Genomic DNA, 57,671 nt, shown 5'->3' on the forward strand with positions numbered 1-57,671 from the left:
CCTGCTGGGTGGGGAGGTTGTAGCGGTTCTTCAGGTATTCGAGCGGTGAGGCCACCTTGAGCCTGCTGCGCACCCGGTTGAGGCGCGGCGCGAAGAGGTTGGCGCCGATCGCGATGCCGATGGCGATCGGGAAGGACCAGGTGACATAGGACGTGATGCCGTATTGGTAGGCGATGGCCGCGTATCCCGTGAACATCACCGCGCTGTAGCCGGACATGTGGTGCGAGATGCCGGACAGCCACCAGGGCATCTTGCCGCCGGCCGTGAAGAAGTCGCTGACATTGTCCACACGCTTGTGCGACCAGAGGCCGATGCCGACCATGACACCGAAGTAGCCGATCAGTACAGCCCAGTCGAGACTGTTCATGTCCCCTCCAGGGGTCCGCCATATGAACGGGAGCGCACTTCGCCGCGACGTTCGTCATGGGCGGTTCCCCCGAGCGGGAGCGGGGTACTTCCGGGATTGAACCGCTCGTTCGGGTGACCGGTCAAGGGCTCTAAGGGTCACGAGTGTGAACACAAATCAGAAAGAAGAACGAATTTACTCTTTCTTGACCTGACGGGGCGTTGTCGTTCGCATGCTCGTGAACCCACGATGAGCGGGCACTTCGTCAGACGCACGCCCACCGAACGATGGGTCGTACGGGAGCGGGATCCCGAAAGGCCGGACAGGAGTCGCGCTAACGCATCAGCTCACCGGCGTTCACCAGCAGCGACTGTCCGGTGATCGCCCGGGCCCGGTCGGAGGCCAGGAACGCCGCGGCCTCCGCCACATCCCCGTCCGTCGCCAGCTCGGGCAGGGCCATCCCATCCGTGAGCCGGGCCAGCACCTCGGCCTCGCTCACCCCTTCGGTCTGTGCCGTGAAGGCCACATACGCGCGCACCGGCGGCCCCCACATCCAGCCGGGCTGCACGGTGTTGACCCGTATCCGGTGCGGACCCAGCTCGCGCGCGAGCGCGTACATGGTGGAGGTCAGCGCGCCCTTGGAGGCGGCGTACGCGGTCTGGCGCACCTTGGTGGGGGCGGCGGAGGACGACTGGGTGCCGATCAGCACGACCGAGCCGCCGTTCCGTTTGAGCGCGGGCAGGCAGGCGCGGGTCATCCGCAGCGTCCCGAAGAGATTGATGTCCACCACCCGGGCCCAGGACGTGAAGTCGGCGTCCTCCAGCCCGCCGAAGTGGCTGTCCAGCGCGGCCACATGGACGACGGCGTCGATCTGGCCGAAGCGGTCCAGGGCGAGCGCGGCAAGGGCCTCGCACTGCTCCTCGTCCGCGATGTCGGTCGGCCGCCAGGCGGTGCGCTCACCGCCCGGATCGACCTCCTCCGCCACCTTCGGCAGCCGCTCCTCGGTCCGCGCCCCCATCACCACCCGCGCCCCGTCCCGGACGCACGCGGCCACCACCCGGGCCCCCAGTCCGGGCCCGACCCCGGAGACAACGACGGTCTTGCCCTGCAGCGGCATGGCGGCACCTCCCGTGTCTGGCGTCGCGTCAGGTTAGGGGTGCGGGCCTCAGATGGCCAGAGTGCGGCAGCGTCCCGGCGCCAAGGGAAGGCCCCTCCCGGCCGTGTGGCCGCCGTCCGATTCCGCGCACTTGATAGGGACAGCCCCCTCCCCAACTGACGCTACGTCAGCTAAACCTGGGGGGCATGACAAGCGACGCGTACGCGGAACTGGCCTCCGTCGGCCCGTACGGAGTGCGCCCGGGGCATGCCCTGATCACGATGGTCGAGCCGCATCCGGGCCATGAGTACGCCTATAACCGCTGGTACGAGGACGACCACTTCATCGCGGGCGCGATGGCCATGCCGTGGATCTACGCGGGCCGCCGCTGGGTCGCCACCCGTGAACTGCAACTGCTGCGCTATCCGGAGAAGTCGGCGATCGCCCGGCCGGTGACCGCCGGCTGCTACCTCTCCGTCTACTGGCTCACCGAGGGGCGCTACGCGGACCATATGCGGTGGACGGTCGGGATCAACAAGCGGCTGCTCCGGGACGGGCGGGTCTACCAGGACCGTACGCATGTCTTCACGGCCTTCCAGGACCACGAGGCCACCGTCTACCGGGACGGGGCGGCCGGTCCACGCGATCACCACGCGCTGGACCACCCCTATGCCGGGCTGGCGCTGGAGGTGATCGAGACCGAGGGCCCGGAGCAGCGGGAGGAACTGCTCGCGTGGCTCCGATCCAGACATCTGCCGCGCCGGCTCGCGGGCTCGCCCGCCGCGATGGTCACGGTCTTCCGGCCGACCCCGCTGCCCTCGGACCGGATGTCGTATGTGAAGCAGGTCGAGGGGGTTGACACCCGGCTGACCCTGCTCTGGTTCCTGCAGTCCGATCCCCGGGAATGCTGGGGACGCTGTTTTACCGGTCTCGACGGTGAGGTGGCCGATGCCGGTCTCGGCCGGGTGGAATTCATGGCGCCGTTCATTCCGACGATTCCCGGTACAGACCAATACGTGGCAGAACTCCGCTGAAGCGGCGACGACGGAATGCGCCGGAAACGCCTTGAGCCCTCTCGGCAGGGACGGCGACCGGTCGAGAGGGCTCGGGTGCAGGCTTGCGGCCCTGCGCCGCCGACCGCGCTACCGCGGCCGGGTCGCGCAAATCAGCCGAGGTCGAAGGCGCCACGGCTGACGTCGGACACAAAGGCCGACCACGATGCGGGGGCGAAGCTGAGCGTCGGTCCCTGGGGGTCCTTGGAATCGCGCACGGCGATCTCGCTGGTGACCGGGGAGGAGATTTCCACGCAAGCGCCGTTTCCGGCCGAGTACGAGGATTTCACCCACATGCTCGTCTTTCCCTGCTGAATGGACACGATCGCTCCGATGCTTTTTGTCGATGAGGTCCACCCCCGTTTGGAGGCGTCACCGACGTTACTCGGCAACATCGTCTGGAAAGCGGGCCATTCACTCGACCGGATGGCATATTCCCGTGGCCCCTTCCGCAGCGCGGTGCGGAGGTGTATCTTCCGCCCCTCATCGTTCGCGCCGGAGCGTTTCCGACCCCCGTCAGTCCGCCGGGGCGGCCTCGCCCTCCTCCTCGTGCCGGCGGGCGTGTTCCTGGGCCATCTCGGTGATGAACTGGCGGCTCTGATCCGCGTTCAGCGCCTGGGCCCGCAGATGCTCGTACATCATGCTGTAGCTCTGCACATCGCTGAGCTTCTCCAGATACAGGTCGCTGGTCACGCCCTCGAGATAGACGACGCTGGTGTCCGACTCGTCCGAGAACTCCAGGATGGTGAACTGCCCGCTCATCCCCGGATGCGACCCCATGTCGAACGGAAGCGCCTGGACCGTCACATGGGGCTCGTGGCTCATCCGGACCAGATAGTCCAGCTGATCGCTCATGATCTTCGAGTTGCCGACCACCCGGCGCATCGCCGCCTCGTCCACGACCGCCCACAGCCGCAGCGGGGCCAGCGGATCGGTGATCCGCTCCTGGCGCCTGAGCCGGACCTGGACCCGCTGGGCGATCTGGTCCTGCGGGGCCTCCGGGAGGGCGCCGCTGATCACCGCCTCCGCGTAATCCGGTGTCTGCAAGAGGCCGGGGAGCACCTGGGGTTCATAGACCCGCAGGGACGCCGCGTCCGTCTCGAAACCGATGTAGACGCTGTACGGCACATCGCCGAAGGCGTTCCACCAACCCTGCTGGCGGGACTCCTTCGCCATTTGCATCAGGGAATCAACCAGCGCCTTGTCCTCCACCTTGTAGGTGCGGCACAGGTCGCGCACATCGCGCTGGCTGATGCTGCGGCGCCCGTTCTCCAGTCGGCTGATCTTCGACTGGGAGACCATCAACTCCTCCGCCACCTCCTCCGCCGTCATGCCCTTCTCCTGGCGGAGTCTGCGCAGCTCCTGGCCCAACCGGCGTCGCCGGACAGTGGGGCCGACGTTCGATGTCACAGGACGTGCACCTCCGGCTTCGTGCTGCTGATTTCTGCTGTTCAGCAGCCTGCCACTACCCGACGGGGGCGCGCTGGGAAATGGCCGCACAAAGGCGGCCGCACCACGGTGGACGAACGCGCGCGCGGGGCGGTGGGACGGCCGGTCGTCCAAATCGGCCGCCCCACCACCCCGCGCGCTTCAGCGGCTCCCGAACCGGGTCAGTGGGGACTGCGGTGCGGTCGGTGGAGCGTGAGTGGTACTCGGTGCTGCCCGGAGCTGGACAGTGGCGCTCCGCCCCGGACGGTGCCGGGAACGGTCTCCGCCGCCCCGCTGACGGGCTGCTGGTGCGTTCGACGGGCTGGTTGTACGTGGTGGTGCGGTAGTGCCCCGAAGGGGCCTCAGCGCGCTCCGACGCGGGCCATGCTCCCGCGACGGGACGGCTGGGCCGGAACGCCGGCCGCGGGCTCCGCCGCGGCGCCTGTTCCCGCCTGTCGGCCCGGGGCCGGTGCGCGCCGTGGCTGCGCCGCGACACCGTTCTGCACATCCATCACGGCGTGCGCCACGAGACCGCCCATCGGGTCGTGCCGGATCAGATCCCGGAGCCTGGAGCGCGAGGAACGCCCCTCGTTCCCGGGGTACAGATGCTTGCCGAGCCCGACCGCGTGGGCCAGGGCGGCGAGCGCGGCGGTCCGCGGGTCCGGCGGTACGCCGGTGCGGATCGCGCTGTCCAGCCGGGCCCTGATCTCCCGGCTGATCGCCGTGTCCGTCGCCTGGTAGCGCGTCGTCGGCAGTACGCCACACATCTGGCCCGCCACGGCATGCACCATGCCGCAACGCTCCAGGTGCGTGAGGTACGTCTGGCGCAGCCCCAGCCGGGGCCCGCCGATCCAGTGGACCGCGCGCACCGGGCTGCCGCGTCGGCGCAGCAACTCCAATGCGGAGTCCAGAGTCGGATCTCCGGTCGGCCGTGGCAGCACCACGGCGATACGATCCCCGTCAGGGGCTATCCGTCCGGCCAGGGCCAGCTCCACTAGCTGTGCCCCGGCAAGACCCAGGTCGAGCGACTGCGGCTGCGCCGTGGTACCCGTGGTCGGGTCCAAAGCGAGCAGCAGAAGCTCCTCCGGAATTGTTCTGCGGCTCCTGCCCATCCATGCCTCCCCGCGTGGATGAATGACAGGGTGACCCCTCTCACATTGGTCTGTCGAGAGTGCCTGGGGGGTTTGGGTGGGAACCAGTAGGTATGTCGTTCTCGTCTAGCAGGTGGGCGGGCACCTGGAGACGCTCTCCGGCTGTGGCGTTGCGCCATCGCATGCCGGACACACAGGACACTGGTAGAGCTTGGGCTGCGGGACGTGACGCCATGGGGCGTAGGGCATCCCGCGACACATATCGAGGAGGCATCGGTGGCGGGCGAGTCCCCCGGCAGGTCGGATCAGCAGAAGTCGTCGGGGGAGACGGCTAGGGGAGAAAGCGATCCGCGGCTCGCGATCTCGCGCGAAGCGGAGGCGGCTCAGGGCTCGACGGCGGTCGCCGTCGTGTCCGACGACCTCCGGTCGGGTTCCGGTGAGCCGCAGTCGGCTTCCGATGAGCCCGATGTGACCTCCGAGGCGGCCTCCGGGGCGAGGGCCGAAGCGGAGGCTGAAGCGGAACCGAAGGCACCGGCTGCCGACGGGGACGATGCAAAGGTTTCTGGTGTTCGCGATGGTGAACGGGGTGAAGGTTCCGGGACGTCGGAGGCGAAGGGCGAGCCGGAGGCGGATTCCGGTGCGCCGGACGAATCGCCCAAGGGGGATGCGCCCGAGCCGGACGTGGAGCCGGAAGCGGACGCGGATGGCGCCGGTGGCGCCGACGCCGACGTAGAGGCTGAGGGTGCCTCCGAGGCCGAAGCCAAGGCCGAGGCGGATGAGGACGGTGGCGAGTCGTCGAAGCCGTCGGTGGATCAGCGGACGGCTGTCTTCCGTACGGTGACGCCGAAGGCTGACGGTGACGCCAAGGCTGAGGGTGCGTCCGAGGCCGAAGTCGAGACCGAGGCGGATGAGGACGGCGGCGAGTCGTCGAAGCCGTCCGTGGATCAGCGCACGGCTGTCTTCCGTACGGTGACGCCCAAGACGGACGGCGACGCCAAGGCTGAGGACAAGGACAAGAAGGAGGCGGCCGAGAAGGACGAGCCCAAGGGCGCGTCCGAGAAGGCCGCCGCGTCCGACGAGCACGACGACGCCTCCGACAAGCCGGTCGACCGCCCGACGGCCGCCTTCGGCGTGCTCCCGGAGAAGCCCGGAAAGGACGGCAAGAAGAGCGTCGACCAGCCGACCACCGCCTTCAAGGCGGTCAGCCCCCCGGCTGACAAGAAGACGTCCGAGAAGCCGTCCGACGCCAAGTCCTCCGAGAAGGCGTCCGACGCCAAGCCGTCCGAGAAGACGCCCGGCAAGAAGCCCGCCGCCGAGTCGGACAACGAGCGGACCAGCAAGTTCGTACCGCTGCGGTCCCCCGACGACCCGGCCCCGTCGAAGCCCGCCACCGCGCCCACCGCGCCCGCCGCGTCGTCGGCCCCCGCCGCCCCGCCGGCGGGCGTGCCCGAGGCCGAGCGGACCAAGCAGCAGCCGCTGCCGCCGATGACCTCGGACGGCAAGCAGCCCGCGCCGCTCGACCTGCTGGCGCAGCTGACCAACACGCCGCCCAAGCCCGAGACGCCGATGCGGACGGCGGTCCGCCGGGTCAAGATCTGGACGCCGCTGGCCGCGCTGCTCGTGATCATCCTGGGCGTCATCCAGGCGCTGCGGCCGCTGCCGGAGCCGTCGCTGAAGCTCACCGCCGACTCCTCCTACCGCTTCGGCGGCGGCGAGCTGTCCCTGCCGTGGCCCGGCCAGGGGCAGTCGGCCGCGGAGGTCGAAGGCGTGGGCAGCCTGGGCACCTCCGGGGAGCAGAAGCCCGTGCCGATCGCCAGCGTCACCAAGGTCATGACGGCCTATGTGGTGCTCAAGGACCATCCGCTGAAGGGCGACGCGCAGGGCCCGAAGATCACGATTGACGCGCAGGCGGCCGAGGAGGCCAAGTCCGCCGACGAGTCGCGGGCGGAGGTCAAGGAGGGGCAGACCTTCACCCAGCATCAGCTGCTCCAACTGCTGCTGATCAACTCCAGCAACAACATCGCCCGGCTGCTCGCCCGCTGGGACGCCGGGTCGCTCGACGCCTTCGTGAAGAAGATGAACGACGCCGCCGAGGGCCTGGGGATGAAGCAGACGACCTACACCGACCCCAGCGGTCTGAAGGAGTCCACCAAGTCCACCGCGGCCGACCAGCTGAAGCTGGCGAAGGCGGCGATGCAGTCCGAGGCGTTCCGGGCGGTCGTGGCGACGCCCAACACCGAGATCCCGGGGCTCGACGACCGGATCTACAACAACAACAATCTGCTGGTGAAGCCGGGCGTGATCGGCATCAAGACCGGTTCGTCCACCCCGGCCGGCGGTGCGCTGATGTGGGGCGCCGTGCGGACGATCGACGGCAAGAAGCAGCGGATCCTCGGTGTCGTCCTCGAACAGCGCGCGACCACCACGCTGGACGCCAGCCTCCAGCTCGCGCAGACCAACAGCTACAAGCTGATCACCGCCCTGCAGGACGCCCTCACCTCGGCCACCGTCATCAAGAAGGGCGATGTGGTCGGCCAGATCGACGACGGGCTCGGCGGCACCACGCCGGTCGTCGCCACCAAGGATCTGAAGGCGGTCGGCTGGTCCGGTCTGGGGGTCGACATCAAGATCGGCGACGGCGGTAAGAAGGTGCCGCACTCCGCCAAGGCGGGCACGGTCGTCGGCGAGGTGACCGTGGGCACGGGCCCCGGACAGCTCACGGCGCCGGTGGCCCTGCAGGATGACCTGTCCGAGCCGTCGTTCGGCGCGAAACTGACCCGTATCGGCTGACCCACCGGGGAAGTGGGCTAAGGGGACAAGCGAAGCGGCCCCGGCGCGAAACGCCGCCGGGGCCCGACGCGGTTCGGGGCCGCCGGCGCGTGCTAGCGTCGGTGGGTCCCCGGCCTGGACCCGCCGCATGCGAACCGGAGTGATCCGGTGCGGGGTTGAGGACGATGGGGCAGACCTCGGGGGAAGACGGGGAGAGCCGCAGTGACCACCGTGGATCCGACACGGGCCGATGAAAGCGGGGGCTCGGAGGAGAGCACCGCCGCACGAATACGCGTACCCACGCAGCGCTGGCCGGCCGAGCCGACGGGCCCGGCCGAGGCGGAGCGTGAGAGCGGCCAGGCCGCTTCCGGCGGGCTGCTCCAGCGCGCCCGGACGGCCCTGCGCCATCCTGTGTGCGCCTCGCTGGCCGCCGCCGCGCTGCTGCATCTGCTGTGGGTGGCGCTGCTCGCGAACAGCGGCGGTGACCTCGCCGCGCAGGACGCCTGGGCGGAGTTCGCCCTCCAGCACCCGGACTCGGCGTACAACCTGGCCTGGTACGGCGGGATGCACCCGGTCTCATACAGCGTCATTTCGCCCTATCTGATGGCGGTCCTCGGAGTCCGCTCGACGATGGTGATCGCGGGGACGCTGTCCGCCGGGCTGCTCGCGCTGCTGCTGGTGCGCAGCCGTGCCGTGCGGCGGCCGTTGTGGCCCGCCCTCTACGGCGCGTTCGCGCTGGCCTGCAACGCCATCTCGGGCCGGGTGACCTTCGGGCTCGGCGCGATGTTCGGGCTCGCGGCGGTGGCCGTGATCTTCGCCTGGCCGCGCAGGTGGCGGTCCCGGCGCTGGCATCACAAGACCGGACGATTCATACTGGCCGCCCTGCTGGCCGCGCTGTCGACCATGTCCAGCCCGGTGGCCGGCCTGTTCGTGGGCGTTGTCGCCGCCGGTCTGTGGCTGACCAAGCGGCGCCCCGCCGCGTACGCGCTGGGGATCACGCCCGCGCTGGTGGTCGGCCTGTCGGCGTGGCTGTTCCCGTTCTCCGGTGAGCAGCCGATGGGCATCGGGTCGGTGATCCTGCCGTTCATCACCGGCGCCGCCGTGCTGATGTGCGTGCCGCGCACCTGGTCGACGGTGCGGGTCGGGGCCGGGCTGTATTGCTTCGGGGTGGTGCTCACCTGGGTGATCCCCTCCCAGATCGGCACCAATATCTCCCGCCTCGGCATGATCTTCGGCGGAGTGGTGCTGATCGCCGTGCTGCCCGCCCTGCGCAAGCCCCCGCGCGCCGAGCTGCGCTCGACGCCCGCGGGCCGCCGCTGGACCGTCCTGGTGCTGGCGCTCGCCACCGTCACGGTCTGGCAGGGGGTCAAGACCGCCGACGATGTCATCCACACCACCCCCTCGGCGTCCTGGGCCCGTGAGCTGGCGCCGCTGGTCGACCGGCTCAAGCGGGAGAAGGCCGACCGGGGCCGGGTCGAGGTGGTTCCGGTGCGCAGCCACCGCGAGTCCTCCGCGCTCGCCCCGTACGTCAATCTGGCGCGCGGCTGGAACCGCCAGCGCGACCTCGACCGGAACCCGATCTTCTACGGTGATGACACCCTGACCCCGGCCAGCTACCACGAATGGCTCAAGCGCTGGGCGGTGCACTATGTGGTGCTGCCCGCGGACGACCCGGACACCGCGGCGGAGCAGGAGGCCAAGCTGCTCGGCACGGAGCTGCCGTATCTGCGCCAGGTCTGGTCGGACGCCAACTGGAAGCTGTACGAGGTCAAGGACCCGACGCAGATCGCCGACCCGCCCGCCACCGTGCAGCGCGCGAGCGCCGACCAGCTGGTGCTGTCGGTCCGCGCCAAGGGCCCGGTGCTCATCCGCATCCCGTACTCGCCGTGGCTGGGTCTGGTGGACAACGACGGGCACAGCGTCCGGGCCCCGAAGGGGGAGGACGACCAGCTGCCGGTCAACCGCGAGGGCTGCCTCACCAAGCAGACCGAGGGCGGTGAGGAGGGCCAGCCGGAGGACGAGTGGACGGTGCTGCACGCCCCCCGGCCCGGCGTCTACCGGATAACGGGCAAGTACCAGCTGCCGCGGGGCACACCCTGCCCGGACGAGATGGTTCCGTGAGCCTGCTCAGCCGCAGACCGTGGACAGCCAGGGCTGGTCGGGTGCGCCGCGCAGGCTTTGGCGGACCTTCTCCAGACTGCGCAGCAGCCCGTCCGGCTGCCGGGTGGTGTCGCTGAGGTAGGTCAGCGCGGCGCGCTGGAAGGCGAGCCGCATCCGGGTGGGCATGGCGTCGGAGGCGTCCAGGCACAGCGAGGCCGAGTCCCGGAGGGTCGTGGCGATCCTCCGGTCCACGGCGTCGTCGCCCTGGGCGTCGAGCGGGACGTCGCGATTGGCGAAGAACGGGTGGGTGCTGCTGCCGGCGGTCTTCCTGCCCCAGGTCCGCTGGGCGTCGGCCGAGATCAGATAGCGCATCAGCTCCTGTGCCTGCGGGGTGTCGCGGAACATCGCGGCGAAGTCCCCCGACACCTCGCGGGCGGTGGACCGCCCGTCGGTATCGGGGAGGAGCCCGGGGGAGAAGGCGAAGTCCGCCTCGGCGGGGCGGGGGTAGCCACCGCGGATGAACGACCCCTGGTGCTCCACCGCGCACGGCGGGTCCGCCTTGAACAGCTTGGTGCCCGCCTCGCGGAAGTCGGTGATCAGCGCGGTGCGCGCGGTGTCCTTGTCGAAGAGCGATCCCCAGCTCTGCCAGGCCCGTCTCACCCGGGGGTCCGTCCACGGCAGCCCGCCGGTGGCCCAGTCCTGGTAGACCGATCTGCCCTGCTGCTGGAGCAGCAGATCCTCGATCCAGTCGGTGCCGGGCCAGCCGGAGGTCGCGTCGCCGCCCATGCCCACACACCACTGGCGGCCGTCGGCGGCGAGGGCGGGCAGCGTGCCCCGGCGGCGGTCACGGTCGTACCACACGATGCTCTTCAGATCGGCCTTGACCGCGATGCCGTAGACCGGCCCGTCGGCGCTCAGCCGGGGTGTCCACAGCCGCCCGTAGGCCGTGGGCTCCTGGCTCGGGAGCACTCCGTCCAGCGGGGTCAGCTGGCGCTGACGGGCGTAGGCGGCCAGCTCGCCCGAGCTGGGCAGCACGGCGATGTCGGGTGGCGTTCCGGAGCCGACCTCCGAGGACAGCACCTCGCGCAGCGCGGTGGTGCCCTGGTAGTCGACATGGATGCCGGTGCGCCGGGTGAACGAGTCGAGCAAGTTCCGGAACGCCTCGCCTTCGGCGCCGGTCCAGGAGGCGAGCACGCTGACACTGCCGCGCGACTGCCAGCCGCTCGTATCGCCCGCGCCCACGACACACAGCAGCACCATCCACAGCCCGAGGAGCGTGGCCGTGGCCTGGCCGGACCGCTTCGCCGCGCTCATCGGGGCTGGAACCGGTACTCGTCGATACGCGGCTGCAGACCGACCAGGATCAGCGCGGCCAGCACGGCGCCGCCCACGGGTATCCAGCCGACCGCACCGGCCTGCCAGTGCGCGTTCCGCATCGTCCTCGCCACCTTCCTGGCGGTGGGGCCGCCGGTGCGGCCGATGTCCGATCGGGTCAGGCTGGCCCCGGCCGACTCCAGCCGGTCCTGGGTCTGATATGTGAAGGCGGCCAGCGGCAGCAGCGCGATGAGCAGCGCGGTCGCCGCCGCCAGCCAGGGATTGACCAGCCGGCGGAAGCGGCGCCGCAGGAAGCGCTGGGTGTGCACCAGCAGCGCCGCCAGCGTGAGGAACAGCCCCGGCACCAGCAGCCACCAGGCGAACGTCAGCAGCCAGCCGAAGGAGGTCTGGTCGGCGAGCACGTCGAACTGCCGCTTCTGCACCGCCTTCAGGCGGTCGAGAATGCCGCTGTGGCCGTGCCGCAGTATCGAGTCGGCGTACCCCAGATAGGCATCCCGGAGCGTCGGGTTGTCGCGGTTCGCATACGCCTGCTCGACGGTGTCGCCATAGGAGGTCACCAGCGCCGCGGCGGTGCGCAGCGACCCGCGCGCCGACTCGCCCCCGATGGTGCTCTTGGACACCTGGGCCAGGCTCTGCTTGGCCGTCGACAGCTGGTTGCGGTACTCCTCGCTGAGCCCCTCGAACTCCGCGGTGGGGCTCGAGATGCTGCGCTGCGCCTCGTCGTAGGAGGCGTTCAGCGCGTCGATGGATGCGGCGACCTGCAGTATCGCCGGGGTGGACCGGTCGGTCACCGCCGCGGAGTTACGGCTGACGCCGTAGTACGCGGCCAGCAGCGTGGTCACGGCCACCGCCGTGACCACCAGCAGGGCGATCAGCCGGCGGACCAGGAAGGCGCGGGTGCCGCTCATGTCGCGCCGCCCGGTTCGGCGCCCAGCGGAGTGTCGCACTGCTGGCAGAACTCGGCGGTGGCGGGCGACCGGCGCCCGCAGGCCGGGCAGATGACATCCGCGGCGGGCGGCGCGGCGGCCCTCGGGCGCTCCACCCCCGCGAAGTGGACGCTCTCCTCCGACACGATGATCGCCGAGTTGAGGTCCAGCGGCCGGATGGGCTCGCGGATCCGCACCTCGCCGGTGGCGGCGTCGACGATGTGCACCAGCCCGCTCAGCCGGGCCAGCATCTTCTCGCTGCCCAGCTGATGGGCGAGCTGGACGGCGCGCCCCCACTGGCGGCGGGCCCGCTCCCGGTCACCCGCCTCGTAGGCGTCGCAGCCCGCGGTGATGGCGTGGCCCAGCTCGGAGTCGGCGTCGTAGTGGGCCAGCCGGGGGTCGATCCTGGACGACAGCAGCACATCGTCCGTCCACTGGACCAGCAGGGGCTCCGGCTCGGGCGGCGGCAGCGCGGTGTCGCCCTCCACCGCCAGCTCCACCGTGGCCAGCTCGACGTCCTCGCCCGTCGGATCGCCCCGCGGATCGGCGAGCACGGACACCTGGTACTCGCGGGTCTCGTCGCCCCACGCCTTGGTGGTCCACTCCCAGGTGCGCTCATCGGGGCGGACACCCTCGTCGGTCACGTCCACCCGGGTGGGGTGCACCTGCTTGACGAAGCCGACCCGGCTGCCCGCCCGGGTGCGGATCCGGATCCGCACCCCGGCCAGCGCCTTGGCCATCGAGGCGGAGACCATCTCCTCGAACTCGGTGGCCAACGCGGCGTCCTCCAGGACCGCGTCGGCCCTGCCGTGCAGCCGGCGCGCGATCCGCTTCAGCTCGGTGGCGTCCCAGCCGTCGCCGATCCCGCGCGCGTCACAGGTGAAATGCGGGGCACAGGCGTCCAGCACCTTGTCCAGATAGCCGGGCGGGTCGTGTTCATTGCGGCCGTCGGTGAGCAGCAGGGTGTGCTGGATCGCGGTGGGCTGCCGCAGATGGAGCCGGCGGGCGAGATCCAGCCAGGAGCCGATCGCGGTGCCGCCGATCGCGGGCAGCCGGGCCGCCACCCGGGCGGCGGCGGCCTTGGTGTCGGGCCCCGCGACCGCCATGCCGCCGGTGAACGGATAGACGACCTGGGCCTGTTCGGTGCCCTCGACGATCGCGAAGCGGGTGCCGTCGCGGAGTATGCCGACCGCGGTGGCGGTGGCCCGCCGCGCCGCCGCGATCTTCGTCGGCGGCCAGCTCATCGACATCGAGCAGTCGATGACGATGACCTCCGAAGCGGCGGTACGGGCCGCCGCCGGGCCCAAGCCGCGGGCCCGCACGCTGACGATGGCGTGCATCTCGGTGCGGCCCGCCGAGGCGGGGAGGTACTTGTTCTGATGCACCCGCAGGGTGAGGGCCGGACCCCCGTCCGCGCCCTCCGGGCCTGGGGCGTGTTGTCGCTCTCTGCGGTCCTCGTTCATCTGATCCCCCTGTCAGACGTCAGACGCGGGTCACGGGCCTGATGGCGTTCGCGTGGTCGATCAGCGCACCGAGCGCCTCGGGGCTGTCCGCCTGCCGGGCCAGCCGGCGCAGGGTCAGCTCCAATTCGGCGCGCAGCGCGCTTTCGTCCTCCCACTCCCCATACACCAGCGACGGGGGTTCGGTTCCCCTCCGGAGCGCTTCAGCCGCGGCGGCGCGCCCCTTCCGCCCCCAGCGCCGTGAACGGGCGTGCCCAGCGGGCTCACCCATCCGCTCCCCGGCACCGGACTGACGCTCCGCCCAGTCCAGCGCCACCTCCAGCGACTCCGCGGTCAGCCGGTCGCGGGCCGGGCCGGACTCCCGCCCCTCGTCCAGATACAGCCGCGGCAGCCGGGTGCGCACCTCCGCCAGATCCTCGGCCGCCGGCAGGGCGTCGGGATGCCCCAGCCGCCCCGACAGCACCCGCACGATGGCGATCCGCGCGGCGTCGTAGTGGCGGGAGACCTTCGGCACCCCGCCGAGGATGTCCACCGTGCCGCCCCGGTCGCCCGCCGCGAGCCGGAGCCGGGCCAGCCCGAACGCGGCGCTGCCCTGCGAGCGGTTGCGCTGCCACACCGCCTCGTAGAACCCCTTGGCGGCCTCGTGGTCGCCCAGGTGCTCGGCGCAGTAGCCCAGCGCCAGCTTGGGCGCGTACTCCCCGGGCAGGGCGCTGTAGACCTCGTCGAACTCCCGCTGGGCGTCGGCCACCGCGCCGTCCGCCAGCCGCAGCAGGGCGCGGTGCCAGGACAGCCGCCAGTCGTACCGGGCGGCCGAGCCGATCAGCTCCACGGCGATCGCCAACTCCTGGGCCGCCGCCTCCCGTTCGCCCAGCTCCAGATAGGCGCGGCAGGTGCGCAGTCGGATCTCGGCGGAGGGGCGGGGGAAGGCGTGCAACTGCTCGATCAGCCGCCGGGGCCCGCTGTCGGTCGGCACGCCCAGCAGCGCCGCGCCGGGATCCGCCGCGTCCGGGAACGGCACCGGCAGCCCGGGCGGCACCCGCTCCGGCCGGGGCAGCCCGGACGCCAGCAGCGGGCGCGGCTCCCCGTCCAGCCAGCGCTCCAGGTCCGGGATCCGGCCCAGCGAGGAATCCAGCAGCGCCGAGGTCGGGGCGAAGAGCGTGGACGGCTCGGGCTGCTCCCGGCTGAGCCGCAACGAGTGGATCTCCCGCAGCACGCCCCACAGTTGCTCGGACATCTCCGCGGCCGATCCGAACCGCCGCTCCGGGTCGGCCGCGGTGGCGCGGGCCAGCACCCGGCGGTAGGACTCGGCGCCCAGGCCCGGCGGCCGCTGGGCCTGCCGGGTGGCCTTGTCGGAGAGCTCTTCGAGCGTCCTGCCGACCCCGAAGAGATCATGGCGCTCGGTGAGGGCCGAGGCGCCACGGGCCAGCACCTCGGGGGCGGCGAACGCCTCGGTGATCACGGGCGGCCCGCCGTCCCGCTGGCCCAGCCGCCGCACCGCGCCGAGGTCGATCACCTTGACCCGGTCCTCGTAGTGCATCACATTGCTCGGTTTGAGATCGCAGTACAGCAGCTTCTCGCCGTGCAGATAGCCCACCGCGCGCAGCACCAGACAGCCGTAGGCAAGGATGTGCTCGTACAGCCGCGGCCCGTCGTACGGCTTCACCGCGTCCGCGATGTGGTCCTTGATCTGGGCGAGAGTCATCCCGCCGACGAACTCCATCACGATGTAGCCCGTCAGCGCGGTCTCGTCCCGGGGGTCGGGCTGGGTGACGTAGTTGATGATCCGGACGATGCCGGGGTGGTCGAGCATGGTCAGATAGCGGCGCTCCTCGACCGCCGTCCGCAGGGCCGCCTCGTCCTTGTTGTTGATCAGGCCCTTGATGGCCACGGGCTGGTCGTCCAGCTGGGTGTCCTCGGCGAGATAGACCCAGCCGAGCCCGCCGTACCCCACGCAGCCGATCACCCGGTACTGATCGCCCAGCAGATCCCCGGGGCTCAGCCGCGGGGCGAAGTCGAACGGATGGCGGCAGCGCGGGCAGTAGCCCCTGGAGAGCGCGGGCTGCCCGGCGTAGGGCGCGCCCACGATCTCCTCGCACCCTTCCCGGCCGCAGGTCTGGCCGCGCGAGGGGGGATGCGGATCGTCCATCACCAGGTCGCGCAGCGACGGCAGTTCGACCCGGGGCAGGGCCAGCGGATCCTCGCCCGCCGGCCGGACGGTGAACTTCCGCGCCACATCGCGGCGGCGGGCACGGGCCGTGGTGGCGGTGGACTCCGACATCAGGGCTTCGCCGGGCCGGGTGGGTGGGAGAGTGCGCGCCTGGCTGGGTGGGGGAGTGGGCTCGGGGGCGGTGGGCAGGGTCTTGCGGCCGCACTCCGTGCAGAACCCCCGGGCGTTGATCCGCCCCAGGCCCTCGCCGCGGCAGTCCGGGCGATTGCAGTGCGGGCGGTTGAGGTCCGGGCCATTGCGGTCCGGACGACCGCCGTTCGGACGATGGCCGTCCGTCATGGCGCCTCCTCCTCCGGCGGTGTGTGCACGGCGGCCACGAACCGGTCGACGGCGCGGCGGGCCTCCGGCAGATCACAGGGCACCGTGGCCAGCAGCCGCACCGCGGCGCGGTGCAGCGGAATCAGCTCCGCCCGCTCGGATTCGGCCTTGCTCCCGAGCATCGCCGTGTACGACACCAGCTGCCACTTCAGCTCCTGGACCGCGGGCTGCTGGGCCTCGATCACCCGCAGCGTCTCCTCGGCCCGCTCGGCGACCGTCCGGACCGTGTGCTCGAACGCGGCCAGCTTGGCGACGATGCGATGGGAGCGCAGCTCGGGGTCGGAGCGCAGCCGGGTCAGATTGATCCGTAAGGCCGTCGCGTCCTCGGCGTCCGACAAGCACGAGCGGCGCGCCCCGCGCTCCGCCGCCTCGTGCTCGCGGTCGGCGGCGAGGGCCACCCGGCCGGCGAGCTCGTCCAGCCAGCCGTCGATCCGGGCCGCCTCGGGGCGGAACAGCCGCTCGGCCAGGCGCAGTCCACGGGAGTGGGGGTCGCGGAAGACCAGCATCAGCCGGCCGCCCCGGTCGGCGAGCAGCTTCATGAAGCCGACCAGCGCCTCCGGATCGCGGGCGCGGTCCACGCCGACGGCCACGATGGTGAGCGGCACCGCGTTGGCCCGGACCCGGCTGAGCGGGGAGGTGTCGCCGGGCGAGCGCAGATCCATCCGGTCCGCGACCCGCAGCGCGACCTCGGTGTCGGTGCGCCCGGTGACGTCGATGGCCAGGTCCACACTGCCCAGCGGCGGTACGGTGCCGTGCGGCGCGGCGGAGACCGCCTCGTCCAGGCCGCCGCCCGACAGCTCGCGGTCGGCGAGGGTGATGGCGCGGCTGAGCGCCTCGTACCGCGCGTGGTCGTCGTCCTCGATGACCACGGTCTCCACGTCCGCGATGTCCGGGCGCCCGGTGAGGGGATCCCGGCGCAGCCATACGGCGAGCCGCTGGGCGAAGCCGATGTCCTGGACGCCGGTGGTCAACCGGGAGACCAGCGGCCGGTCCACCCCGGGGTCGCCCCGTAACCAGCGGTGGACCACGGGCAGATGGCGCACGATCGTCTCCACCGGGATCATGTAGGAGACGCTGAGGCGCTCGGCGGAAGGAACGCCGACGGGGTCGTCGTACCGGCTGACGACCATGCCGATCACATGCCGGGTCGCCTCGTCCTCCACCCCGGCGCCGCTGAAGCCCTTACGGACCACATCCCGGGGCGACTTGGGGTCGAGCCCCACCCACTCCGCCCGGGGGCCGACCCGCCCGGCGGTCTTGGCGCGCAGATAGTGGCCGTTGTCGAGCCCCTTGGGGAAGCCGCCCATCCACACCGGGCGGCCGAGCACCGGCGGCAGCCGGTAGAGCGGCGCGGCGTGCTCGGCGGGCTGCGGCCGGCCCAGCCGCAGTAGCGCCACATCGCCGCATCCGTCGGAGCGCTGGGGCACCCAGCAGCCGTCGGCGACGCGTGCGGGGACCGGTGCGGCGTCGGGCACCTCGACCAGGTCGACCAGCACCTCGGTGGCGGGCACCGGGAGCCCGTCGTCGGGGATCACATGGGCGCACGTCAACACCGTCTCGCTGCCCAGAAGGATTCCGGCGCCCAGGACGTCACCGGCCGAACTCCGGATCCTTACCCGCCAAGTGCCCCCGCTGGAGGTCTCATCGGCGGTAATGCCCATTTCCGCCCCCATGTGGCAAGAGCATACGCCCGGGAGGTACGGAAGTGACCCGTCCGTCCGATGGGTCACGGGAACGGGTGAGGGGCGGACCCGGGCCCGGAAAGGGGCGTGCCGGGACGGCGTGGAGCGGGATGGCAGGCCGGGCGCGTGCGGTGCCCGGCCCGGCCCATCCCGCACGCCCGGCCATTCGGGTGACGTGGCGTCACCCTTCTTGTGGCGGGCTACGTCGGATGGATTACTGAAAGTGTGCGGTGGAACCCCCGCCGTTGTCTTTCGGCGCTGGGGGCGCCGCGTCCTCGCCGGAGCCGGGCGCCAGGCGTACCGCGAGGAGGACCGGGCGGGTGCCCCAACGCCCGCTGTCGCGCACCGGATTCCCGTGAGCGCGAGCGGGTCCAGCCCGCCCGGTCCCGTCCACCCACGCCCTGCCCTCACCTCAGGAGGCCATGCGCCATGCCCATTTCGCCCAATCAGGGGCCCACCGCCGGTGGTACGACCGTCACCATCACCGGTGTCAACCTCGGCGGTGCCACGGCCGTGCACTTCGGCAGCAAGCTGGCCACCATCACCGCCAACATCCCCACCTCCGTCACGGTCGTCTCACCATCCGGCAGCGGAGTGGTGCCGGTGACCGTCGCCACGCCCGGCGGCACCAGCAACCCGCTGAACTTCTACTACATCGGCGCACCCTTCAAGTCCGCGCTGAGCACCAGCGCCGGGCCGCTCGGCGGCGGCAACACCGTCACCATCAACGGCACCGGACTGTCCACCGCCACCGCCGTGAACTTCGGCGGCACCGCCGCGACGCCGACCATCGTCTCCGACAGCCAGATCACCGCGGTCGTACCGGCCGGTGCCGCGGCCGGGGCGGTCGGGGTGAGCGTCACCACCGCGGGCGGGAGCAACAACGGCTTCTCCTACACCTATGTGGACACGCCGACGGTCACCGGCTTCACACCCACCTCGGGCCCGCCCTCCGGCGGCACCGCGGTGACCATCACCGGCACCAACCTGTCCACCACCCAGTCGGTGACCTTCGGCGGCATCGCGGCGTCGTTCACCGTCATCAACGACACCAGCCTGGCCGCGGTCTCGCCGCCCACCGCGGACGGGTCGCCCGGCCCCGCCGACATCACGGTCACCACTCTGGCCGGCAACGCCACCGGCCCGACCCCGTTCCAGTACGTGGCCGGTCCGGGCATCTGATCACTCGTGGGACGACTCGCCAGAAGGAGATCCACCTTGAGTACCCCTCAAGCCACAGGTACAGGCACCCGTCCCTCGACGGCCGTGGCGTCCCCTCCTGAGGTCAGTTCCGTCACTCCCGCCGCTGGTTCTCCCGGCGGCGGGACCCTGGTCACCCTGACCGGGAGCAACTTCATCCAGCCGTCGGCGGTCCGCTTCGGCCCGATCCTGGCCACGTCGTTCACCGTCGTCTCCGCCACGCAGATCACGGCGGTGGCGCCGCCGGGGAACGGCACCGTGCAGATCACGGTCACCACGCAGGGCGGCACCAGCAACGGTGTGGCGTACAGCTACGCCGGCGCCCCCGCTCTCACCGGGATCTCTCCCACGACGGGCCCCGCTTCCGGCGGCACGGCCGTCACCCTGACCGGCACCAACCTTCTCGCCGCGACGGCGGTACGGTTCGGGGCCGCCAATGCCACGAGCTTCACGGTGATCTCCGCCACCCAAATCACGGCGGTGGCCCCGCCGGGCAGTGGGACTGTGCAGGTCATGGTGGCGGGGCCGGGTGGGACGAGCAACGGGGTGGGGTACAGCTATGTGGCGGTGCCGGTGCCGGTGGTGTCGGGGGTGTCGCCGGGGCAGGGTCCGGCGGCTGGGGGGAACACGGTCACGTTGACGGGGAGTGGCTTTACGGGTGCGACGGCGGTGCGTTTTGGTTCGACGCCTGCTTCGTCGTTCACGGTGGTGTCGGCTACGCAGATCACGGCGGTGGTGCCGCCGGGCAGTGGGACTGTGCAGGTCATGGTGGCGGGGCCGGGTGGGACGAGCAACGGGGTGGGGTACAGCTATGTGGCGGTGCCGGTACCCGTGCTCACCTCCGTCTCCCCGGGCCAGGGCCCGGTCGGCGGCGGGAACACGGTGACGCTCAGCGGCAGCGGCCTTACGGGCGTCACCGCCGTCACCTTCGGTTCCACGCCCGCCACGTCGTTCACCGTCGTCTCGGCCACCCAGATCACCGCGGTCGCCCCGCCGGGGGCCACCGGGCCGGTGCAGATCACCGTGACCGGGCCGGGCGGCACCAGCAACGGGGTGACGTACTTCTACGTAGGCGTCCCCACCCTCACCGGCGCCGCACCCGCCCTGGGCCCCGTAGCCGGCGGCAACACCGTCACCCTTAGCGGCACCAATCTCCTCGGCGCGACGGCGGTGCGCTTCGGTGCGACGCCCGCTTTGCCGTTCACGGTGGTGTCGGCCACGCAGATCACGGCGGTGGCGCCGCCGGGCAGCGGCACCGTGCAGATCACGGCGGTGACGCCCGGCGGCACCAGCAACGGCATCCCGTACACCTATGTCGCCGTTCCCGTCCTCACCGGCCTGTCGCCGGCCGAGGGGCCGCTCATCGCCGGGACCACCGTCACGCTCTTCGGCAGCGGTCTCACCACGACCAGCGCGGTGCTGTTCGACACCACAGCCACTTCCTTCACCGTCGTCTCCGACACCTGGGTCACCGCCATCGCCCCGTCCGGGCCCGCCGGTCCGGTGAACGTGCGGGTCACCACGCCCGGCGGCACCAGCAACAGCCTCGTCTTCACCCGGGTGGGGGCGCCCGGGATCTAGCCGCGCCTAGGCGTGTGGTTCGCGCGCAGCCCCGGCGCGCAGCGGCCGGTCGGCGCACGGCCGTGACCACCACACCCCCTCGCCGTGCGTCAGCCGGGGCAGGACGTGCTCGAAACCGTGCACCCGGCGGGCCGGGAGCTCGCCCCGGAGCAGCCATCCCGTGGCGCCGTCCACGCTCTCGCGGATGTCCGCCTCGGCGGCGGCGAGTTGGGCGGTGACCGCGGTGAGCGTCTCGGGCGGGAGCTCCAGCTCGAAGGCGTGGTACGGCTCGTACACCCGCCACCCCGCCCGCTCCAGGGCCTCCTCGAGCACCACAGGGGTGACGTCGCGGAAGTCGGCCGCGGTGCTCACCGGGCCGAGGAAGCCGGAGCGGACGAGGACGACCCGGCAGTCCGTCACCGAGCGCCCCCGGGGGCCGTGGAACAGCGTGTCGTACACGGTCTCCTCGATCGCGTTGTGGAACGCGCGGGGCAGCGCGCCCAGTTCGGTCTCGTAGCCGAAGACCACCCCGGCGCCGCGCGCGGTGGGCTCGACGCGCAGCCCGACGGTCGCCCATGGCCCGGTGTGGCCGGAACGGGCGATCTCACGACCGGCCTCGCCGACCCCCGAGGGGCGTTCGACGAGCACGGGACGGCTCGGTTCGAACTCCGCCTCAATGCCGTAGTCCTGGGCCAGCGTGGCCGCGATGATCTCCTTCTGCACCTCGCCGTACAGCAATACCGAGGTGGCTCCGCCCGGCATCGCCCGCGCGTGGATCAGCGGATCCTGGTCGGCCAGGTCGAGCAGTGCGGTGTGCAGCCGGGACGCGGCGGCGGCGCCGGACTCGCGGGCGTGGACGAGGGTCTGGAGGGTGGGCGCGGCGAAGTGCGGCCGGTCCGACGGGACGCCGAGGACGGTCCCGAGCAGGTCGCCGACCCGGACGCCGGGCAGCCCCTTGATCCGCGCGATGTTCCCGGCGGTCAGCGGCCCCCGTGCGGCCCCCGCCTCGCCGACGACCTCCAGCGCGGTGATCTGCCCGGTGTGCTCGGTCAGGACGCCGCCGGGCCCGCGGCGGTGCAGCGTCACCCGCTGCCGCAACGCCACCTCACCGGAGAACAGCCGCAGATACGCCGTACGGCCACCCCGGGTACCGCTGCCTCCGCCCGGGCCGCTCCGGCCGCCGCCTCCACCGCGCTCCACGGCGAAGACCGTGCCCCGCGGCTCCGCCCCGCCCGGCGCGGGCGGCACCAGCCGCGCGACCCCCTCGACCAGCGCCCCGACGCCCTGACCGCTGAGCGCCGAGCCGAAGAAGACCGGATGCACCAGCCCCTCCGCCGTACGGGCCGCCAGCGCGGCCCACACCTCCTCGGCCGAGGGGAGCGGACCGTCCACCACCCGCGCGAGCATCGCGTCATCGAGCTCGGCCAGCACCTCGGCCGCCGCGGTGCGCATCCCCGGATCGTCGAGGGAGCGCGAGCGGACGTGCGCGTTCCGCGTGCCCAGCTCCCGTACCGCCGTCAGGGGGAGGAGATGCGGGGCCAGGGTGCGCCGGATGTCGGCGAGCAGTCCCGCGTCGCGGGCGCCCGCACGGTCGATCTTGTTGATGAAGAGCAGCACCGGAAGCCGCAGCCGCCGTAGCGTCTTCATCAGCACCCGGGTCTGCGCCTGGACGCCCTCGACGGCGGACAGTACGAGCACCGCGCCGTCGAGCACGCCGAGGGCGCGTTCGACCTCGGCGATGAAGTCGGAGTGGCCGGGGGTGTCGATCAGATTGAGCTGGGTGTCCCCGGCGGTGAGGGACGCGACCGCGGTCCGTACGGTGATTCCGCGCTGCCGCTCGATCTCGCCGGTATCGGTCTGGGTGTCCCCGGCGTCGACGCTGCCGAGCCGGTCGATCACCCCGGCGTCGTAGAGCAGCCGCTCGGTGAGGCTGGTCTTACCGGCGTCGACATGGGCGAGCACGCCGATGTTGAGGGTCCGAGAGATGCGTGGAGAGCTGGGCATGGATGCTGAGGTCCTCGAAGACGGTCGTCCGGTAGGGGCGCTGAGTCGTTCCGAGGAATCGGCGCATCTGTTGCTCCTGTGCTCCTGCTCGTAGCGGTGAGTTCCCGGACATCGTGGACACGGGGGCGGACGGAGGCAACCGAATTACCGACGGCCCATCACCGCGCCGGGCCGTCATCCGCTCGCCCGCCCGTTCGTAGAAAGCGCTGTCACACCCCTCGACAACGCCCACCGCTGCCCCGACGCTTCGTAGGCGACGGGGGCCGGTGCGGCGGAGGGGACGGACGATGCGGCGCAGAACGTTTCTGACGGCGGCGGGCACCACTGTGCTCGGCGCCGCGCTCATGACCGGCACCGCGTGGGCCGACGAGACCATCGGCGTCGACCCCGGGACCGACCACGGGGCCTGGGAGGGCTGGGGCACCTCACTCGCCTGGTGGGCCAATCTCTTCGGGCAGCGGGACGACTTCGCCGATCTCTTCTTCACCACCAAGGCCGTGGGCTACGGCGGCGGATCGCTGCCCGGCCTCGGGCTGAACATCGCCCGCTACAACCTCGGCGGCTGCTCCTGGACCAGTGTGGGCGGTGAGTCCATGGTGGCCTCGCCCAACATCCCCCGGTTCAAGCAGATCGAGGGCTACTGGCACGACTGGAACAGCGAGGACCCCGCCTCCTCGGCCTGGCACTGGGGCGCCGACGCGGTCCAGCGGGCGGCGCTGGTCAAGGCCGTTCAACGCGGCGCCGTCAGCGAGCTGTTCTCCAATTCGCCCATGTGGTGGATGTGTCTCAACCACAACCCGTCCGGCGCGGCGGACGGCGGCAACAACCTCCAGTCCTGGAACTACCGCCAGTTCGCGCTCTATCTCGCCGCCACCGCCCGCTACGCCCAGGACCACTGGGGCGTCCGCTTCGCCACCGTCGAGGCGTTCAACGAGCCGTCCTCCGCGTGGTGGAAGGCCGACGGCACGCAGGAGGGCTGCCATATCGACGCGGCGGTCCAGCGGGCCGTCCTCGGCCACCTCCGCACCGAGCTCGACGCGCGCGGGCTGACCGGCACCCGGATCTCGGCGTCGGACGAGACCAGTTACGACCTGGCCCGCACCACCTGGGGCTCCTTCGACACGGCCACCCGCGCCCTGGTCGACCAGGTCAACGTCCACGGCTACCAGGGCTCGGGCGGCCGCCGCGATCTGCTGTACACGGATGTGCGTGCGGCCGGTAAGAAGCTCTGGAACTCCGAGACCGGCGACAAGGACGGCACAGGGCTGACCCTGGCCACCAACCTCTGCCTGGACTTCCGCTGGCTGCACCCCACGGCGTGGTGTTACTGGCAGGTGATGGACCCCAGCGCCGGCTGGGCGCTGATCCACTACGACCCGGACTCCGCCCAGCCCGGCGCCGTGCAGACCAAGTACTACGTGCTCGCCCAGTTCACCCGGCATATCCGCCCCGGGATGCGGATCCTGGACACCGGCTCGGACCACGCCGTCGCCGCGTACGACCCGGGCGCGCGCCGGCTCGTCCTCGTCGCCGTCAACCCCGGCGCCGCGCAGACGCTGACCTTCGACCTGTCCCGCTTCGGCCAGGTCACCGGGGGCACCGGCGGGCTGGTGCCGCGCTGGTCCACCCACACCTCGGGTCCCGGCGATCTGTACACCGCGCGCCGGGACACGGCGCTGGACGGCAAGCGGCTGAGCGTTCCGTTCGCCGAGAAGTCGGTGCAGACGTTCCAGATCGACGGAGTGGTGGAGTAGGGCGGGGTCTCACGCCGCCAGGTGGCGGATGATCCGGCGCAGCTGCTCCTCCCACCGCTCCCGGAACTCCGGCGAGTCCGGCTCGATGCCGAAGATCTGGCGGACGGCGTGCGGCATCGTGGCCGGTGCGGAGACCACGGCGTAGCACATCAGCAGCACGGCGGCCGGGTCGAGGTCGTCCGCCAGCTCGCCCTCCGCCTGCCGGCGCCGCATGTCGGACAGGTCCTCGGGCTGCTCGTCCGCCACCTCGCCGGTCAGCGCGCGCCAGATGGACAGCCGGATGCCGCGGGGGTCGTCGAACGCCTCCCGGAGGTAGCGGACGAGCAACTCCTCGAAGGGGACCGCGGGGTCGTTGAAGGTCGCCTCGCGCCTCAGCCACTCGCGGCCCAGCTCCCGGTAGAGGCCCTCCTTGCCGCCGAAGTAGTAGGCGATCAGCTGCTTGTTGAGACCCGCCCGGTCTGCGATGTCCTGGACGCGGGCGCCCGCGAACCCCTTCTCGGAGAACACGTCCCTGGCCGCCTCCATCAGCAGCCGCCGGGAGCGCTCCGGGCACTGCTTGCGCTCCTCGGGGGTGGGGGCGCGGCGGGGCCTCTTGGGCGTCCCCTGCATGGTCGTCATCTCCTCTTCCTCGACCCGGACAGGCTAGCCGGGGGGTCCCGACAGGCTCTCATCTAATCGTTTGACAACATCATCCGTTTGGATGAATCTGTCTGCGGTTATGTACCCGTCGCAGGACACGCGAGGAGATTCATCATGTTCGTGGTGACCGGAGCCACCGGAAACGTCGGCGGTTATGTGGTGAAGGAGCTGGCCGACGCGGGCGCCGAGGTGCTCGCGCTCACCCGCGACCCCGAGGCGGCCCGGCTACCGGAGGGCGTGCGGGCGGCCCGGACCGAGGAGATGCCCCTGGACGGCGCCACGGCGCTGTTCCTCAACCCCGCCGTGGTGTGGCAGGTGGGGACCGAGAAGCTCCTGGAACGGGCCAAGGAGAGCGGTGTACGGCGGATCGTGATGCTCTCCTCGTCCTCCGTCCTGCAGGACCTCGATCCGCACACCAACCCGATCGGCGTCCGCCACCGTGCGCTGGAGGACGAGGTCGAGCGCACGGGGCTGGAGTGGACGTTCGTCCGCCCGGGCGCCTTCGCCGCGAACTCCCTGCAGTGGGTGGACCAGATCAAGGCCGGGGACGTGGTGTACGGGCCGTACGCCGAGGCGCAGATGGCTGCCATCCACGAGGCCGACATGGGTGCGGTCGCCGCCCGTGCGCTGCTCGCCGACGACCTGGTCGGCCAGGCGCCCGAGCTGACCGGACCGGAGTCGCTGAGCTTCGCCGATCAGGTGCGCATCATCGGTGAGGTCGTCGGTCGGCCGCTGCGGTACGAGGAGATCCCGCCCGAGGCGGCGCGGGAGCGGATGGTCGGCGACTTCCTCACGCCGGAGATGGCGGACTCGCTGCTGCGCGTCTTCGCGGAGTTGGTGGACCGGCCGCAGGCGGTCTCGCCGGAGGTGGAGCGCATCACGGGCCGTCCCGGGCGTACGTTCGCGCAGTGGGTGGAGGACCGGGTGGCCGCGTTCCGCTGACCGGGGTTGCGCCTGCGGCGGGCCTTCCCCTACCCGCCCCTCCCCACAACCGGGGCTCCGCCCCGGACTCCGCTCCTCAACCTCCCCCAGCTACCGCTGGGAGGTGCCCCCTGGGGGCTGATTTCAGCCCGTCCGGCGCTTGAGGACACGCCCGAAGGGCGTCCGGGTCCAGGGGGCGGAGCCCCATGGACCGGAAAGGGGCGGGCAGGGGAAAGCCCGCCTCAGGAGGCGGTCCGCGTGCCGCGCCCGCCCGTCTGCTTCTTCGCGGTGGTCTTCTTCGCCGCGGTCTTCTTGGTCGCGGCCTTCTTCGTGCCCGTCGTCTTCCCGGCGGCCTTCCCCTCGGCCTTCGCCGCCTTCGTCCCGCTCCTCTTCGCCGCCGTCTTCTTCTCGCCCGCGGGGGCCTTCTTCGCCGCGGCCTTCTTCGCGGGGGCCTTGCCGCGCAGCTCGTGGACCGTCGCCTCCGCCCCCTCCTCCTCTTCCTCGGCTCCGCCCTCCGCGGCCTCGCCGGCCTCGGCCTCCCCGCCCCGGGCCTCCTTGGCGCTGCGGACGCTCTCCTTCAGCGCCGCCATCAGGTCGACCACCTGCGCGCCCGCGGGCCGCTCACCGGGTTCGGCGATGGGCGTGGCGCCGGACACCTTCGCCGCCACCAGCTCCTCCAGTGCCTCGTGGTATTCGTCGTGCAGATCGTTCAGATCCACCTCGCCGAGCGTCTCCATCAGGGTGTCGGCGAGGTCCAGTTCGGCCGGCTTGACGGTCACCTTCTCCTTGGGGGCCACCCCCGCGGGCTCGCGCACCTCGTCCGGCCAGAGCAGCCGGTGCAGCGCGATGGTGTCGCCCACGACCCGGAGCATCCCCAGCCGCTCGCGGCCACGGTGGGCGTATTTGGCGATGGCGACCTTCTCGCTGCGTTTGAGCGCCTCGCGCAGCAGGGTGTACGGCTTGGCCCCGGCGGCGCCGGTGGTGCCCAGGTAGTAGGCATCGCCCATCTGCAGCGGGTCGATCTCGGCGGCGGAGATGAACGCCTCGATCTCCAGGGTGTGGGTGGTGGGGAGCGGAAGGGCCGCGAGGTCGTCGTCGGTGATCGGGACCAGCGCGCCGTCCGCGTCCTCGTACGCCCGCCCGATCTCGCTCGACTCGACCGGACTGTCCTCGAGCTCGCAGACCTTGCGGTAGCGGATGCGGCCGCCGTCGCGGGTGTGGATCTGCCGGAACGAGATCGAGTGGTCCTCGGTGGCCGGATAGATCTTGATCGGAATGCTCACCAGGCCGAAGGAAATATTCCCATTCCAGATAGATCGCATACTTGATCCCTTTCGTGAGATTCTTATCGTATGTCCCCGATTGCGGAGGTGGAGGGGCGGCGGATCACGCTCAGGAACCTCGACAAGGTCATCCATCCGGCCACCGGCACCACAAAGGGCGAGCTGCTGCACTACCTGGCGTCGGCCGCGGACCCGCTCCTCGGCCATCTGCACGGGCGGCCGCTGGCGTTCCTCCGCTACCCGGACGGCCCCGACGGTCAGAAGTTCTTCACCAAGAACCCGCCTCCGGGCACGCCTTCCTGGGTGACGACGGCCGAGGTCACCCGCCATAAGGGGGAGACCGCGGAGCAGGTGCTGATCCAGGACCTGCCCTCGCTGATGTGGGCGGCCAACCTCGTGGTGGAGCTCCACGCCCCGATGTGGCGGATCGACCAGGGCGTGGGCATCGCCGACCGGCTCGTCTTCGACCTCGACCCCGGGCCGCCCGCCACGATCGTGGACTGCCGCGTCGTCGCCGTATGGCTGCGCGAGCGACTGGCCGCCGACGGCCTTACGGCGTACGCGAAGACCAGCGGCTCCAAGGGGCTGCATCTGCTGGTGCCGGTGGAGCCGACCCCCTCCCGGCAGGTGACCGCCTACGCCAGACGGCTGGCCCTGGAGGCCGCGAACGCCATGCCGGACCTGGTCATCCGCAAGATGACCCGCGCACTGCGGCCGGGGAAGGTGTACGTGGACTTCAGCCAGAACGCGGCCGCGAAGACCACCGCCGCCCCCTACACGCCTCGCGCCGTCCCCGAACCGGCCGTCTCCACGCCCGTCACCTGGGAGGAGGTCGAGGAGTGCCAGGCCCCGGCGGCGCTGTCCTTCCTGATCGACGACATCCCCGCGCGGCTCGAACGTCACGGGGATCTGCTCGCCCCGCTGCTGGACCCCGGGCAGGCGCGCCCGCTTCCGACGGGCGAGGGCGGTGCCGGTGAAAGCGACGGAGAAGAGGACGCCGACGACGAAGGCGCGGTCGACCGATGACGTCGTCCCATGAGCCGCCCCTTCAGCCGCCCGTGGACGTGGCGCTGGCCCGCGTCGTCCCCACCCTGCCGACCGCCCCGCCCGGACGGCGGCTGGCCTACGAACCCAAGTTCGACGGCCATCGGCTGCTGATCTTCCGGCTGGCGGACGCCGTAAGGATGCAGGCCCGCTCCGGCCGCATCATCACCCGCGCCTTCCCCGACCTGGAGGCCGCCGCGCGGCCGCTGCCGCCCGGCACGGTCCTCGACGGCGAGGTGGTGGTGTGGGCGGGCAACCGTACGGACTTCGCCGCCGTCCAGAAGCGCGCGTTCGCCGCGTCCGAGTCCCGGGCGGGCCGGCTCGCCCGGGAACTGCCCGCCTCCTACGCCGCTTTCGACCTGCTCGCGATCGGCGAGGAGGATCTGCGGCCGCTTCCGTACGAACAGCGCCGGGCCAGGCTGATGGCGCTCCTCGAACCGCTCGGCCCACCGCTCCAGGCCGTGCCGATGACGACCGATCCGCAGCTCGCCGCCACCTGGTACGAGTCGCTTCTGGAGATCGGTATCGAGGGTCTGGTCGTCAAGGAGCTGGACCAGCCCTACCGGCCGGGCCGCCACTGGCGGAAGGTGCGCCATTCGGAGACGCGTGACGCCGTCGTCGTGGGTGTCGTCGGCCCCCGCCTCCGCCCGCGAGCCCTGGCGCTGGTGCTTCCCGGCGACGACGCGCCCGTGATCTCCGCCCCGCTCGCCACGGCCGTCCGGGCCCAGCTCAGCACGGCCCTGCGCGACCTGCCCGACCTCCAGCCCCCGCCCGCCGAACTCCCCACTGCCCTGGACCGGGTCGGCGCCGAGATCGCCTACCGCCCCATCGCCCCGGACCTGACGGTCGAGGTCCGCCAGGAAGGCACGGTCCGCCACGCGGCGACGAGGGTCATGCGCCTCCGTATCCCCGACTGACGCACCCCCTGGGCCACCGGCGGGGGGCCGCAGGACGGCGGGAGGGGCGGGGCCGCATCCCACCCGGCACCCGGCCCCGGGGACGAATACCGAGTGCGGACCGTGGGCGCCTGGGGCGGAAAGCCCCCCACCCCGCCCCTTCCCGAAACGAGGGACTCCGCCCCTCGCCCCCGCCGGGACTCAACCCCGGACCCGCTCCTCAAACGCCGGAGAGGCTGAACTCCCGCCACCGGCGGGGAGCCACGAGTGAGACGGGAGGGGCGGGGTCGCGGGGGTGGTGTCCTGGACGCTTTCGCATATGTGTGGCGCCAACCCCCGGCCCACCCCACGCCCCCGGGCACCGGCGCCGTAAATGTGCGGTCCAGGGCGCCGTACCGGAGGCCCAGCCCCCGGCACACCCACCGGCGGGGCTGCCCGGTAGGGGGTGCCCCGGTGAGGGTGCACCCCGCACCAGGGCAACCCTGGCGGGGCAGTATCGGCGACGCCCGTCAGGTCGACAGCGCCGCACCGCCCTCCGAACCCACCGAACCCTCCGGATCCGGCGGCCCGGTGACCACCGCCGTCACCCGGCCGCCCGGGGCCAGTTCGCCCCGCTCCACCAGCCCGTACACACCCCACAGCATCTTCGCCACATACCGCCGCTCCACCCGCACCCCATGCCGCTCCTCGAATCGAGCCGCGAATACCTCCAACTCCACCGGAACGCGCCCATACCCACCGCCGTGATAGCCGTGCTCGATCCGCCAGTTGCCGAACGTCCGCCCCCACCCGCGCCGGTGCAGCTCGGCCACCTCGCCCTCCAGGTAGCCGTCCGCCCCCTTCAGGACGGCGAACCCCACCGCCCGCGCACCGGCCGGGAGCGCGGCCGCGATACCGGCGAGGGTGCCGCCCGTGCCGACGGCGCAGCACACCACATCGCGGGAGCCCAGGTCGGGCAGCTCCGCGACGAGCTCCGCCGCCCCGCGCGCCGCCAGGACGTTCGTACCGCCCTCCGGGAGGACGTAGGCGCGCCCCCACCGCTCCTCAAGCCCCCGCAGCATGCCCGGGTCGTCCCCACTCAGGCCGCGCAGCGTCTCGCGGTAGTCGGAGCGGCTGACGAAGGCCAGCTCCATACCGTGTTCCTCGGCCCGCGCCAGCGACCAGTTGCGCGGCGCGTCGGCCAGCTCGTCGCCCCGGATGACCCCGACCGTCGACAGCCCATTCGCGGCTCCTGCCGCTGCCACCGCGCGGATGTGGTTGGAGTACGCCCCACCGAAGGTGAGCAGCCGGCTGTGACCCTGCTCGACGGCCGCGCGCAGATTCGGCGTGAGCTTGCGCCACTTGTTGCCCGGAGGGTACAGGTCCACTGGCGCATGTGCCCCGGGGGCGCCGGAAAGCCACTGATGGATGAGGTCATCCCGCTTGAGCCGCAGCTCCACGCCCCGGCGGGCAAGCCACTCGTCCTGTACGTCCTGCAACGGGGACGGCGGCCAGGACTGGTACAGGGTGGCGAGGTCTATCGGGTGTCTCACCTGTCCATTCTGACCGCTGGCCCTCGTTTACTGAGCCGTGCCGCCTGTGGGTCGTACGGACGCGGGGCCCGAGCCGGTCACGCAGCGTAAGCACTGGCACGGTGGCCATGTCGAGGTGAGGAGGGGAGCCAGAGGGTCACTGCTGATGATCACCACCTCGGCGCTCCAGGTCTGGCCACTGTCATGGGACACCCGCAGGCTCATGAGCCGCTGTCCCTTTTCTGTCTTGTCCATCACGATCTGCCTCTTCTGCCGCTTTGGGTCGTGATGGTCCCGCCATTGCCCAGGACACTGCGACGTCAGAAAAGGCGCTACTCGGGTGTCCCTCAAAGGGCGTCATTTCGGTGTCATTCGTGGGTGTTCAGGGCTAGCGTGGACGTCATGACGACCGAGGTACACGCACCGAATGACGCGCTGCGGGCCGTGCGGATCGGCCTGCGGATGAGCCAGGACGACTTGGCAAAGGCGCTCCGCCGGGCAGGTGTCGAATTAGGCGAGCCGAACGAGGCCAGCAAGCGGCTGGTCCAACGCTGGGAATCCGGTATCAGCAGATCGCCGAGGCCGGTCTACATCCGCGCGCTGGAGAGGGTGACAGGGGTGCCGATCGAGTCGTTGGGATTCGCCCCGCAGGTGCCCATGGCGAGAGTCCATGGTGATGAAGCAGGAGGGCATGACATGACACCGAGCGTGGAAGGTGTGGCCCCCGCTTCCGCCGACACCCGGGCGGGCCAGCAGACGGCGGCGGAGAACTACAGCGGCGTCTGGCTTTCCCGGTACGAGTACTACTCGTCAGGGCGGGAGGACGTCTTCGAGGGCAGGCACTACGTGGTGCTCGTGCAGCACGGCAACCGTCTGACGGGACGGTCACTCAACGGAGCATCCTTGAATCCCGACTCCCCGCTCTCCCTGGACCTCACCGTTGACCGGAGCGTGGTCACGGGCACTTGGACCGAGCAGACGGCCACCGGCGGCTACTACCAGGGGGCGTGCTACCACGGCGCGCTTCAGATGCTCGTGGAGCCGACCAGTCGCCGCATGGCTGGCAAGTGGGTCGGTTTCGGCAAGGACTTCGATGTCAACACCGGCCCATGGGAGCTGCGCCTCATGGACACCTCGGTCTCCAAGGCGACTCTGGAGCAGTACAGCGTCCCGCCGGAGTGACCGGTCCGCTCAGGGCGGCTCAACGGGTCGGCCATGCGCGGTAGCCAGAGGATCGGGCCAGTGTCGGATCCCAGCTGATGCTTGACGTTCCGGTCCCAGGTGATGCTTGACGGTGGGCCTAGACAACATGGGAAGCCCCATGGGGCTTGTTCGCTTTCACGTTACGGACCGGGACGTCGGTCGTGCGCCGGATCACCCGGACCTGGCCGTCCAGCTCGACGGTGATCGTCGTGTCCGAGACGTGCACGGTCACGGTCTGCCCTGCGTACGGACGGCCGAGGGACACGACCTGCCGACAGACCATGACCGTGCCCACCGCGCTGACCCGCCGCTGCACCCGCACGGGCTGGATGCCCGGTCGCGGCGGCGGTCCGGCCGGACGCAGGCCCCGCAGCCTGCGGACTTCCTCGCCGGTCAGCGGGTTGGGCCGCACCCGCAACAGCTCCCGCGAGGACGGATCGAAGAACGACAGCGTCTCCTCGTCAATCCGGATACCCACCTGGCGGCCGCCAAAGATCTCCGCCGCCAGCACCTGGTGCCCGCCCAGGCCCACCAGGCCACTGTTGTTCACGACCCGGTCCACCTCGAACGCCACCCCGTCACCGACCGGAAGCGGGGCCGGCCCGCCCGGACGCCCGCCTCGGGCCGCCAACCGTCCCAGATCCGCCACCGACAGGTGCGACCGCACGGTCTTGATCCGTGCTCCCGCGATCAGCAGATGGATCACCGAGGTGTCGGCCCAGAAGGTCACCGTCAGTCCTGAGCGGGCCGGTCCGAGCCAGAACTGCTTGCCCGCGACCTGCAGATTCCCACTCGCAGGCACCACCCGCTCGAACTCCACCGGCCCACCGGGCTCCACCGGCACCACTGCCGGGACCACCTCAGGCGGACCGGCATGAACAGCCGACGCTTCGGTTGGGACCGGATCCGCAGGAGGTATCCGCTGCTGCGGCACCAGCGCAAGCACTCCGGGGATCTTCAGACCCAGGACGTCCCGCTCCTGCTCGGAAACCGAGGCGAACCGGTCTCCCGGAGACTGCATGTCCAGCGCCTGATGCGGCCGCACGCAGTTGTATTCCTCCACCCACGCATCCAGTGCCGCCTGAGCCGCCTCGATGCTCTCGAACGCCCCGCAGTCATCCAGGAGTTCGCGCCGCAACGTCTGATGGAACCGCTCAACCTTGCCCGTCGTGGTCGGCGAGGCCGGCTGGGTGAGACGGTGCGCGATCCCGTTCTCCCGGCAGATCCGGTCGAACAGCACCTCACCGCCCTGCCCGAACCGGTCGGTGAACTGCTTGCCGTTGTCCGTCAGCACCTCCTCCGGCACCCCGAACACCCGCAGAGCGCCCACAAACGCCGCACAGACCGCCCGCCCGGTCGCCCGCTCGACCACCTTGGCGATCACGCAGTACCGGGAGTGATCGTCCACACCCGTCACGATCTTCGCCTCGGTCAGCTCACCGGTGACCGGGTTGACGAGCATCACGCCGCCGACGATGTCCATCTGCCACAACTGCATCGCACGGTCCCGCTGCCAGCGCTTGTAATCCGACCGCTTCCGCCGCCGCACTCCCGGCTCCACCAGCCACTGGCGGACCAAGATCCGATACACGGTCATCCGCGACGGCACCGGTGTGACTGTCCCGGACCGCTCCAGCACATGAGCGATCCGCCGCGGACCCCACCGCGGATGCTTGCGCCGCAGCTCACACACCGCCGCCTCCACCTCGGCAGAGGCCTGATGCGGACACGACGCCGGCCTGCGCGACCGATCCGCCAACCCGGCCAGCCCCGAAGCCTCATACCTCGACTTCCAGCCGCTGACCGTCTGCCGCGACACCCCGAGCTGAGCGGCGACCTCGGTCACAGTCGCACCCGCCAGCACTGCCAGGACAGCCCGGTATCTCTGCTCGACAACCGACAACTCCACCAGCGCCAATCCCGGCCTCCTGCCACGCGCCGCAACAACGCGCACAGAAAAGCCGATCACGGCCACTGTCAACCATCAGCTGGGACCGAACTGTCAAGCATCTCCCGGGACCGGACAAGAGGATCGGGCCAGGGCGCGTCTAAAGTCTCTTTACTTACTCAAGGGCGCGCCTGCGGCGCGCCGGGCGGCCAGGGCGCCCCGGCCGAGCTGCGGCCTGGCGGCCGGTCTCGTCCGGACGCCCACCGCCCGGCGAAGCGATGCGGCCCGGATGTGGGAGATACCCGCGAGCGGCACGGTCCGACTCCCTTTCGTGCGCCCCTCGACCGCCGTCGCGACAGGGCATCGTGGCGGGGGCCGACAGCCTCCGAGGCTTTAGACAGCCACCACGGGGCGAGCCTCCAAGACCAGGGGGCCGATCGGGCCATTGCGGGCAGGCGAGGAGCCAGCCCGATTCGCGGGCCAGCGTAAGGCCCCCTGGTCTCTCGCCCCGTGGCAGCTCCCGTCCAAAGCCTCTACGGCCATCGGCGTGCCCACAGCGCGCCTTTCAGGCACCGTGCCTACGCGGCCAGTCCTGCCGTGTCCGGTACGAAGTAGAAGATGCCGTCGAGGCGTGCCCTGTCCACTTTCAGCGGTTGTGGTTTCTCGCCCACCCAGTGGAAGCAGAATCGCGTGAAGAGCTCGAACCAGGATCGGGGACCGGTATTCGGAGGAGGGAGCAGCGTCACCGAGTGAAGGGCGATGCGGAGCAGCATCCGGGATTGCTCCAGATCGGCGGAGGTCCATGCTTCGTGCAATCGGTCGCCATCCCGGAGAACTGTGAGGTCCGTTGCTTGTGCGATCTCCTCCAACTCGGCGGTGATGCTTTCAAGCTGACCAGCGATGGCTGTCCGAAGCTGATCGTATCGATGCTGCCCCTTGGCACCCTTGAAATGACCCTTCACGAAGTAGGCGTAGTCCAGCGCGTTCAAGCGTGCCTCGGCATCGTCCACGGCGAGGGACAATTCCTTGCGGCGCACGTCCGCCTCCGGATTCTCGTAGGCGAGCCAACGGTGAGCCAGCGCTTGAAAAACCTCGTGTTCGTCTTTGAGTGACGTGACGCGTGACATGAAAGCAGACGTCAACACCCTGTCTGCGTCTTCCACCAGCACGCTCATGCCCAGACACACCGCCTTGCCCAGGTTCACACGCCGATAACAGCGATAGGACCGGCCGCCCTTCGTCATGTTTCCCCCGCACCGGCCGCATTTCAGCAGCCCGGAAAGGAGTGACTGGGCTCGCGGCTTACCACGTCTCCCGGTGGCCAGGGACTCGGACGTGCGAGACCGCAGACCCGCCAGAATCCGTGCCCGCTCTTCTGCCGTGACCACGCCCTCACCGATGCGGAGTGGCTTGCTGTCCGGGCCGATGAACGGCTCGCCGGTGGCCCGCCAGCGCTCCCGTCCGGCGCGGTCGGTGTAGCGCTCGTGGACCGGCATGAGTCCAGCCCATGCGGGTGAGTGGGCAAGCTGGGTGATCGTGGACGACCGCCACTTGCCGCCCCGGCGAGTCTTCAGCCCCTCCGTGTTGAGCTTGTCGGCGATGGCACCCGCCGCTTCGTTCCTGAGGAGTGCGTCAGCTATACGGCGAGAGGTGGCGTATTCCTTGGGGTGAGGCTCCGTCTGTTTTGTTCGCCTGTTGATGCGCAGGCCGTACGGTGGTTGCCCTCCGGGCCAGGCGCCCGAGCTCTTCTTTTCTGCCTTCGTTCTGCGCGTGCGGGTGGATGTGTTGAACGACTCCGAGCGGGCCTGTTCCGCCAGCCAGGCGAACAGCCCGCGATGCTGCGGAACGCTGCTGTCAAGTCCATCAACATGCGCTACCAGACGTGCGCCTGCCGCCTCGAATTGGTCGAGCACTTGTCCGGCTTGCCCCATGCCCCGACGGCTCAGCCGGTCCAGTTTCCACACCAGGAGGTGGCGTACTTCCCCAGCGAGCACGGCCGCTATCGCGGAGTCGAATTCCTCTCTGACGACGCCCGCCTTGAACGCGGAAAGCTCTTCTTTCCAGACCTTGCGGACGGTCAGGCCCTCCCGCTTGGCGCGCTCCCTCAAATCGCTTTCGTGTGCCTTGAGTGTGGTCTTGTCGTCCTGCAATGTGCTTCGGCGGAGGAACAGATCGCACAGCTTGGACGGATCTGCTGTTCTGCCCATGAGTTCACCTTCGGTCAAGGCGCGCCGGGCAGTCCAGTTTTGCGTCTAAAACACCTGGCCCACTCGGTTGCCACCAGTCGGCTTGCTCTTGGGCACCAGCGGATGGATGAGATCGTCCCGCTTCAGCCGCAGCTCCACGCCCCGCTCGGCAAGCCAGGCGTCGGCCACGTCCCACACCGGGGACGGCAGCCGGGGTCGCACGCCGCCCGTCACGCCTCGCGCGCGCCGTCGGCCGCGGCGAGTACCGCGGCCGCGGTGTCGTGGGCCTGACGGGCGGCTTCCGCTCCCAGGATCGCGGACGTCGCCATGGCCCCTTCGGCCAGTATGTGGATCTTCTCGCCGACGCCGCGGGGGTCGGGGTAGTCCCCGGCAAGCTCGATCAGGTAGTCGCGGAGCAGGGTCTTGTGCTCCCGCACTGCTTCGGCCACGAGCAGGTGGCTCTCGTCCCCGTGCCCACCCATCTCCGCCCAGGCGTTGACGAAGGCACAGCCCCGGAAACCCGGGGTGTCGATGGTTTCCCGCATGCCCTCGAACGCCGCGAGCAGGCGTGCCCGTGAGCCGGCCGGGGCCGGGGCGGCCCGCTCGACGGACTCGGCCAGCCCCGCGCGCAGTCGCCGGCCGTGCACCCGCAGGTAAGCGGCCACGAGATGGTGCTTGGACGGATAGAGTTTGTAGAGCCGTGCCAGTGACACCCCCGCGCGGTCCCGGACCTGGTCCATTCCCACCGCGTGGATGCCGCGCTGGTAGTAGAGCTCTTCAGCGGCCTCCAGCAAGCGCGACCGCGCCTCGTCGTGGTCCACCACCCTCAACCCCGGGATCCTCCTGTGCCAGAACGTTGGTTCTAGTGTACTGGCGCGTTCTGCGGGGTGAACCACTCACCAGGAGGCGTGACCAGGGGAGTGATCCCGAGTTCCCTCGCGCGCTTCTCGAAACGCTCGACCGCCCGCGGGGTCTCGATGTAGATGGGGGGCTTGTGCAGCGTGCCGTAATGAATGGGGACCGCGACCTGGGCGCCCAGGATGTGGGCCGCGACCGCGGCCTCCTCCGGCAGCATGACGGCGTTGAAGGGACTCGGCGGCTGGAGGTGGGGGAGCTCGACGATCGGTCCGTTGATGGGAACGAAGGCGATGTCCACCGGACCGAACCGGCGCGCGATCGACCACCACTGACCATGGAAGATGGTGTCTCCGCCATGGAAGACGCGGGAGCCGTCACCTTCGACGACCCAGCAGAGCTGCGGATCTCCCAGCCCGTCGACGGAGGGCCCCGCGCCGATACGGAACGGGCCGACGCCGCGTTCCTCCCACGGCTGGAGAACCTCGGCCTCGAGGCCGTGCTCGCGGAACGCGGCCTCCGCTTCGCAGGTCCATTTGAGGTCGTCACCCGCCCCGGCGACCGGCTCGGGCCGGTACACGGGCGCACCGTCGGCGAGCGCGTTCCGGATGGCGATCGGATCGGCGTGGTCGGAATGCAGATGTGTCACCAACGCCGCCGTGGTTTCCCCGGGGCGGGACGCCGGGGGGAACTTCTCGTCCGAGAACAGGGGTGAGGCGTCCTCGATGAGGTCTATGACCAGCGTCTGGTCGGAATGCTCGAGCTCCACGCCCGCCCAGCCCAATCGTCGCAATCGCACGGCGTCTCCTTCGGGTCCGGTCCGAATCGGGCCTGCACACAGGGCGGGCACGCTCAGAACGACCGTTCTAAGAACAGTCGTTCCGACTGTAGCAGAACGACCGTTCTTAGTGTTGGGCGTTGGGCGTTGGGCGCTGTGTGGCAGTGCTGTGACGGACACCGTCGCCGGGAACGTGCGGCCGGAAACGCCGAGTCGGAAACGCCGGAAGGTCGGAAACGCTACGAGAAGCGCGCGATCGCCGTCATCGTCGGCCGCAGGTTCCGTACCGCGGGCAGCCACCGCATCAGGGGCGCCACCGCCCCGTAGTAGAAGCCGCGCCCGCGCGGCGGCGGCATCTCGCGTACGTCCGTGATCGCCGGATGGGCCGTCCGCACCTTCGGCAGCTCGCCCGCGTCCATGCCCCATGGCATGGGCGGTGTGCGATAGCCCTGCGCGGTGCGCATCTCGCCGCGCATCGTCCGGGCGCTGAACCATCGCGGCACCGCGTCGAAGACCAGCGCCCCGCCCCGGAACCGCTCGGCGCACCCGGCGATCAGGTCCTTCACCTCGGTCGGCCGCAGATACATCAGCAGCCCCTGGGCGGTGATCAGCACCCCGCGCGCCGGATCGACCTCGTCCCGCCAGGACAGATCGAGCGCCGAGCGGGCGAGGGTGCGCCGCCGCTCCTCGTCCGGCAGCAGCGCCCGCCGCACCTCGGCGGTCTCCGGCAGCTCCACGCACAGCCAGCGCGCCCGACCGTTGTCCACCCGCCAGAACTGCGTCTCAAGACCCTCGGCGAGCGTGACGACCGTGCCGTCCGGATGCTCGTCGAGGAAGGCCCGTACGGCGGTGTCGAAGGTGCGGACCCGCAGCGCGTGGCCCTGCGCCAGCAGCGGGGTGGGCGCTCCGAAGGTCTCCTCGAAGGGGTAGTCGATGCGGTCGACCAACTCCACGGCCTTGGGGTCGTCGAGCACGGTCCGCGCCCGGCGGGCCTCGGCGGCTCGCATATAGAGGTTCCAGAGCAAGGTCTCGGGCACTTCGCTCAGCTCGACGCGCCGACCGCCCTTGCCGTTCCCGTTGCCGTCCGGTCCGGTGTCCGCTCCGGCGTCCGCCATGGCGTCGTCACTCCTCGCACACGCGTCCCTCGGCGTTTCCGCCACCGCCTTCACCGCCATTCAACCTCACCCGGTCCCTCATCCGGAACGGTGAACGCCCCGGCCCCCGGACAATGCCGGGGCCGGGGCGTTCAGGAGGGACGGCGGTCGTTCAACCCGCCTCGGCCGGAACCGGGCCGATCGCCCGGCCCGCCCACTCGGGGGCCTTCTCCAGCAGGTCCGTCAGCCGCTCCCGTATCTCATCGGGGAAGGGAGCCGAGCGGCTCTCGTTCTGGTCGATGTGGAGCGCGAGCAGCTCGGTGGTGGCCACGGGGGCGCCGACCGGTTCGCCCACATGCATCTCGTGGGTGAACCGCACCTTCTTCTCGTCCACGCCGATGACGCGCGTACGGATGGTGAGTTCGGCGCCCTCCTCGACCTCGCTCAGATACCGGATGTGCGACTCCACGGTGTAGAGGGAGCAGCTGGTCTTGGCGCGGTAGGCGGAGTCCAGGCCGGTCTCCACCATCATCTCGTCGGTGCTGTGGCCGAAGACGAGGACGTAGAACGCCTCGCTCATATGGCCGTTGTAGTCGATCCACTCGGGACGTACGGTCTGCCGGTAGTCGGGGAGCGTGGTGCTCACTTCTCGTCTCCCATGGTGCTGGGGGTATGTGCGATGGCATCCGTCCCCTCGGCGCGCTGCCGCGGCAGTCGGCCAGTCGCCCGCAGGACGTCGATGACGCCCTGGTCCCGCTCCGCGACGAGCTGCGCAATGGTACGGCTGCCCGCCGCCTCGTCACAGCCGTCGACCATCGCCGCACGCAGCGTGTCGTCCAGCTCAGGCGCCTCGAGGCGGGTCCACGGAGACTTCAACGAGGGTCCGAAGTGGTCGAGCATATGTCCCATGCCTCCTTCGCCGCCCGCCAGGGCGAACGTGAGGCAGGGACCCATGAACGCCCACCGCAGTCCGGGCCCCTCGGTGATCGAGTCGTCGATCTCCTGCACCGTGGCCTCACCGTTGGCGACCATGTGCAGCGCCTCCCGCCACAGCGCCTCCTGGAGCCGGTTGGCGATGAAGCCGGGCAGCTCGCGCTCCATGGTGATGACGGACTTGCCCGCCACCTTGTAGAAGCGCGAGGCCCACTCGACCGCCGCGGCGTCGGTCTTCTTCCCGCCGACGACCTCCACCAGCGGTATGAGATATGGCGGGTTGAAGGGGTGGCCGACGACGAGGCGGCCGGGGTCGGCGGCCTCGGTCTGCATATCGGTCATCGGATAGCCGGAGGTGGAGGACGCGATGACGACACCGGGCGGGGCCGCCGCGTCCAGCTGGGCCAGCAGCGACCGCTTGAGCTCCAGCTTCTCGGGGGCGCTCTCCTGGACGAACTGCGCGTCGGCCACCGCCTCCTCGACCGTCGCGGCGACGGTCAGCCGGTCGGGGGAGGCGCCGTCGGCGAGGCCGATCTGGGTCAGGGCGGGCCAAGCGGCGTCCACGAGACGGCGCAGCTTCTCCTCGGCGTCGGGGGCCGGGTCCCAGGCGGTGACGTCGTAGCCGCGCGCCAGGAAGTGGGCGACCCAGCCGCCGCCGATGACTCCGGCGCCGACGCAGGCGACGCGGCGTACCTCTTCGGGGGCGCAGGGGGATGAGGGCATGGCGGTCCTAAGGGTGTGAGGGGAGGGAGGAGAGAGATGAGGAGCTGGTGGGGGTTACGCGCGGGGCTTGAGGCCGAGCCGCTGCCGGGCCTCGTCCGGCGTGGCGACGTTCGCGCCCAGCAGCTCGGTGATCTGGACCGCGCGCTCGACGAGCTGGCCGTTGGTGGCCTTGACGCCCCGGCTGAGGTAGAGGTTGTCCTCCAGTCCGACCCGTACGTTGCCGCCGAGCAGGATGGACTGCGCCACCCACGGCATCTGCGTCCGGCCCAGCGCGAAGCTGGCCCACTGGGCGCCCTCGGGCAGCATGTTGACCATGGCCTGGAGCACGCCCGGCTCGGCCGGGGCGCCCCACGGGATGCCCATGCACAGCTGGAAGACGGTCGGGTCGTCCAGCAGCCCCTCGGCCAGCAGCTGCTTGGCGAACCACAGCTGCCCGGTGTCGAAGATCTCCAGCTCGGGGCGGACGCCCAGCTCCTGGATGCGCTTGGCGCCGGTGCGCAGCATGTCGGGGGTGGAGACGTAGAGGTTGCTGCCGTCGCCGAAGTTGAGCGAGCCGCAGTCCAGGGTGCAGATGTCGGGGAGCAGATCCTCGACGTGGGGGAGCCGGTCCAGGCCGCTGACCAGGTCGGTACCGGGGAGGTGGGTGAGCGGGTTCTCCGGGTCGATGACCAGGTCGCCGCCCATGCCCGCGGTGAGGTTGATGACGACGTCGGTGCCGGTTTCCTTGACCCGCTCCACGACCTCGCGGTAGAGCCGCGGATCGCGGGCGGGGGCGCCGGTCTCGGGGTCGCGTACGTGGATGTGGACCACGGCCGCCCCGGCCTCCGCGGCCTCGACGGCGGAGCGGGCTATCTGCTCGGGGGTGACGGGGACATGGGGGCTGCGGCCCACAGTGTCACCGGCGCCGGTCAGGGCACAGGTGATGATGACGCTCTCGTTCATGGGCATGGGCTTCTCTCCCTCTCTTACGGTGCGAAACAGCGCGGAACTACGGTCCGGGCTGGTCGGCCGTCCTACGGTCCGGGCTGGTCGGGCGGCCCGGCCTCATCGGCGCCGGAGTGCCGTGGGGTCTGTCGTGCGGTCGGTCGTACGGTCAATTCGGAGTCCACGTACGCGTTGCAGGCGAGGTCCATGGCCTCGGCGGTCGTGCCGTCCTCTCCGGGCGCGGTGGCCAGCACCTGAATGGCCAGTCCGTCGATCAGCGCGGTCAGGCGCAGCGCGCTGAACTCCGGGTCGACGGCGCGGAAGACCCCCTGCTCGATCCCGCGCCGGATCACCTCGGCGACGGTCTGCCGCCACTGCTGGTAGAAGTCGGCGTGCAGTCGCCCGATGGCCGTGGACCGCGCGGCCTCGGCCCACAGGTCCATCCACACCAGCCACTGCTGCCGCTGCCGCTCGGTGTACGGCGCCTGCAGCGCGATCAGCTGCCGCAGCTCCTCGCGCGCGTCGTCGGCCGTGGCGGTCCGGGCGGCGCGGCGCGCGGTGTCCTCGTCCATGCACCAGCGCACGGCGGCTTCGAGCAGCTCGGCGCGGCCCGGGAAGTGGTAGTGGATGGTGGCGGTGCTGGTGTCGCAGGCGGCGGCGATGTCGGCGACGCGTACGGAGTGGAAGCCGCGCTCGGCGACGAGCCGCACCGTCTCCCGCACGATCTGCAGCGGCCGCCCGCTGTCGGGGAGCGCGGCCGGGGCGGGCGGCCGCGGCGCGTCGGCCGTGCCGCCGGTCGCCGCGGTACCGAGCAGCCATCCGGCGTCCACGTTCCCGGCGTCGGCGATCCGCGCCAGCTCGCCCACGGTGAAGCGCCGGCTCCCGCTGAGCGAACGCGAAAGCTTGGACGGGTCCATCACGACCCGCCGGGCGAATTCGCGCTGGGTACAACCGGCTTTGCCGATCACCTCGCGCACGCGTTCCGCCACCTCGAACTGTTGCCGCATGGCCGACACCGTACGGACGCGTTGAGATAAGCGCAATGAATGTGGGCGATGAATGCCCGCTTACACCCTAAATCGGCGGTAATTTCACCCGGGTGTTGCGATGTCGACTGACTATCGAATCAGTTGAGATCAATTGTGTTCGAACACTTCCGACTATGCTCACCGGGCGTGAGAGCTGGAGAGATCGGGTGACATCGGGCGGGGACGACATGCGGCTGATCGCCGGCCGCTACCAGCTGGGCGACCGGCTCGGACGCGGCGGCATGGGCACGGTCTGGCGCGCGTACGACCAGATGCTGGCGCGCGAGGTCGCCGCCAAGGAACTGCACGTCGCGAGCGACCACCACGAGCACCACCGACGGCTGCGCCGGGCCCAGAGGGAGGCGCGGACCGTCGCCCGGCTGCGCCACCCCCATGTGGTGGGCGTCCATGACCTGGTCGAACACGACGACCGGCTCTGGATCGTGATGGAGCTGATCGACGGCCCCTCCCTGGCCCGCCGGATCGCCGACAGCGGCCCCCTCCCGCCCCGCCACACCGCCGCCCTCGGGCTGCAACTGCTCGGCGCGCTGGAGGCCGTGCACGCCGCCGGGGCGCTGCACCGCGACATCAAGCCCGCCAACATCCTGCTGCGCGGGGACGGCAGCGCCGTCCTCACCGACTTCGGCATCGCCGCCCTGGAAGACGACGAGTCGCTCACCACCACCGGCGAACTCCTCGGCTCGATCGGCTATATGGCGCCCGAGCGGCTGACCGCGGAGGAGGCGGGCCCGCCGTCCGACCTGTGGTCGCTGGGCGCGACCCTGTCCGCGGTCGCCTCGGGCGTGCCGCCCTTCCAGCGCCCCACCGGGGCCGCCGCGCTGCACGCCGTCACCTTCGCGGACCCGGTCATCCCGGAACGGGTCGGCCCCCTGCGGCCCATCGTCGAGGCCCTGCTGAACAAGTCTCCGGCCCAGCGCCCCTCCGCCGCCACACTCCGCACCGCCCTGCGACGCGTCGCGGACGGCGCGGACGCCCCGGGCCCGCTGCCCCCGGCCGCGCCCGCGGGGCCCGTACGGGCTCCAGGGCCCATACGAACCCCGGGCGGCGAAGCGGACCTCGCGGACACGCCCACGACGACCGAGACCCCGACGGTGAGCGCGACCTCCACGGCAGGCGCGCCCCACACCGTGACCGGGACCCCCACCCTCGACCGGGACCCGACGCTGATCTCGTCCCCGAACCAGACCCCCGACCTGGACCGGGAACCGACGCTCGTCGCCCCGGCCGGGCCGCCACCCCCTCGGCCCCGCGGCCGGGCCCGGACATGGTGGTGGACGGCGGGCGCCGCGCTCGCGGTGGCGGGCCTCGCCACCGCGCTCTTCTTCACCTTCGGGCCCCCGTCCGACAGCGACGGCGACGCATCGCCCCAGCCCGCCACCACCACGACGAAGGTGACCGTGGACGCGGCACGCGGCTGGCAGTCCGCGACGCCCACCCCGGTCCGCAAGGGCGACAAGGTGAGCGTCCGCTACACCACCGGCACCTGGACGGTGGACGCCGCCAACCTGCCCTTGGTCGGCCCGGTGGGCCACACCCGCGTCGACGACGAAGCCCTTCGCTTCGCCTGGACGGACTGCAAGCTGAACTCCGCCGTCCCCTTCGGCACCCTCCTGGGCCGCTACCCGGGAAACCCCCGAAACCCCCACGCCGTGGGCCGCGCCTGGCACTTCCAGGCCACCCGCCCGGGCACCCTCCAACTCCGCATCAACGACGGCGAGGGCTGCCTCCACGACAACAGGGGTGCCATCACCGTCACCGTCCAGATCACCCACTGACCGGGCAACGGCACACCCACGGGACCCGACCCCGCGAAAAACGTGGGTGCCCTGGGCAACTGGCAGCCCTCGCCGACGCATCCTCCCGGGCAGTCCCGCCGGTACGGGCCGGGACATCAGCGCGAACAGGGAGCGTCACTTGGATACGGAGACGAGGAAGAAGCCGCTGTCACGGCGGCGCGTTCTGGCCCTGACGGGTGGGGCTCTGATAGCCGCGGGCTGTACGCAGGGCGAACAACGCCCCGCCGACAAGACCAGCCACGCCCCCGACGAAAGAGCATCCGCCGACGGCCCGGCCGAGGGTCCGGACGGCGTGCTGGGAGCGAACTTCAACGAGGACCCCGACAGCGTGACCTTCGCCGAATTGCGGGACCTCTCCGCGAGCTGGCTCCGGGGCTTCGTCCCCATGCCCGAGGTCACGGCCGACGCCTCCCACCAGCGTGCCATCGAGAAGCTCCTGGACGCCCACCACCAGGGCTACGGCACGGTGCTCTCGCTGAAGTTCCCGTACAACCACCGGCCGATACCCCGGCCGGGCAGCTCGGCCATGGACAAGGAACTCGCCCGGGTCGACCGGGTCCTCCACGCCGTCCTCGACACCGTCGACGTCCTGGGCATCGGCAACGAGCCCTTCATCGAGAGCCTCCCGGAGGACCGCCGCTCGGGCGCGATGAACACGTTCTACGAGACGGTCGCGGAGCACATCATCGCGTACCGGAAGAAGCACTTTCCCTCGCGCTGCCGGACCCACCTCTACATGGGCGCGCTCAACCACCTCGACAAGCCGGACGAGCAGACGGCCGCCACCGACCGCTGGCTGTCCTTCACGCGCCGGACCCCGGAGATCGAGGGCGTCGACATCCACCCCCACGTCGCCGCACCGGAGCGGGTACAGCCCTACCTCGACTACATCCTTCCCCGCCTCCGCGACGACCAGAAATTCCTCGTCACCGAGTTCTCCCTGGTACAGCTGTGGAAGCAGCATCTGAGCGACACGATCCCCACCCGTTTCGCCCGCCGCTACCACCTTCCACCGAACACTCCGGTGTGGAAACTGATCAGGGATGCCATCGAGCACCCCTTCCCGGAGCAGAAGTGGCACGACTTCCTCGCCATGAGCCCCTGGTTCGAGCGCAACAAGCACTTCCTGCGGGACCAGGTGGGCCACTTCCGCGACACCGGGCGCCTCGCCGTGGCGACGTACGGAGTCACCCAATCCGCCGCCATGACAGAGAACTTCGGGCCGGACAAACAGCCCTGGCTCCTGAACAGCCTCTACGCCAACCGCACCGTCGACCGCCCGGACGACGGCCCACCGGCCCACGCCTACGGATTCTTCGACGACTTCCGTACCCTCCAGCGGCAGCAGGACCGCCGCGGGTCCTAACCCAGCAGGTGTCCGGTCACCTGGCTCCAGAACCGCGCCAGTTGGTAGGCGTCGCACAGCCGATCGCCCGGACCAGGTGATCCACGCGTTCGTGCCGAGGTAGGCGGCGCGATCGGCGTCCGGCAGTGCCGTGAGGTACCGCGTGGCCGCCGGCTGGAGGCAGGTCCTCAGCGGGTAGTCGTCGTAAGTCCGCGCGGTGATGGGGCCGCAGCCCTGCTTCCCCCCTCAGCCGCAGGGACGCCTGGTAGTCGAGGAACGCGGCGCTCACCTGCTTCGAGACGGTCTGGTCGACGACCTCGCCGGTGCTCAGCGCGCTGCCGCCGAGCATCCACTCGTACGCCATGTCGGCGTGCTCGAGATCGGCGATGGGGCACCAGCCGCCGCCGGCGAAGATGGCGTCGCTCGCGTCGGCCGCGCCGAGCTCCCTCAACGGGGCGTCGTACAGGGGGCTGTCCCCGGACGTGCCGAGCAGGGCGGAGAGGGCGCCCCCGGCGCTGGTGCCGGAGGAGACGATCCGGTCGGTGTTCCCCGGGACGCGGCCCTTGTTGTGGTGCAGGTACCGCGCGGCGGCCTTCAGGTCGACGATGGCGGCGGGCACCACGCCGTAGTACCTACCGTCCGGCGTCACGAGGTCACGGCCCCGCGCCCCCGGCTCCACCACGACGTACCCCGAGGCGAGCCCCCAGTCCGCGTTGCTGACCATCCCACCGGGCCCCAGGGCCTCCGGGCCCGCTGCCGCTCGTCACCGACGACGACAGATAGCCGCCTATCCGGTTGGCGAGGAGGATCGGGGCGCCGGTGGCATCGACGGCCTTGCCGTCGATCTCGACGGGAACGCTGACGTTGAGGCTCTGGTACTTCGTGTCCACGGGCCTGGCGACATAGACCACGCCTTTGTACAGGCGGTAGGTCACCTTCTTGTCGCCGTCGTCCGTGAACACGGTCTTCGTCTCATATGCCTTACACGGGAAGGGACTTCAGCCAGTCGACCAGCAGCCGGTTGATCTCCTCGGGGCGCTCCTGCTGGATCCAGTGGCCGCAGTCCTCGAGGATGTGCGAGCCGACGAGCCCGGGCAGCGTGGTCGGGTACGCCTTGATCGCGTCGCCCATCCAGGTGGTGGAGGCGTCCAGGGCGCCGCCGATGAAAAGCGACGGCTGGGTGATGGGCGCACCGTCGAACTCGGCCAGATCCTCCCAGTCCCGGTCCATGTTGCGGTAGCGGTTCAGTGCCCCGCTCATTCCGGTGCGCTCGAACTCACCGGCGTAGACATCGAGGTCCCGCTCGCTCAGCCAGGCGGGCGCCCGACCGGCGGGGAAGCGCTCGCGCAGCGTCGCGCCGCGCGTGACGAAGTGCGGGTCGGGCAGGTCGGGACCGGGCATGGTGTCGCCGGACAGCGCGGCGTAGAACCCCGCGAGCCAGCCGCGTACATCCGGTTCGATCTCCGTCTCGGCCCGGCCCGGCTCCTGGAAGTAGGAGACGTAGAACTCCTCCTCCCCGCCCATCCCGCCGAAGACCTCACTGGGCCTGGGGCCGCCGCGCGGGGCGTACGGCACGCTCAGCAGCCCGACCGCCCGGAACACATCCGGCCGCAGCAGGGCGGAGTTGGCCGCGGTGGGCGAGCCCCAGTCGTGGCCGATCACCACCGCGGACTCCTCGCCGAGCGCCTCCACCACGGCGACGTTGTCCGCCACCAGTTCCCGCATCCGGTACGCGTCCACCGCCCCGGGCCTGGACGAGCGCCCGTATCCGCGCACATCGATGGCGGCCACCCGGTACCCGGCCGCGGCGAGCGCCGGCAGCTGGTGGCGCCATGAGTACCAGGACTCCGGGAAGCCGTGGACGAGCAGCACCAGTGGGCCGGTGCCCTGCTCCACGAGGTGGATCCGCCCGGCGGGGGAGGACACCAGACGGTGGGTGGGGTCGGTCGTGGGTGGCTGCGGCATGGTTCTCTCCCGGGAGCGCTCGGGCCCGCACTCTGTGTGGCGGCCGACGGTCCGATCCTGCCCAGACCTGGGCGGCGCGGGCCATGCCTGTTGCCGGTTCGGCAAAACTGACCAGGGCCGTCGACTGCGTCCGGTGCGCCAGGTGTGCGGATTCAGGACATCGCTCCCAGAATTGATCTCAGGGGGTTCTTCTCCTGGGAGGTGAGGGGCGTGGCGACCTACATCACGCTGCTGAACTGGACCGAGCAGGGAGTCCGCGCCTACAAGGACACCACGAAGCGCACCGAGGACTTCTCCGCGGCACTGAACAAGCTCGGGGCGAGGCTCGTGGACATGTACTGGACCGACGGGCCGTACGACCTCGTGTGCATCGTCGAGGCCCCCGATGACGAGACCGCCACCGCGGCGTCCTTGCAGCTCGGCGCGTTGGGCAACGTGCGCACCACGACCCTGCGGGCCTTCGGCCGCGAGGAGATGCGGGGCATCATCGCCAAGGCCGCGGGCTGAGGAGATCGCGCGGGGAGGGCCGACCCGCGAAGGGCCGACCCGCGAAGGGCCGACCCGCGAAGGGTCGGCCCTGTGACTCACCCGATGGGTGGATGGATGGCGTGAAGCGTCAGTCCTGGTGGACGACGTTCGTGCCCGGGCCCCCGGAGAGGGTGTCCGTGCCGGGGCCGCCGTACAGCTTGTCGTCCCCGCTGTTTCCGTAGAGCGTGTCGAACGTGGTCACCGTCGGGGGCCACCGTGTACGAGCCCACCGTGAGTCGCGGGGTTCGCGGTTGATTGCGCGGTCGCGTTCGACTGGGTGGTATTCGGCCGATGGCCCGGCCCGGCTCGGAAGAGTCGGGCCGGGCCACCGAACCAACAACGGGGTGGTGCTATGTGCGGTGGTGCTACTTCGTGGCGCGGCCGGACAGCTCCGTGCCGAAGGCGGCATCGGCCGCCGGGGAGCCGAGGTCGCCCGGCCCGATGAGGGCGGAGCCTTCGGCGGTGATCCCGTCGGCGCCCGCGTACAGGAGCGCCACCGCGCCCGCGCCCTCGGCCCGGTTCGGGACCCCGATGGCCAGGTCGGGCTTGCCGTCGCCGTTGTAGTCGGCCGCCGAGACGGCGTCACCGAACTTGTCGTTGCCCGCCATCTCGCCGGGAACGCCCTCGGTGTCGAGGGAGAAGGTCTGCGCCCCCGCGTCGGTCAGCCAGTCCTTGGTGCCCTTGAGCACGGTGATGGCGCCGGCGTCGTTGTAGCCTCCGGGGGCCTCGGCGGCGGTGTCGCTGACGACGAGGTCGTCATTGCCATCACCGTTGATGTCGGTGAGCTGGGAGGCGGTGCCGTTCTGCGCCGCGCCCTTCCAGTTCACCGGGTTCGCGGTGTCGAGGCCCTGGGCGGTGCCCGGGTACGTCCGCAGGCGCTGGTCCTCCGGACCGTCCTCGAAGCCGGTGTCCGTGACGACGTCGTCCTTGCCGTCGCCGTTGATGTCACCCACCACGGCCTGGTACGAGGCGAACGGCAGCGCGACGTCCTCGCCCAGCGACGTGCTCTTCAGCCCCCCGGACGAACCGGGCAGCACGCCGAGCGTGCCCTCGTCGGCGGGGTCGTCCTGGTAGGCGACGGTGACCAGGTCGGCGAAGCCGTCCCCGTTGATGTCGCCCGAGGACAGATGCTCGATGCCCGCTCCGCCGCCGGGCGGGGTGACGCTGGACATCTTCGGGGTGGCCGTCTCGCGCAGGTTCGCCGCGCCGCTGACGATCTGGACCTCGGTGCCGTCGGAGATGGCGATGTCGTCGCGGCCGTCGTGGTTGTAGTCGCCCACGGCCATCGTGTCGCCGAACATCGCGTAGGCGGTGGCCTTCGGCGCGTGGAAGGCGATGGCGTCGCTGGACAGGCCGTCCTTCGAACCGAAGACGACCGTCACGGAACCGGCCCGCTTGGCGTCGCCGATGGCCTCGTAGTTCGCGGCGACGATCAGATCGGTGTACCCGTCCCCGTCCACGTCGCCGCGCACCACGGCCGAGCCGAAGTGGTCCCCGGCCTCGGGCGTGCCGGGCACCCCGGCGCTGGCCTGCGACAACGTGCCGTGCCGACCAGTGTCCACGCCGCTCTGGGCCCCGTAGGTCACGCCCACGTAGCCCGCCTTGGACTTCCCGGAGACGGTGCCGTCGGGCGCGCCCACGCCGAGGTCGGCATAGCCGTCGCCGTCGATGTCGCCCGTGGTCTTTCCTGCCGCGGCAGCCCTGGGGGAGGGCTGGTTCTGGTCGGGCCCGTCGCCGTTCGACACGACGGCGCCGGCCCCGGCGGCCACAGCGGCGGTGACGACGGCGCCGACCGCCACACCCACCACACCTCGGGTTCTATTGCGCACAAATCCTCCATCAGTAACGCATTGGTCGCCCTTGAGTCCCGACTGCCACCTGTCTCCCCCGGCGGCCGGAACGGAAGGGTCGCCCAAGTAGAGTTGTCTGGAAGCTGAACGGTTGCCCAATCGAAGAAGAACGAGACCGGGCCGTGATCTTCGCTCGGTTTGGGCCCAACTCCCTTGCGCCGTAAGGCACTTACTGCTGAGCCGTAGAGGCCCCCGCCCGCTCCTGTAACTGGGCGTGACGAACCGTCCTATCCGGCGGGGTGATGGCGCGGGGATGGCAGGGCGACGAAAGGGCGCGCCCCTGGCCGTGGGGATCTGAGGCGACCGACCAGACGGCGTTCACCATGCTGCAGTCGGCGAAGCCGCCGTTCGTTCCGGAGGGGGCAGAGGCGATGACGGTCCTCGTCGAATACCCTCCCGGCGACCCCGGCGCCCCTCCCCACCGGCACTCGGGCCCCGCCTTCGGCTACATGCTGGAGGGCGAGATGCTCTTCGAGCTGGAAGGCGAGCCGGAGCGGGTGATCAGGGCGGGGGAGTCGTTCCGGGAGCCGGGCGGCGATGTTATCCACTACCAGGGCGGAAGCAACCGGACAGACTCGCGTAGGGCCGTCATGGACGCGTTCCGGATAGCTCGCCGGACTGGATCGGACAGTCCCGGCGCCACGGTCAGCGCGGTTGGCGTAGCCCTGCGACGAGGAGCTTGACCAGCTGGCGGGCGTCGTAGTGGGGATCGCTTTCGGCGCCGATGCAGAGGTTTCCGATGCCGCGCATGAGTGGAATGGCGCTGAGGCCGGAGCGGTTCTCGCCGGAGACGGCGGCAGCGTCGAGGAGCTGGGTGCACACCGGGAGGAGGCGGCCGACGAAGTAGGCGTGCAGCGTTTCGACGCCGGTGTTGTCGGCCTGCATCGCGGCGGCCAGGCCGTGCTTGGTGACCAGGAAGTCGACGAACAGCTCGACCCACGCTTCGAGGGCGGCGTGCGGTGTCGGACTGCTGGCGAGCAGGGCCGGGCCTGCCTCGGCGCAGGCTTCGACCTGGTGGCGGTAGACGGCGATGATGAGGTCCGCCCGGGTGGGGAAGTGGCGGTAGATCGTGCCCATCCCGACACCGGCCTTGGCCGCGATGTCGCGTACCGGTGCTTCCACGCCCGAGGCGACGAAGACCGCGGCGGCCGCGTCCAGCAGGGTCTGCTGGTTGCGTCGGGCGTCCTTGCGCTTGGACCCGGCTGAGCTTCCCGCGCCCTGGCCGCTGTCGTTCACCACGGCACTCGCACTCCTTCCATGACCGGCCTTGCAAAGCGGAACATCGCTCCGTATTGTTAGCGGAACAACGTTCCGGTTCAGTCATGATGGCAGACCGGGGGACGGGCGACCAGGCCGTCTCCTGCCCTCGCACGCTCCACCGGACCGAACAGCACGCGCGGTCGTCGATACCCGGCGTCGATGCGGCAGCGTGTGAGAAACCCTCGTCGCTCCCTCCCCGGCTCGCCCCGCGGCGCCACGGACCACCCCGGGCCCACCGAACCACCAGCGCGAAGAAACCGAACGGAAGGCACTCCCATGCCCATCCCCACGCCCGACTCGAACACCACGAACGCGCAGCAGACCGAGGGCGCGCCCACCACGGTGGTATCCGCCAAGCCGGTCGTCCTGCCCGCCCCGGGCCGCGGGGAGGATCTCCAGGTCCGCGTGTCCGCCCCCGCGACCGGCGGCGATCTGCCCGTCATCGTCTTCTCGCACGGCTTCGGCTGGTCGATGAACGGCTACGCCCCGCTGGCGGACTACTGGGCCGCCCATGGCTTCGTGGTCATCCAGCCCACCCACCTCGACTCCCGGACGCTCGGCATCCCCGCCGAGGACCCCCGCACGCCGCGGATGTGGCGCTTCCGTATCGAGGACCTCACGCGCGTACTGGACGGACTCGACGTCCTGGAAGCCTCCGTCCCGGGCCTCGGCGGGCGCCTCGACCGCGACCGTATCGCCGTGGCCGGCCACTCCTGGGGAGCCCAGAGTGCGAGCGCGCTGCTGGGCGCGCGCGTCCTCGGCTCCGGCGGCGTTCCCGGTGAGGACATGTCCGACCCCCGCGTCAAGGCGGGCGTGCTGCTCGCCCTGACCGGCCTGGGCGACGACCTGACCCCGTTCGCCGTCGAACACCTCCCCTTCATGCGGCCGTCCTTCGACACCATGACCACGCCGGCCCTCATCGTCGCCGGGGACAGCGACCAGTCCCACCTGTCCACCCGCGGACCGGACTGGTTCACCGACCCGTACATCTACAGCCCGGGAAACAAGGCCCTGCTCACGCTCTTCGGGGCGGAGCACTCGCTCGGGGGCATCCCCGGCTATGAGGTCGCCGAGACGACGGACGAGAGTCCCGCGCGCGTCGCTCTGATCCAGCACCTCACCACGGCCTTCCTCCGCAGCGCCCTCCGCCCCGAGGACACCAGCTGGAAGACGGCGGTCAGCGCCCTGGAAGAAGACCTCAGCGCGCTGGGGAAGCTGCAGAGCAAGTAAGAGCCCTCCAACGATCAAGACCGCTACAGAACAGAAGCGATCAAGACCGCTACAGAACTGAAAGGACAGGCGATGATCCTCGTCACCGGAGGTCTCGGCTTCATCGGATCCCACACCGTGCGGGCACTGCTCGACCTGGGCGAAGACTGCGTCGTGGCCCAGCGCAGCACCCGTGAACTCCCGGCCATACTCACCGGAGAGCGGGTGGCGGTGGAACAGGCGGACATCACCGATCGCGACGCCGTGCTCGCGATCGGCCGCCGCCACGACATCACGGGCATCGTGCACCTGGCCATGTCCCATCCCTGGTCCTCGACCCCCGACACGGCGGTCGAGGGGACACGGCGGGCGCTCGACGGACTCCTGAACATCGCGCAGGCGGCGCAGGAGTGGGGCGTGCGGCGCCTCGGCGTCGCCAGCACGATCGGCGTCTACTTCGGAGCCGAGAACGACGGACCCCTACGGGAGGACGCTCCGCTGCCGCTGAGCGCACCCGTCTCGATCCCCACCTTCAAGAAGGTCGGTGAAATGCTCGGCGGATTCCTCGCCGACACCACGGACATCGACATCGTCAACTACCGCATCTCGGGCACCTGGGGCCCGCTCGGCCACACCGAACCGTTCTTCGCCGCGCCTGCCCTCGTCCACGCCGCCGCCGACGGCACCGCCCCGGACCTCTCCCACCTCGTGCGGCCCGCCTTCGCCGAGGACGGAATCGACCTCAACTACGTGCCGGACACCGGGCGTGCGCTCGCCCTCCTCCAGCTCGCGGACAAGCTGAACCACCGTACGTACAACGTCGGCTCCGGCCGGGCCACGACCAATGCCCAGCTCGCCGCAGCGATCAAAAAGGTGGCCCCCGACGCCCAGGTCGACCTCCCCACGGGAGGCGACACACCGCCCATGGTCCTGGACATCAGCCGCCTCCAGGAAGACACCGGCTACCAGGCCGAGTACGACACCGAGCGAGCCGCCGGCGACTACATCGCATGGCTGCGCGCAGGCAACAAGATCTGACCAAGGCTCAGGCCGGCGTGCGGCGGACCCTCACCGGAGTCAGACACCACCACGCCCGACGCCCGCTGAAGTGGGAAGGGCCCGGCACACGGTCTCGTCCGAACGATGGTGAACGGGGCTCAGACGACCCCGGTCGGCTCCCGAAACGACCCTGACTCGTGGGAGCTAAGCCGCCTTGGGGCGCCCCGCACACATGCCCGAAACGGGTCCCTGTGCACCCTCGAGCAGGAAGACCTCGTCCTCCCCGAAGTCCGGGGCCTGGAACGGGTCTGTCGTCGGAAGCGGCAATGCTGCTGCAGTGGAACGGCGGGGTTGCCCTTCCGGAGCGGAGAACAGCGACGTGAGATCGATGAGAGGTCTCTCTTTCGTTGCGGGTTCCTGAAGGGGTCTGGCGTGCCGTGACCGGGCACAGCGGACCCTACAGCTTGGTCATCTTGGCGTACGGGCTCAAGATCCGCATTTGCGCCGAGCCGAAATCCACGAGCGCCGCGATTCCGTCCTCGATGCCGATCACCCGGCCGAGGCCGTAGATGTCGTGTGTGACCTGGTCGCCCACGGCGAAGTGCTTGGGAGCTGGTGTCGCCGGCGCCTTGAAGGGGCTGGTAGGCAGATGACGCTTCGATGCAGCAGGTTTAGTCATTGGCCCCCCAGTATGCGCCTACGTCGATCCCGTTCGCTGCGGCTGTCCATGTCCTTTGCGCAGCATAGACCCGGACGGCACCAACCGCTTTGCGGGCGAGGCTGGGCGATCAAGGGTCTGACCTGCGGACTCTCCAGCGGATGTCAAACGCCCCGGGCCGCGATCGGCTCGGGGCGTTTTGGCTGGTGCCCCCGGCAGGATTCGAACCTGCGACACCCGCTTTAGGAGTTTTCCTTGGGCGGGACCTTGACCTGCGGAAATGTCGACTGTGGGGCGTCTGGCCTGGGCAAACACCTCTCCGCAGTTCTCACGTGTTCGCGGGGTTTCCCGGCCTCATGTGTGCTGAATCCGTTCTGCTAGGCGGCCGAGTCGCCTGGAGATGCCCACTCGTACGGCACCGATGCCGAGCTGGCGCGGAGGCTACGGGACAGCACGGCGCTCAGGGTTGTTCCGCAGGTCACCTCGTCCTGCGCCGTAGCGGGCGGAGCGAGTCCCAGAGCCCGGTAGAGCCGAACACGGTGAACAACGAAAAGGCCAGTCACGTGACGGCAGTACCTGTCGACGCCGGCGCGAAGAGAACGATGGGAGGCCCAGACAAGCAGTGCGCACGTCGCCACCCACAGCAGCCGTGGCAGCACGCCCGGGATCACGATCGCCCAGAGGGCGACGGTAGCCGCACACACCAAACCCTGCACCCGGGCAAACACTCGGGTTGCAGCGGCGGTGAGTTCGTCTCGGACGGGTGTCTCCAGGGCCTTGACGAATGGGTCCCAGCAGACGGCGAGGTCGAGTCCGTACATGCGGCGTACTTCGGCCGACACCGAGACGAGCGCGTTGCCCATAGCCGTAGGGAGCAGGTGCTGGGGGTCGCTCACCCGTGGGTACCGCGCGTAGGCGGCCCGCCTTCGTGTGGCGCGCCAACCGTTCTGGCTGTTCCAGGCATCCAGGTCTTCGTCGGCCAGACCAGCTGGTGGGGCATGACGCCAGGCGGCCAGGTCACTGCGGCGGGCGTGATGATGGGCCATGCGGTGCCGGGTGTACGCGAGCGCGATCCGTGAGGTGCCCCATCGGCCAGCGAGCACCTCGAGCACGAAGCCGGCCGACGCCGTCAGCGCCCACGCGGACATCACCACGACCGCGGTTGCCGCCGCCGTGAGGACGACGGGCCCCCACGGTCGCTGCGCGGCGATCGTGCACGGCACGTTGGCGGCGAAGTCAGGTGTGCGGCACAGGTGAGTGCCTGAGCCGCGCATCCACAGCATGATCAGTACGCCCGCAAGCCAGAACAGGAGGAGAGGGCCGCCCATGACTGCGCTCCATCGCTTCGCGATGGGCTCGAGTAGTCCTTTGACCAGGTCGCCCAACTTTGCCGCCTAACCCAGGACGAAAGCGTTGCCGGGGTGGACCGGGCAGCAGTCGGCGTCGAAGGGGGAGTCCATGTCACCGTTTGCCTCTTCGGAGCAATCGGCCACCGGGCACGTCCAGACGAGGGCGGATGGATCCGGACCGGGGAGGCTTGCGAAAATCGGCAGCCGAAGCCCTGGGCCGTTGGTTGACGCTTTTGTGTCCGAGCTCGTGCCCCAGCGTTCCGGCAGCGTAGCGACAGCCGAGGACACGGAGTCCTCGGGCGGCGCTGTGTATCCGAGGCCCTGGTGGACAAACGCGGCCCAGTACGAAGGGTCTCCAGCCGGGGCTTTGGCCCTGGTCTTCTTCCCTCGGGTCCCCGCCCGGGCCTCCCTCAGAGCGCGCAACTGCGCTGTGCGCAGTGCCTCGGCGGGCGGCAGCCCCTCCAAGTTGAGCAGCGTGTGGAAGTCCCGCATTAGTGCGGCGGTCGCGGCATCGTCCACCGCCCACAGCGACCCCACCACGGCCGCCGCGCCCGCCGATCCGAACGCTGTAGCCATACTCAACGCGCCGTCATAGTGAGCGCCAGGTACGGCCGTGGCACAGGCCGATAGGACGACCAGCGGGCCGAGGCTCGGCCCCTGGCTCGCCCAGCGGAGCCGGTCGAGGACCGAGGACACGCTGAGACGTTGTCCGTTTGCCAGCACGAGGTGCGACTCGGCGGCCAGAGCACGACTGCGCGCATGGCAGGCGAAGTGGGCCACGGGGTAGGCGGGCGCGGGGCTACTGACCGGGTCGCTCAGTGCCGACAGCACCGCTCGGGGTGTGGCGGGGGCCGATCCGGGCTCGCCCGACCCGCCGAACCGCCGTCCCTTTGAGTAGTACCAGCGGTATAGATCCTCGCCCTCCTGTCGGGCATGCGGCAGATCCATGGTTGGGTCGACGACCACCACGCCGCTTCCCGTGAGCGGCAGGAATGCGCGCAATGTGTACCAGGACAGAGCGTGTGCCGAAGGCGCGTAGCTGAACGCTACTGATTCGATCGCGAAGCGGTACTCCCACCCTCCGGGCGTCTTCGCACGGTGCCGGGCCGCGTGCCAGGGGACGAGGCCGAGTGTTCCAGACGGAATAACGACGACACGTGGAGTGTCCTCAATCCCCACCGCGGTGAGATGTTGGTAGAGCTCCCTGATTGCTGCCTTCCAGGCCCAATCGCAGACGCCGTGAAGCGCCTTCCGCCAGGACGAGTCGGCCGGTGGCTTGACAGCTTCGCCAGCGCGTAGCTGCTCGTTGTGCGCTGCCGTGAAGCTCAGCAACTCGGGTGCGTGCAGAAGAAGGAGGGGCAGCCGCAGCGAGGTGATATGCCCATTCCGGTGGACGATCAGAGCCCATCCGCAGTGCCGACCTGCCAGGAGGTGCACCACGGCATCAATGCCGAGGGAGCCGCACCATTCGGAGATGTCTCCCGGGGTCGGTACGGAGGCAATGTCGTTGAAGACATCGCGCAAGGATTCTCGCATGCCTTCCGGCAAGGGCAGGAGGCGCTGTTCCCTGACGATCTCGGCCAGTTGGCGGTGAGGGACGCTGGACCCCGAGGCACTCCCGTCTGAGTAAACCGTTAGTTCGGTGTCTAGCCCTTGCCCACGCAGTGATCGGAGTCCCAGCCGACTGATACGGGCCCCAAGAACATCAGCTCCTGCCGCTGCCGCTGTCAGTACGGCGCGCCCCGACTCGACGACTTCCAGAGCGGCGTGGCGCTCACCGGCTTCCAGACACCAGCGAGCCAGTACGTCCGTCTCGGCGGCGACGAGTCGGGCCTGCTCAACGGGTCCGGAGCCGGGATGTCCCATCACCACCTCAACAACGCGGTGGTGCATCTCTTCGCGGATCGCCTCAACGTTGTTCTCAAGTTCGGCCGCCGTCCGCGGTCGACGAGGACGCCCGTGTGACGTGGCTCGCTCGTCGAGTACGGCGCGGGCACGCCGCCACACCTCGGTCTCGGTGCTTTGGCCGTAGTCCCTTTGGCCACGTCGCTCGGCACGAGCTATGCGTTCCGCGGCCAGCCCTATGGCTTGCTGCAAGAAGCTGGCGGCCCGCGTCTTGACTCTCTCGTGGAAGCGGGGATCGACCAGTACGTCGATGAGAGCCATCGCGGCCGTGTCGAGGGCATGGACGCCGTGAGGGTCGTCCTCGGCGTGGGCAGCTGCCGGAAACGTTCGTAGGTCGTGCGCCGTCAGGAGGGCACGTCCGTACTCGACGGTCTGCAGCGCCAGCGTTTCGGAGGGCTGATCGGACCACAGTAGGCAGTGCTTGAGTAGATCGGCGGCGACCGTTGCGTCGGCCGGTGCGCGCAGCACGTCGGCACGGGCGAGTAGGCACTGGGCGAGTTCGAAGGCCGCCGGAAGGTGCGCCCCGTCCGGT

At 70.6% G+C, this 57,671-nt stretch carries 47 protein-coding genes and 2 pseudogenes (2 of these 49 cut by a window edge); 16 read left to right on the forward strand and 33 right to left on the reverse strand.

What is annotated here, in order from left to right:
- Together ACFYOY_RS23645 and ACFYOY_RS23650 are read right to left on the reverse strand one after the other, a co-directional pair.
- Positions 1-367, reverse strand: the start of a protein-coding gene (locus ACFYOY_RS23645) for a sodium:solute symporter family protein (RefSeq protein WP_351886465.1). Its footprint begins 1,205 nt before the window's first position; 367 of the gene's 1,572 nt are visible here — the first part of the coding sequence; its start codon is at positions 365-367; its stop codon lies beyond the left edge, outside the window.
- A 313-nt stretch (positions 368-680) separates the two neighbouring features.
- A complete protein-coding gene (locus tag ACFYOY_RS23650) occupies positions 681-1,463 on the reverse strand; it encodes an SDR family oxidoreductase (protein ID WP_351886468.1) in 783 nt (260 codons plus the stop codon).
- 185 nt (positions 1,464-1,648) lie between these two features.
- Here ACFYOY_RS23650 and ACFYOY_RS23655 point away from each other — a divergent pair, with 185 nt between their 5' ends.
- A complete protein-coding gene (locus ACFYOY_RS23655) occupies positions 1,649-2,476 on the forward strand; it encodes a hypothetical protein (RefSeq protein WP_351886471.1) in 828 nt (275 codons plus the stop codon).
- A 131-nt stretch (positions 2,477-2,607) separates the two neighbouring features.
- Here ACFYOY_RS23655 and ACFYOY_RS23660 read toward each other — a convergent pair whose 3' ends face one another.
- From ACFYOY_RS23660 to ACFYOY_RS23670, 3 genes are all read right to left on the reverse strand, one after another.
- A complete protein-coding gene (locus ACFYOY_RS23660) occupies positions 2,608-2,817 on the reverse strand; it encodes a DUF397 domain-containing protein (protein ID WP_059148857.1) in 210 nt (69 codons plus the stop codon).
- A gap of 193 nt (positions 2,818-3,010) precedes the next feature.
- Complete coding sequence (locus ACFYOY_RS23665; protein WP_351886474.1) at positions 3,011-3,904, reverse strand: helix-turn-helix transcriptional regulator; 894 nt, start codon at positions 3,902-3,904, stop codon at positions 3,011-3,013.
- Between the two features lie 380 nt (positions 3,905-4,284).
- A complete protein-coding gene (locus tag ACFYOY_RS23670; RefSeq protein WP_237512727.1) occupies positions 4,285-5,034 on the reverse strand; it encodes a GPP34 family phosphoprotein in 750 nt (249 codons plus the stop codon).
- 255 nt (positions 5,035-5,289) lie between these two features.
- On the opposite strand from ACFYOY_RS23670, the gene ACFYOY_RS23675 reads away from it, so the two are divergent.
- A complete protein-coding gene (locus ACFYOY_RS23675; RefSeq protein WP_388589346.1) occupies positions 5,290-7,803 on the forward strand; it encodes a D-alanyl-D-alanine carboxypeptidase in 2,514 nt (837 codons plus the stop codon).
- A gap of 201 nt (positions 7,804-8,004) precedes the next feature.
- Positions 8,005-9,903, forward strand: coding sequence for an MFS transporter (locus ACFYOY_RS23680; protein WP_351886480.1), 1,899 nt, complete (start codon positions 8,005-8,007; stop codon positions 9,901-9,903).
- Between the two features lie 6 nt (positions 9,904-9,909).
- On the opposite strand, the gene ACFYOY_RS23685 is transcribed toward ACFYOY_RS23680, so the two are convergent.
- From ACFYOY_RS23685 to ACFYOY_RS23705, 5 genes are read right to left on the reverse strand one after another with little or no spacing between them, the layout of a single operon-like run.
- A complete protein-coding gene (locus ACFYOY_RS23685; RefSeq protein ID WP_388589349.1) occupies positions 9,910-11,196 on the reverse strand; it encodes an ABC transporter substrate-binding protein in 1,287 nt (428 codons plus the stop codon).
- Positions 11,193-12,125, reverse strand: a complete 933-nt coding sequence (locus tag ACFYOY_RS23690) for a hypothetical protein (RefSeq protein ID WP_388589352.1) — start codon at positions 12,123-12,125, stop codon at positions 11,193-11,195. Before ACFYOY_RS23690 ends, ACFYOY_RS23685 begins: the two co-directional genes overlap by 4 nt.
- Complete coding sequence (locus ACFYOY_RS23695) at positions 12,122-13,606, reverse strand: VWA domain-containing protein (RefSeq protein ID WP_351886488.1); 1,485 nt, start codon at positions 13,604-13,606, stop codon at positions 12,122-12,124. The genes ACFYOY_RS23690 and ACFYOY_RS23695 overlap by 4 nt, the downstream gene beginning before the upstream one ends.
- A 19-nt stretch (positions 13,607-13,625) precedes the next feature.
- On the reverse strand, positions 13,626-16,109 hold the full coding sequence (locus ACFYOY_RS23700) for a tetratricopeptide repeat protein (RefSeq protein ID WP_388589355.1): 2,484 nt from the start codon (positions 16,107-16,109) through the stop codon (positions 13,626-13,628).
- Complete coding sequence (locus tag ACFYOY_RS23705) at positions 16,106-17,821, reverse strand: serine protease (protein ID WP_388589358.1); 1,716 nt, start codon at positions 17,819-17,821, stop codon at positions 16,106-16,108. Before ACFYOY_RS23705 ends, ACFYOY_RS23700 begins: the two co-directional genes overlap by 4 nt.
- 438 nt (positions 17,822-18,259) lie before the next feature.
- Here ACFYOY_RS23705 and ACFYOY_RS23710 point away from each other — a divergent pair, with 438 nt between their 5' ends.
- Complete coding sequence (locus ACFYOY_RS23710) at positions 18,260-19,012, forward strand: IPT/TIG domain-containing protein (RefSeq protein ID WP_351886495.1); 753 nt, start codon at positions 18,260-18,262, stop codon at positions 19,010-19,012.
- 36 nt (positions 19,013-19,048) lie between these two features.
- Positions 19,049-20,611, forward strand: a complete 1,563-nt coding sequence (locus ACFYOY_RS23715) for an IPT/TIG domain-containing protein (RefSeq protein WP_388589361.1) — start codon at positions 19,049-19,051, stop codon at positions 20,609-20,611.
- Positions 20,612-20,617: 6 nt separating this feature from the next.
- On the opposite strand, the gene otr(A) is transcribed toward ACFYOY_RS23715, so the two are convergent.
- Complete coding sequence (gene otr(A), locus ACFYOY_RS23720) at positions 20,618-22,594, reverse strand: tetracycline resistance ribosomal protection protein Otr(A) (protein ID WP_388589364.1); 1,977 nt, start codon at positions 22,592-22,594, stop codon at positions 20,618-20,620.
- Between the two features lie 287 nt (positions 22,595-22,881).
- On the opposite strand from otr(A), the gene ACFYOY_RS23725 reads away from it, so the two are divergent.
- Positions 22,882-24,348 (forward strand): glycoside hydrolase, encoded by a 1,467-nt coding sequence (locus tag ACFYOY_RS23725; protein ID WP_351886504.1) that lies wholly within the window; start codon positions 22,882-22,884, stop codon positions 24,346-24,348.
- A gap of 9 nt (positions 24,349-24,357) precedes the next feature.
- Here the strand turns inward: ACFYOY_RS23725 and ACFYOY_RS23730 are convergent, their stop codons facing one another.
- Entirely contained in the window at positions 24,358-24,966 is a 609-nt protein-coding gene (locus ACFYOY_RS23730; protein ID WP_351886507.1) for a TetR family transcriptional regulator, read from the reverse strand.
- A gap of 135 nt (positions 24,967-25,101) precedes the next feature.
- Between ACFYOY_RS23730 and ACFYOY_RS23735 the strand changes: the two genes are divergently transcribed.
- Positions 25,102-25,929 (forward strand): NAD(P)H-binding protein, encoded by an 828-nt coding sequence (locus ACFYOY_RS23735; RefSeq protein WP_351886510.1) that lies wholly within the window; start codon positions 25,102-25,104, stop codon positions 25,927-25,929.
- A 221-nt stretch (positions 25,930-26,150) separates the two neighbouring features.
- Here ACFYOY_RS23735 and ACFYOY_RS23740 read toward each other — a convergent pair whose 3' ends face one another.
- The gene (locus ACFYOY_RS23740; RefSeq protein WP_351886513.1) at positions 26,151-27,230 is read right to left on the reverse strand and encodes a Ku protein; all 1,080 of its coding nucleotides are present in this window, start codon (positions 27,228-27,230) and stop codon (positions 26,151-26,153) included.
- A 30-nt stretch (positions 27,231-27,260) separates the two neighbouring features.
- On the opposite strand from ACFYOY_RS23740, the gene ligD reads away from it, so the two are divergent.
- Both ligD and ACFYOY_RS23750 read left to right on the forward strand, forming a co-directional pair.
- Positions 27,261-28,217, forward strand: coding sequence for a non-homologous end-joining DNA ligase (gene ligD / locus ACFYOY_RS23745; protein WP_351886516.1), 957 nt, complete (start codon positions 27,261-27,263; stop codon positions 28,215-28,217).
- Positions 28,214-29,152 carry an ATP-dependent DNA ligase gene (locus ACFYOY_RS23750; protein ID WP_351886519.1) on the forward strand — a complete coding sequence of 313 codons (939 nt, stop codon included), beginning with the start codon at positions 28,214-28,216 and terminating at the stop codon, positions 29,150-29,152. The genes ligD and ACFYOY_RS23750 overlap by 4 nt, the downstream gene beginning before the upstream one ends.
- Positions 29,153-29,640: 488 nt before the next feature.
- On the opposite strand, the gene ACFYOY_RS23755 is transcribed toward ACFYOY_RS23750, so the two are convergent.
- Positions 29,641-30,663 carry a pyridoxal-phosphate dependent enzyme gene (locus tag ACFYOY_RS23755; RefSeq protein WP_351886522.1) on the reverse strand — a complete coding sequence of 341 codons (1,023 nt, stop codon included), beginning with the start codon at positions 30,661-30,663 and terminating at the stop codon, positions 29,641-29,643.
- Between the two features lie 381 nt (positions 30,664-31,044).
- Between ACFYOY_RS23755 and ACFYOY_RS23760 the strand changes: the two genes are divergently transcribed.
- The gene (locus tag ACFYOY_RS23760; protein ID WP_388589372.1) at positions 31,045-31,824 is read left to right on the forward strand and encodes a helix-turn-helix transcriptional regulator; all 780 of its coding nucleotides are present in this window, start codon (positions 31,045-31,047) and stop codon (positions 31,822-31,824) included.
- Between the two features lie 118 nt (positions 31,825-31,942).
- Here ACFYOY_RS23760 and ACFYOY_RS23765 read toward each other — a convergent pair whose 3' ends face one another.
- The 10 genes from ACFYOY_RS23765 to ACFYOY_RS23810 form a co-directional block, all read right to left on the reverse strand.
- On the reverse strand, positions 31,943-33,820 hold the full coding sequence (locus tag ACFYOY_RS23765; RefSeq protein WP_388589579.1) for an IS481 family transposase: 1,878 nt from the start codon (positions 33,818-33,820) through the stop codon (positions 31,943-31,945).
- Between the two features lie 491 nt (positions 33,821-34,311).
- Positions 34,312-35,940 (reverse strand): recombinase family protein, encoded by a 1,629-nt coding sequence (locus ACFYOY_RS23770; protein WP_388589374.1) that lies wholly within the window; start codon positions 35,938-35,940, stop codon positions 34,312-34,314.
- 45 nt (positions 35,941-35,985) lie between these two features.
- Positions 35,986-36,141 carry a hypothetical protein gene (locus tag ACFYOY_RS23775; protein ID WP_388589377.1) on the reverse strand — a complete coding sequence of 52 codons (156 nt, stop codon included), beginning with the start codon at positions 36,139-36,141 and terminating at the stop codon, positions 35,986-35,988.
- Positions 36,142-36,149: 8 nt separating this feature from the next.
- Complete coding sequence (locus ACFYOY_RS23780) at positions 36,150-36,743, reverse strand: helix-turn-helix domain-containing protein (protein ID WP_351887242.1); 594 nt, start codon at positions 36,741-36,743, stop codon at positions 36,150-36,152.
- Positions 36,744-36,781: 38 nt separating this feature from the next.
- Positions 36,782-37,573 carry an MBL fold metallo-hydrolase gene (locus ACFYOY_RS23785; RefSeq protein ID WP_351886528.1) on the reverse strand — a complete coding sequence of 264 codons (792 nt, stop codon included), beginning with the start codon at positions 37,571-37,573 and terminating at the stop codon, positions 36,782-36,784.
- A 218-nt stretch (positions 37,574-37,791) separates the two neighbouring features.
- A complete protein-coding gene (locus tag ACFYOY_RS23790) occupies positions 37,792-38,667 on the reverse strand; it encodes a class I SAM-dependent methyltransferase (protein ID WP_351886531.1) in 876 nt (291 codons plus the stop codon).
- A gap of 151 nt (positions 38,668-38,818) precedes the next feature.
- Positions 38,819-39,292 carry a thioesterase family protein gene (locus ACFYOY_RS23795; protein WP_388589381.1) on the reverse strand — a complete coding sequence of 158 codons (474 nt, stop codon included), beginning with the start codon at positions 39,290-39,292 and terminating at the stop codon, positions 38,819-38,821.
- Entirely contained in the window at positions 39,289-40,302 is a 1,014-nt protein-coding gene (locus ACFYOY_RS23800) for a 3-hydroxyacyl-CoA dehydrogenase NAD-binding domain-containing protein (protein ID WP_351886537.1), read from the reverse strand. Before ACFYOY_RS23800 ends, ACFYOY_RS23795 begins: the two co-directional genes overlap by 4 nt.
- 54 nt (positions 40,303-40,356) lie before the next feature.
- Complete coding sequence (locus tag ACFYOY_RS23805) at positions 40,357-41,250, reverse strand: 3-keto-5-aminohexanoate cleavage protein (protein ID WP_351886540.1); 894 nt, start codon at positions 41,248-41,250, stop codon at positions 40,357-40,359.
- Between the two features lie 65 nt (positions 41,251-41,315).
- On the reverse strand, positions 41,316-42,233 hold the full coding sequence (locus tag ACFYOY_RS23810; protein ID WP_388589386.1) for a TetR/AcrR family transcriptional regulator: 918 nt from the start codon (positions 42,231-42,233) through the stop codon (positions 41,316-41,318).
- Positions 42,234-42,388: 155 nt separating this feature from the next.
- Here ACFYOY_RS23810 and ACFYOY_RS23815 point away from each other — a divergent pair, with 155 nt between their 5' ends.
- Complete coding sequence (locus tag ACFYOY_RS23815; protein WP_351886546.1) at positions 42,389-44,050, forward strand: serine/threonine-protein kinase; 1,662 nt, start codon at positions 42,389-42,391, stop codon at positions 44,048-44,050.
- A 139-nt stretch (positions 44,051-44,189) separates the two neighbouring features.
- Positions 44,190-45,437: a hypothetical protein gene (locus ACFYOY_RS23820; RefSeq protein WP_351886549.1), complete on the forward strand. Its 1,248-nt coding sequence runs from the start codon at positions 44,190-44,192 to the stop codon at positions 45,435-45,437.
- A gap of 16 nt (positions 45,438-45,453) precedes the next feature.
- Here ACFYOY_RS23820 and ACFYOY_RS23825 read toward each other — a convergent pair whose 3' ends face one another.
- The 3 genes from ACFYOY_RS23825 to ACFYOY_RS23835 are packed head-to-tail and all read right to left on the reverse strand — an operon-like array spanning position 45,454 to position 47,381.
- Positions 45,454-46,140 carry a hypothetical protein gene (locus ACFYOY_RS23825; protein WP_351886552.1) on the reverse strand — a complete coding sequence of 229 codons (687 nt, stop codon included), beginning with the start codon at positions 46,138-46,140 and terminating at the stop codon, positions 45,454-45,456.
- On the reverse strand, positions 46,070-46,378 hold the full coding sequence (locus tag ACFYOY_RS23830) for a hypothetical protein (RefSeq protein ID WP_351886555.1): 309 nt from the start codon (positions 46,376-46,378) through the stop codon (positions 46,070-46,072). Before ACFYOY_RS23830 ends, ACFYOY_RS23825 begins: the two co-directional genes overlap by 71 nt.
- Before the next feature lie 19 nt (positions 46,379-46,397).
- Entirely contained in the window at positions 46,398-47,381 is a 984-nt protein-coding gene (locus ACFYOY_RS23835) for an alpha/beta hydrolase (RefSeq protein WP_351886558.1), read from the reverse strand.
- Between the two features lie 210 nt (positions 47,382-47,591).
- Between ACFYOY_RS23835 and ACFYOY_RS23840 the strand changes: the two genes are divergently transcribed.
- Positions 47,592-47,888: a GYD domain-containing protein gene (locus tag ACFYOY_RS23840; protein WP_351886561.1), complete on the forward strand. Its 297-nt coding sequence runs from the start codon at positions 47,592-47,594 to the stop codon at positions 47,886-47,888.
- A gap of 109 nt (positions 47,889-47,997) precedes the next feature.
- Here ACFYOY_RS23840 and ACFYOY_RS23845 read toward each other — a convergent pair.
- Both ACFYOY_RS23845 and ACFYOY_RS23850 read right to left on the reverse strand, forming a co-directional pair.
- Positions 47,998-48,099 (reverse strand): annotated as a pseudogene (locus ACFYOY_RS23845) (calcium-binding protein); the annotation flags it as partial.
- 175 nt (positions 48,100-48,274) lie between these two features.
- Positions 48,275-49,738: an FG-GAP and VCBS repeat-containing protein gene (locus tag ACFYOY_RS23850; RefSeq protein ID WP_388589391.1), complete on the reverse strand. Its 1,464-nt coding sequence runs from the start codon at positions 49,736-49,738 to the stop codon at positions 48,275-48,277.
- A 344-nt stretch (positions 49,739-50,082) separates the two neighbouring features.
- Between ACFYOY_RS23850 and ACFYOY_RS23855 the strand changes: the two are divergent.
- A pseudogene (locus ACFYOY_RS23855) lies at positions 50,083-50,337 on the forward strand (cupin domain-containing protein); the annotation flags it as partial.
- 67 nt (positions 50,338-50,404) lie between these two features.
- Here the strand turns inward: ACFYOY_RS23855 and ACFYOY_RS23860 are convergent.
- Positions 50,405-50,995 (reverse strand): TetR/AcrR family transcriptional regulator, encoded by a 591-nt coding sequence (locus tag ACFYOY_RS23860; RefSeq protein ID WP_351887245.1) that lies wholly within the window; start codon positions 50,993-50,995, stop codon positions 50,405-50,407.
- A gap of 300 nt (positions 50,996-51,295) precedes the next feature.
- On the opposite strand from ACFYOY_RS23860, the gene ACFYOY_RS23865 reads away from it, so the two are divergent.
- A complete protein-coding gene (locus ACFYOY_RS23865; protein WP_351886573.1) occupies positions 51,296-52,249 on the forward strand; it encodes an alpha/beta fold hydrolase in 954 nt (317 codons plus the stop codon).
- Positions 52,250-52,321: 72 nt separating this feature from the next.
- Positions 52,322-53,266, forward strand: coding sequence for an NAD-dependent epimerase/dehydratase family protein (locus tag ACFYOY_RS23870; RefSeq protein ID WP_388589394.1), 945 nt, complete (start codon positions 52,322-52,324; stop codon positions 53,264-53,266).
- Positions 53,267-53,684: 418 nt separating this feature from the next.
- Here the strand turns inward: ACFYOY_RS23870 and ACFYOY_RS23875 are convergent, their stop codons facing one another.
- From ACFYOY_RS23875 to ACFYOY_RS23885, 3 genes are all read right to left on the reverse strand, one after another.
- Positions 53,685-53,906: a hypothetical protein gene (locus ACFYOY_RS23875; RefSeq protein WP_208515884.1), complete on the reverse strand. Its 222-nt coding sequence runs from the start codon at positions 53,904-53,906 to the stop codon at positions 53,685-53,687.
- A gap of 356 nt (positions 53,907-54,262) precedes the next feature.
- Entirely contained in the window at positions 54,263-55,213 is a 951-nt protein-coding gene (locus ACFYOY_RS23880) for a hypothetical protein (protein WP_388589397.1), read from the reverse strand.
- A 66-nt stretch (positions 55,214-55,279) separates the two neighbouring features.
- Positions 55,280-57,671: the 3' portion of a CHAT domain-containing protein gene (locus tag ACFYOY_RS23885; RefSeq protein WP_388589400.1), read on the reverse strand. 1,280 nt of this gene lie beyond the right edge of the window; only the last 2,392 of its 3,672 coding nucleotides appear in the window; its start codon lies beyond the right edge, outside the window; it ends in the stop codon at positions 55,280-55,282.

This window comes from Streptomyces sp. NPDC007875 (assembly GCF_042868035.1).
Classification (GTDB): Bacteria; Actinomycetota; Actinomycetes; order Streptomycetales; family Streptomycetaceae; genus Streptomyces; species Streptomyces antimycoticus.

Excerpts from the sequence above, each read along its gene's own strand:
- ACFYOY_RS23805 (WP_351886540.1), bottom strand. The coding sequence starts at position 41,250 with ATGCCCATGAACGAGAGCGTCATCATCACCTGTGCCCTGACCGGCGCC.
- ACFYOY_RS23790 (WP_351886531.1), bottom strand. The coding sequence starts at position 38,667 with ATGGCGGACGCCGGAGCGGACACCGGACCGGACGGCAACGGGAACGGC.
- ACFYOY_RS23865 (WP_351886573.1), top strand. The coding sequence starts at position 51,296 with ATGCCCATCCCCACGCCCGACTCGAACACCACGAACGCGCAGCAGACC.
- ACFYOY_RS23650 (WP_351886468.1), bottom strand. The coding sequence starts at position 1,463 with ATGCCGCTGCAGGGCAAGACCGTCGTTGTCTCCGGGGTCGGGCCCGGA.
- ACFYOY_RS23770 (WP_388589374.1), bottom strand. The coding sequence starts at position 35,940 with ATGGGCAGAACAGCAGATCCGTCCAAGCTGTGCGATCTGTTCCTCCGC.
- ACFYOY_RS23695 (WP_351886488.1), bottom strand. The coding sequence starts at position 13,606 with ATGAACGAGGACCGCAGAGAGCGACAACACGCCCCAGGCCCGGAGGGC.
- ligD (WP_351886516.1), top strand. The coding sequence starts at position 27,261 with ATGTCCCCGATTGCGGAGGTGGAGGGGCGGCGGATCACGCTCAGGAAC.
- ACFYOY_RS23705 (WP_388589358.1), bottom strand. The coding sequence starts at position 17,821 with ATGGGGGCGGAAATGGGCATTACCGCCGATGAGACCTCCAGCGGGGGC.
- ACFYOY_RS23700 (WP_388589355.1), bottom strand. The coding sequence starts at position 16,109 with ATGACGGACGGCCATCGTCCGAACGGCGGTCGTCCGGACCGCAATGGC.
- ACFYOY_RS23760 (WP_388589372.1), top strand. The coding sequence starts at position 31,045 with ATGACGACCGAGGTACACGCACCGAATGACGCGCTGCGGGCCGTGCGG.
- ACFYOY_RS23880 (WP_388589397.1), bottom strand. The coding sequence starts at position 55,213 with ATGGGCGGCCCTCTCCTCCTGTTCTGGCTTGCGGGCGTACTGATCATG.
- ACFYOY_RS23710 (WP_351886495.1), top strand. The coding sequence starts at position 18,260 with ATGCCCATTTCGCCCAATCAGGGGCCCACCGCCGGTGGTACGACCGTC.
- ACFYOY_RS23725 (WP_351886504.1), top strand. The coding sequence starts at position 22,882 with ATGCGGCGCAGAACGTTTCTGACGGCGGCGGGCACCACTGTGCTCGGC.
- ACFYOY_RS23690 (WP_388589352.1), bottom strand. The coding sequence starts at position 12,125 with ATGAGCGGCACCCGCGCCTTCCTGGTCCGCCGGCTGATCGCCCTGCTG.
- ACFYOY_RS23810 (WP_388589386.1), bottom strand. The coding sequence starts at position 42,233 with ATGCGGCAACAGTTCGAGGTGGCGGAACGCGTGCGCGAGGTGATCGGC.
- ACFYOY_RS23670 (WP_237512727.1), bottom strand. The coding sequence starts at position 5,034 with ATGGGCAGGAGCCGCAGAACAATTCCGGAGGAGCTTCTGCTGCTCGCT.
- ACFYOY_RS23740 (WP_351886513.1), bottom strand. The coding sequence starts at position 27,230 with ATGCGATCTATCTGGAATGGGAATATTTCCTTCGGCCTGGTGAGCATT.
- ACFYOY_RS23870 (WP_388589394.1), top strand. The coding sequence starts at position 52,322 with ATGATCCTCGTCACCGGAGGTCTCGGCTTCATCGGATCCCACACCGTG.
- ACFYOY_RS23875 (WP_208515884.1), bottom strand. The coding sequence starts at position 53,906 with ATGACTAAACCTGCTGCATCGAAGCGTCATCTGCCTACCAGCCCCTTC.
- ACFYOY_RS23735 (WP_351886510.1), top strand. The coding sequence starts at position 25,102 with ATGTTCGTGGTGACCGGAGCCACCGGAAACGTCGGCGGTTATGTGGTG.
- ACFYOY_RS23825 (WP_351886552.1), bottom strand. The coding sequence starts at position 46,140 with ATGGTCAGCAACGCGGACTGGGGGCTCGCCTCGGGGTACGTCGTGGTG.
- ACFYOY_RS23800 (WP_351886537.1), bottom strand. The coding sequence starts at position 40,302 with ATGCCCTCATCCCCCTGCGCCCCCGAAGAGGTACGCCGCGTCGCCTGC.
- ACFYOY_RS23835 (WP_351886558.1), bottom strand. The coding sequence starts at position 47,381 with ATGCCGCAGCCACCCACGACCGACCCCACCCACCGTCTGGTGTCCTCC.
- ACFYOY_RS23730 (WP_351886507.1), bottom strand. The coding sequence starts at position 24,966 with ATGACGACCATGCAGGGGACGCCCAAGAGGCCCCGCCGCGCCCCCACC.
- ACFYOY_RS23815 (WP_351886546.1), top strand. The coding sequence starts at position 42,389 with ATGCTCACCGGGCGTGAGAGCTGGAGAGATCGGGTGACATCGGGCGGG.
- ACFYOY_RS23685 (WP_388589349.1), bottom strand. The coding sequence starts at position 11,196 with ATGAGCGCGGCGAAGCGGTCCGGCCAGGCCACGGCCACGCTCCTCGGG.
- ACFYOY_RS23655 (WP_351886471.1), top strand. The coding sequence starts at position 1,649 with ATGACAAGCGACGCGTACGCGGAACTGGCCTCCGTCGGCCCGTACGGA.
- ACFYOY_RS23750 (WP_351886519.1), top strand. The coding sequence starts at position 28,214 with ATGACGTCGTCCCATGAGCCGCCCCTTCAGCCGCCCGTGGACGTGGCG.